General features: G+C 71.2%; 47 protein-coding genes, 1 tRNA gene, 1 pseudogene and 1 riboswitch. Of the genes and pseudogenes, 39 read left to right on the forward strand and 10 right to left on the reverse strand.

The window, feature by feature from the left end; all coding sequences use genetic code 11:
- The coding region (locus tag ACR2FV_RS16000; RefSeq protein ID WP_434016698.1) for a hypothetical protein at positions 1-366 on the reverse strand (366 nt) is incomplete at its 3' end.
- A 211-nt stretch (positions 367-577) separates the two neighbouring features.
- Between ACR2FV_RS16000 and ACR2FV_RS16005 the strand changes: the two genes are divergently transcribed.
- The 11 genes from ACR2FV_RS16005 to hisIE all read left to right on the forward strand — a co-directional run bounded on the left by ACR2FV_RS16005 (position 578) and on the right by hisIE (position 10,454).
- On the forward strand, positions 578-1,276 hold the full coding sequence (locus ACR2FV_RS16005) for an MBL fold metallo-hydrolase (protein ID WP_434016699.1): 699 nt from the start codon (positions 578-580) through the stop codon (positions 1,274-1,276).
- Positions 1,277-1,302: 26 nt separating this feature from the next.
- On the forward strand, positions 1,303-2,724 hold the full coding sequence (gene hisS / locus ACR2FV_RS16010) for a histidine--tRNA ligase (RefSeq protein ID WP_434016700.1): 1,422 nt from the start codon (positions 1,303-1,305) through the stop codon (positions 2,722-2,724).
- Positions 2,725-2,815: 91 nt separating this feature from the next.
- Positions 2,816-3,121 carry a YerC/YecD family TrpR-related protein gene (locus tag ACR2FV_RS16015; protein ID WP_434016701.1) on the forward strand — a complete coding sequence of 102 codons (306 nt, stop codon included), beginning with the start codon at positions 2,816-2,818 and terminating at the stop codon, positions 3,119-3,121.
- A gap of 68 nt (positions 3,122-3,189) precedes the next feature.
- A complete protein-coding gene (gene hisG, locus ACR2FV_RS16020; protein WP_434016702.1) occupies positions 3,190-4,098 on the forward strand; it encodes an ATP phosphoribosyltransferase in 909 nt (302 codons plus the stop codon).
- A complete protein-coding gene (gene hisD, locus ACR2FV_RS16025; protein WP_434016703.1) occupies positions 4,095-5,402 on the forward strand; it encodes a histidinol dehydrogenase in 1,308 nt (435 codons plus the stop codon). Before hisG ends, hisD begins: the two co-directional genes overlap by 4 nt.
- Positions 5,399-6,583, forward strand: coding sequence for a histidinol-phosphate transaminase (gene hisC, locus ACR2FV_RS16030; protein ID WP_434016704.1), 1,185 nt, complete (start codon positions 5,399-5,401; stop codon positions 6,581-6,583). Before hisD ends, hisC begins: the two co-directional genes overlap by 4 nt.
- A 6-nt stretch (positions 6,584-6,589) precedes the next feature.
- Positions 6,590-7,660 carry a bifunctional histidinol-phosphatase/imidazoleglycerol-phosphate dehydratase HisB gene (gene hisB, locus ACR2FV_RS16035; protein WP_434016705.1) on the forward strand — a complete coding sequence of 357 codons (1,071 nt, stop codon included), beginning with the start codon at positions 6,590-6,592 and terminating at the stop codon, positions 7,658-7,660.
- Positions 7,657-8,271 (forward strand): imidazole glycerol phosphate synthase subunit HisH, encoded by a 615-nt coding sequence (hisH, locus tag ACR2FV_RS16040; RefSeq protein ID WP_434016706.1) that lies wholly within the window; start codon positions 7,657-7,659, stop codon positions 8,269-8,271. Before hisB ends, hisH begins: the two co-directional genes overlap by 4 nt.
- Complete coding sequence (gene hisA / locus ACR2FV_RS16045) at positions 8,264-9,010, forward strand: 1-(5-phosphoribosyl)-5-[(5-phosphoribosylamino)methylideneamino]imidazole-4-carboxamide isomerase (protein ID WP_434016707.1); 747 nt, start codon at positions 8,264-8,266, stop codon at positions 9,008-9,010. The genes hisH and hisA overlap by 8 nt, the downstream gene beginning before the upstream one ends.
- Positions 9,007-9,798 carry an imidazole glycerol phosphate synthase subunit HisF gene (gene hisF, locus ACR2FV_RS16050; RefSeq protein WP_434016708.1) on the forward strand — a complete coding sequence of 264 codons (792 nt, stop codon included), beginning with the start codon at positions 9,007-9,009 and terminating at the stop codon, positions 9,796-9,798. Before hisA ends, hisF begins: the two co-directional genes overlap by 4 nt.
- Positions 9,795-10,454, forward strand: a complete 660-nt coding sequence (gene hisIE / locus ACR2FV_RS16055) for a bifunctional phosphoribosyl-AMP cyclohydrolase/phosphoribosyl-ATP diphosphatase HisIE (RefSeq protein ID WP_434016709.1) — start codon at positions 9,795-9,797, stop codon at positions 10,452-10,454. The genes hisF and hisIE overlap by 4 nt, the downstream gene beginning before the upstream one ends.
- 47 nt (positions 10,455-10,501) lie before the next feature.
- Here the strand turns inward: hisIE and ACR2FV_RS16060 are convergent, their stop codons facing one another.
- Positions 10,502-11,107 (reverse strand): hypothetical protein, encoded by a 606-nt coding sequence (locus tag ACR2FV_RS16060; protein WP_434016710.1) that lies wholly within the window; start codon positions 11,105-11,107, stop codon positions 10,502-10,504.
- A 51-nt stretch (positions 11,108-11,158) separates the two neighbouring features.
- On the opposite strand from ACR2FV_RS16060, the gene ACR2FV_RS16065 reads away from it, so the two are divergent.
- From ACR2FV_RS16065 to ACR2FV_RS16170, 22 genes are all read left to right on the forward strand, one after another.
- Positions 11,159-12,112, forward strand: a complete 954-nt coding sequence (locus tag ACR2FV_RS16065) for a site-specific tyrosine recombinase XerD (RefSeq protein WP_434016711.1) — start codon at positions 11,159-11,161, stop codon at positions 12,110-12,112.
- Positions 12,113-12,189: 77 nt separating this feature from the next.
- The gene (locus ACR2FV_RS16070) at positions 12,190-13,116 is read left to right on the forward strand and encodes a ParA family protein (RefSeq protein ID WP_434016712.1); all 927 of its coding nucleotides are present in this window, start codon (positions 12,190-12,192) and stop codon (positions 13,114-13,116) included.
- Positions 13,113-14,021: a segregation and condensation protein A gene (locus ACR2FV_RS16075; RefSeq protein WP_434016743.1), complete on the forward strand. Its 909-nt coding sequence runs from the start codon at positions 13,113-13,115 to the stop codon at positions 14,019-14,021. The genes ACR2FV_RS16070 and ACR2FV_RS16075 overlap by 4 nt, the downstream gene beginning before the upstream one ends.
- Complete coding sequence (scpB, locus tag ACR2FV_RS16080; RefSeq protein WP_434016713.1) at positions 14,018-14,644, forward strand: SMC-Scp complex subunit ScpB; 627 nt, start codon at positions 14,018-14,020, stop codon at positions 14,642-14,644. The genes ACR2FV_RS16075 and scpB overlap by 4 nt, the downstream gene beginning before the upstream one ends.
- Positions 14,641-15,408, forward strand: a complete 768-nt coding sequence (locus ACR2FV_RS16085; RefSeq protein ID WP_434016714.1) for a pseudouridine synthase — start codon at positions 14,641-14,643, stop codon at positions 15,406-15,408. Before scpB ends, ACR2FV_RS16085 begins: the two co-directional genes overlap by 4 nt.
- Before the next feature lie 98 nt (positions 15,409-15,506).
- On the forward strand, positions 15,507-16,217 hold the full coding sequence (cmk, locus tag ACR2FV_RS16090; RefSeq protein WP_434016715.1) for a (d)CMP kinase: 711 nt from the start codon (positions 15,507-15,509) through the stop codon (positions 16,215-16,217).
- Complete coding sequence (locus tag ACR2FV_RS16095) at positions 16,214-17,083, forward strand: sulfurtransferase (protein ID WP_434016716.1); 870 nt, start codon at positions 16,214-16,216, stop codon at positions 17,081-17,083. The genes cmk and ACR2FV_RS16095 overlap by 4 nt, the downstream gene beginning before the upstream one ends.
- Positions 17,083-17,562 carry a SufE family protein gene (locus ACR2FV_RS16100; RefSeq protein ID WP_434016717.1) on the forward strand — a complete coding sequence of 160 codons (480 nt, stop codon included), beginning with the start codon at positions 17,083-17,085 and terminating at the stop codon, positions 17,560-17,562. Before ACR2FV_RS16095 ends, ACR2FV_RS16100 begins: the two co-directional genes overlap by 1 nt.
- Before the next feature lie 34 nt (positions 17,563-17,596).
- Positions 17,597-19,069, forward strand: coding sequence for a ribosome biogenesis GTPase Der (der, locus tag ACR2FV_RS16105; RefSeq protein ID WP_434016744.1), 1,473 nt, complete (start codon positions 17,597-17,599; stop codon positions 19,067-19,069).
- 95 nt (positions 19,070-19,164) lie between these two features.
- Positions 19,165-19,238: transfer RNA gene (locus tag ACR2FV_RS16110), tRNA-Pro, on the forward strand.
- 294 nt (positions 19,239-19,532) lie between these two features.
- Complete coding sequence (locus tag ACR2FV_RS16115) at positions 19,533-20,012, forward strand: hypothetical protein (protein WP_434016718.1); 480 nt, start codon at positions 19,533-19,535, stop codon at positions 20,010-20,012.
- 73 nt (positions 20,013-20,085) lie between these two features.
- The gene (locus tag ACR2FV_RS16120; protein WP_434016719.1) at positions 20,086-20,733 is read left to right on the forward strand and encodes a CDP-alcohol phosphatidyltransferase family protein; all 648 of its coding nucleotides are present in this window, start codon (positions 20,086-20,088) and stop codon (positions 20,731-20,733) included.
- A 5-nt stretch (positions 20,734-20,738) separates the two neighbouring features.
- Positions 20,739-21,626: a DUF881 domain-containing protein gene (locus ACR2FV_RS16125; RefSeq protein ID WP_434016720.1), complete on the forward strand. Its 888-nt coding sequence runs from the start codon at positions 20,739-20,741 to the stop codon at positions 21,624-21,626.
- A complete protein-coding gene (locus ACR2FV_RS16130) occupies positions 21,623-21,955 on the forward strand; it encodes a small basic family protein (protein WP_434016721.1) in 333 nt (110 codons plus the stop codon). Before ACR2FV_RS16125 ends, ACR2FV_RS16130 begins: the two co-directional genes overlap by 4 nt.
- A 12-nt stretch (positions 21,956-21,967) precedes the next feature.
- Positions 21,968-22,735 carry a DUF881 domain-containing protein gene (locus tag ACR2FV_RS16135; protein ID WP_434016722.1) on the forward strand — a complete coding sequence of 256 codons (768 nt, stop codon included), beginning with the start codon at positions 21,968-21,970 and terminating at the stop codon, positions 22,733-22,735.
- Positions 22,736-22,795: 60 nt separating this feature from the next.
- Positions 22,796-23,185 carry a glycine cleavage system protein GcvH gene (gene gcvH / locus ACR2FV_RS16140; protein ID WP_434016723.1) on the forward strand — a complete coding sequence of 130 codons (390 nt, stop codon included), beginning with the start codon at positions 22,796-22,798 and terminating at the stop codon, positions 23,183-23,185.
- 173 nt (positions 23,186-23,358) lie between these two features.
- Positions 23,359-23,811: an FHA domain-containing protein gene (locus ACR2FV_RS16145; RefSeq protein WP_434016724.1), complete on the forward strand. Its 453-nt coding sequence runs from the start codon at positions 23,359-23,361 to the stop codon at positions 23,809-23,811.
- Positions 23,808-24,590, forward strand: coding sequence for a transcriptional regulator FtsR (ftsR, locus tag ACR2FV_RS16150; RefSeq protein ID WP_434016725.1), 783 nt, complete (start codon positions 23,808-23,810; stop codon positions 24,588-24,590). The genes ACR2FV_RS16145 and ftsR overlap by 4 nt, the downstream gene beginning before the upstream one ends.
- Before the next feature lie 62 nt (positions 24,591-24,652).
- On the forward strand, positions 24,653-25,138 hold the full coding sequence (locus ACR2FV_RS16155; RefSeq protein WP_434016726.1) for a bifunctional nuclease family protein: 486 nt from the start codon (positions 24,653-24,655) through the stop codon (positions 25,136-25,138).
- A 141-nt stretch (positions 25,139-25,279) separates the two neighbouring features.
- Positions 25,280-25,840, forward strand: a complete 561-nt coding sequence (locus ACR2FV_RS16160; protein ID WP_434016727.1) for a MerR family transcriptional regulator — start codon at positions 25,280-25,282, stop codon at positions 25,838-25,840.
- Positions 25,841-25,891: 51 nt separating this feature from the next.
- A riboswitch (glycine riboswitch) is annotated at positions 25,892-25,988 on the forward strand.
- An 86-nt stretch (positions 25,989-26,074) separates the two neighbouring features.
- Positions 26,075-29,005, forward strand: a complete 2,931-nt coding sequence (gcvP, locus tag ACR2FV_RS16165; protein WP_434016728.1) for an aminomethyl-transferring glycine dehydrogenase — start codon at positions 26,075-26,077, stop codon at positions 29,003-29,005.
- A gap of 64 nt (positions 29,006-29,069) precedes the next feature.
- Positions 29,070-30,593, forward strand: coding sequence for a glutamate--cysteine ligase (locus tag ACR2FV_RS16170; protein ID WP_434016729.1), 1,524 nt, complete (start codon positions 29,070-29,072; stop codon positions 30,591-30,593).
- On the opposite strand, the gene ACR2FV_RS16175 is transcribed toward ACR2FV_RS16170, so the two are convergent.
- Entirely contained in the window at positions 30,565-31,188 is a 624-nt protein-coding gene (locus ACR2FV_RS16175) for a histidine phosphatase family protein (protein WP_434016730.1), read from the reverse strand. The genes ACR2FV_RS16170 and ACR2FV_RS16175 overlap by 29 nt on opposite strands.
- A 42-nt stretch (positions 31,189-31,230) precedes the next feature.
- Here ACR2FV_RS16175 and ACR2FV_RS16180 point away from each other — a divergent pair, with 42 nt between their 5' ends.
- From ACR2FV_RS16180 to ACR2FV_RS16195, 4 genes and pseudogenes are all read left to right on the forward strand, one after another.
- Positions 31,231-32,511 carry an APC family permease gene (locus tag ACR2FV_RS16180; protein WP_434016731.1) on the forward strand — a complete coding sequence of 427 codons (1,281 nt, stop codon included), beginning with the start codon at positions 31,231-31,233 and terminating at the stop codon, positions 32,509-32,511.
- A 24-nt stretch (positions 32,512-32,535) separates the two neighbouring features.
- Positions 32,536-32,826 (forward strand): annotated as a pseudogene (locus ACR2FV_RS16185) (hypothetical protein); the annotation flags it as partial.
- 154 nt (positions 32,827-32,980) lie between these two features.
- Positions 32,981-33,367 carry a GNAT family N-acetyltransferase gene (locus tag ACR2FV_RS16190; RefSeq protein ID WP_434016732.1) on the forward strand — a complete coding sequence of 129 codons (387 nt, stop codon included), beginning with the start codon at positions 32,981-32,983 and terminating at the stop codon, positions 33,365-33,367.
- Positions 33,368-33,412: 45 nt separating this feature from the next.
- A complete protein-coding gene (locus ACR2FV_RS16195) occupies positions 33,413-33,976 on the forward strand; it encodes a type 1 glutamine amidotransferase domain-containing protein (protein WP_434016733.1) in 564 nt (187 codons plus the stop codon).
- Here ACR2FV_RS16195 and ACR2FV_RS16200 read toward each other — a convergent pair.
- On the reverse strand, positions 33,973-34,524 hold the full coding sequence (locus ACR2FV_RS16200; RefSeq protein ID WP_434016734.1) for a histidine kinase: 552 nt from the start codon (positions 34,522-34,524) through the stop codon (positions 33,973-33,975). The genes ACR2FV_RS16195 and ACR2FV_RS16200 overlap by 4 nt on opposite strands.
- A gap of 410 nt (positions 34,525-34,934) precedes the next feature.
- Between ACR2FV_RS16200 and ACR2FV_RS16205 the strand changes: the two genes are divergently transcribed.
- Positions 34,935-35,222 carry a hypothetical protein gene (locus ACR2FV_RS16205; RefSeq protein ID WP_434016735.1) on the forward strand — a complete coding sequence of 96 codons (288 nt, stop codon included), beginning with the start codon at positions 34,935-34,937 and terminating at the stop codon, positions 35,220-35,222.
- Here ACR2FV_RS16205 and ACR2FV_RS16210 read toward each other — a convergent pair.
- The gene (locus ACR2FV_RS16210) at positions 35,212-35,775 is read right to left on the reverse strand and encodes a DUF1697 domain-containing protein (protein ID WP_434016736.1); all 564 of its coding nucleotides are present in this window, start codon (positions 35,773-35,775) and stop codon (positions 35,212-35,214) included. The two genes, ACR2FV_RS16205 and ACR2FV_RS16210, sit on opposite strands and share 11 nt — an antisense overlap.
- Before the next feature lie 65 nt (positions 35,776-35,840).
- Between ACR2FV_RS16210 and ACR2FV_RS16215 the strand changes: the two genes are divergently transcribed.
- A complete protein-coding gene (locus ACR2FV_RS16215; protein ID WP_434016737.1) occupies positions 35,841-36,461 on the forward strand; it encodes an L-threonylcarbamoyladenylate synthase in 621 nt (206 codons plus the stop codon).
- Positions 36,462-36,536: 75 nt separating this feature from the next.
- On the opposite strand, the gene ACR2FV_RS16220 is transcribed toward ACR2FV_RS16215, so the two are convergent.
- From ACR2FV_RS16220 to ACR2FV_RS16240, 5 genes are all read right to left on the reverse strand, one after another.
- Complete coding sequence (locus tag ACR2FV_RS16220; protein WP_434016738.1) at positions 36,537-36,668, reverse strand: hypothetical protein; 132 nt, start codon at positions 36,666-36,668, stop codon at positions 36,537-36,539.
- A gap of 449 nt (positions 36,669-37,117) precedes the next feature.
- Positions 37,118-38,776 (reverse strand): nickel/cobalt transporter, encoded by a 1,659-nt coding sequence (locus ACR2FV_RS16225; protein ID WP_434016739.1) that lies wholly within the window; start codon positions 38,774-38,776, stop codon positions 37,118-37,120.
- Positions 38,773-40,089: a tetratricopeptide repeat protein gene (locus tag ACR2FV_RS16230; RefSeq protein WP_434016740.1), complete on the reverse strand. Its 1,317-nt coding sequence runs from the start codon at positions 40,087-40,089 to the stop codon at positions 38,773-38,775. Before ACR2FV_RS16230 ends, ACR2FV_RS16225 begins: the two co-directional genes overlap by 4 nt.
- Positions 40,086-40,946 (reverse strand): class F sortase, encoded by an 861-nt coding sequence (locus ACR2FV_RS16235; RefSeq protein ID WP_434016741.1) that lies wholly within the window; start codon positions 40,944-40,946, stop codon positions 40,086-40,088. Before ACR2FV_RS16235 ends, ACR2FV_RS16230 begins: the two co-directional genes overlap by 4 nt.
- 85 nt (positions 40,947-41,031) lie before the next feature.
- Positions 41,032-41,664: DUF4331 family protein (locus ACR2FV_RS16240; protein ID WP_434016742.1), on the reverse strand; the 633-nt coding region annotated here is incomplete at its 5' end.

A 41,664-nucleotide genomic window follows, 5' to 3' on the forward strand; every position in this document is an offset into this window, starting at 1 on the left:
TGCCGTGCCGGGGCTGACATCAGCCTGGGCATGCGCGGCCGCGCAGCGCACCACCGCCAACAGGGCCTGCGCGACCCCGTCGGGCAGACCCACCTGGGACAGCCCCTCCTGGACCCGGACCAACCCGACTGGTGTCGGACTGGCCCAGGACTGCCCCAAAGTCTCAGCGCTGTCCTGCTGCTCGGCCGGGCTCAATACTGGCGCTTGGTCCCAGTAACCCTGCTCCTCCCGTGCCGCTGCGGCGAACCAGGACGGCTCCTCACACACGTCATGACTGTCCAACCCCGCAGCGAACCAGGCGGGCTCGACCAGCCAGGGCGGCACGGGCCAGGAGTCGTCCCGCTCCTCGGGCACAGTCACGGCCATCACACACCCTCCTCACCATCGATGTCGATCGTCCATCTGCTCGAGCCCGGATACTCCGGATATTCTCAATTTAGTACACAAGTGCGATCTCGGTGCGGATCGACACTCGCCTTGTGGACGACGGATCGCGATGCCCATGCTGTGGATACCCAGCCGACAAACCGACACCCGAGGCCGCCGGATCCGGGGCGTACGACATACCCTCGTCGTCGTGATCCTGCAGAGTGTGACCGCCGCTGCGTTCGGGACCAACTGCTACGTCGTGGCCGTGGCCGACGGCGAGGAGTGCCTGATCGTCGACCCGGGGATCGGGGTCGAAGAGCCGGTGCGCGAGATCTTGCTGACGCGTCGGCTGCGACCGGCCGCCGTCCTGCTGACGCACGGTCACCTGGACCACGTCTACGCCGTGACCCCACTGTGCTCACCCGGGGTCGCCGCGCACATCCATCCTGAGGACCGCTATCGCCTGGCCGACCCACTCGCGCAGCTCGACCCGGCGCTCGTCGCGATGGTGGAGCAGCAGTTCGGCACGCGCGCCACGTGGCAGGAACCCTCAGACATCGTCGAGCTCGGCACCAGCGGCGACACCGCTCTGGAGCTGGCAGGTTTGCGCCTCTCGGTCACCCACACCCCCGGTCATACGGAGGGCTCGGTGCTCTTCTCCCTGGCCGACGTGCCCCAGGGCACCCCTGACGAGCTGCACTCCACGGTCCTGTCCGGCGACGTGTTGTTCGCCGGCTCGATCGGCCGCACCGACCTACCCGGCGGCGACCACCAGGCCATGCTGCGCTCCCTGCGCGAGCAGGTGCTTCCGTTGCCGGACAGCACCCTGGTGCTGCCCGGCCATGGCCCTGCGACCACCATGGCTCGGGAGCGGTCCACCAATCCTTTCCTGGCCGGGCTGGGCTGAGCACGCCCCGCCGTTAGACTCCCCGGGTGATCACGCCGCGCACCCCCTCGGGAGTCCTGGAGCTGCTCCCGGCTGAGCAGATCGCCTTCCAGCGGATGCTCGAGGTGATCCGCGCCGGTTACGAGCGCTTCGGCTTCCTGCCGATCGAGACCCCGGCCTTTGAGATCAGTGACGTGCTGCTGACCAAGACCGGCGGCGAGACCGAGCGCCAGGTCTACTTCGTGCAGTCGACCGGCTCCTACGAGAAGGCCATCGCCCAGGCCGGCGGTCCGGGGACGTCGACGGAGGGGCAGCTGCCCGAGCTGGCTTTGCGCTTCGACCTGACGGTGCCGCTGGCCAGGTATGTCGCCGAGCACGAGCACCAGCTGACCTTCCCGTTCCGGCGCTACCAGATGCAGCGAGTCTATCGGGGAGAGCGGGCACAGCGCGGCCGCTTCCGGGAGTTTTACCAGTGCGACGTCGACATCATCGGCAAGGACGAGCTGAGCGTGCGCCACGACGCCGAGTGCCCCGCGGTGATCCACGCGATCTTCAGCGACCTGGCGATCGGCGCCTTCACCATCCAGCTCAACAACCGCAAGCTGATGGGCGGCTTCTTCGAGGGCCTTGGGGTGAGCGACCCCGAAGCCCAGGCCCGGGTGCTGCGCGAGGTGGACAAGCTGGACAAGCGTGGCGCGGACCACGTGCGCACCGCGCTGACCGGCCCGACGCTCGGCCTGTCGCCCGACGCCGCCGAGCAGGTGCTGGAGTTCGTGGCGGTGCGCTCCATGGAACACGACGACGCGATAGCCATCCTGGACCGCCTGGCACCACCCGGGTCGGACGGCACGGCGCTGGCGCAGGGGGTGCAGGAGCTGCGGGAGGTGCTTACGTTGGTGCGGGCCCTCGGCGTCCCGGAGTCGGACTACCGGCTCAACCTGTCCATCGCTCGTGGACTGGACTACTACACCGGCACGGTCTACGAGACCACCCTGGATGACCACCCGGACATCGGGTCGATCTGCTCGGGGGGCCGGTATGACGATCTGGCCGGTCACTACACCAAGTCCGCTCTCCCAGGGGTCGGCATCTCGATCGGCCTGACGAGGCTCTTCTGGCAGCTGCGCGAGGCCGGGCTGGTCGACGTGGCCAAGAGCACCGTGCAGGTGCTGGTGCCGCAGGTCGACCCCGATCTGATGGACGCCACGCTGGAGCTGGCGAGCACGCTGCGGCACGCCGGGATCAACACCGAGACCGTGTTGGACGGCGGACGGCTGGGCAAGCAGCTGAGGTATGCCGATCGCGCCGGCATCCGGTTCGTCGCGCTGCTCGGTCCGCAGGAGGTGCAGGCGGGCAACGTCACGATCAAGGACCTGCGCCGGGGCGACCAGTTCACCGTGCCGCGCGACGACGTGGTGCGTGCCCTGCGCGTCGAGCTCGCGCAGCCTCTGGTGACCGCCCCGGACTGACCCGCCGCCTGGACTCCCGCACGCGATGTGTTAGCGTGCTATCACGTTGTGACAGCACCGAGCGCCTCAGCGAGGCACCGAGCGGGGAGAGATGAAGCGCAGGGAGACGATCGAGCGAGCAGAGCCCGCCACGGCGGACCTGGCTCAAGCCTTCGCCTCGCTGGACGATCCCCACGACGTCGTCGACTTCCTGGTCGACCTGTGCACTCCGGCGGAGCTGGAGGCGCTGGCTGACCGGTGGGCCGTGGTGCCGCTGCTGGTCCAAGGCGTTCCCTACCGGTCGATCCACGAGCAGACCGGTGTCAGCGTCACCACCGTGGGCCGGGTCGCCCGCTGCCTGGACCATGGGACCGGCGGCTACCGGGCCGCCCTGCGACGGCATACCGCCGGCAGCTGAGGGCCCCCGGTCCCCCTGCCGCCCACCCCGTTGCGACCCGCCCCCAGCCCTGACCACGGAAGGACACGATGTCCCCGCCTGCCCTGCCCCGCGAGCGCCTGCGCGTGGCGATCCAGAAGTCCGGCCGCCTGGGCACCCCCGCCCGCGACCTGCTCGCCTCCTGCGGGCTGACCTGGCGGGAGAGCCGAGACAAGCTGTTCTGCTACGGCGAGTCGCTGCCGGTCGACCTGCTGCTCGTGCGCGACGACGACATCCCCGGGCTGATCGCCGAGGGCGTCTGCGACCTGGGGGTCGTGGGCCGCAACGTGATGGTCGAGCACGAGCTGGAGCGGGCCGCCGCCGGGCACGAGGCCGGACTGCGCGAGGTGCGCGAGCTGGGCTGGGGCAGCTGCCGACTCGACATCGCCATCGCCGAGGACGAGGAGTGGCACGGCCCGGAGCAGCTCGCCGGACTACGCATCGCCACGTCCTACCCCCGCATCCTGGGGAGCTGGCTGGCCGAGCACGACGTCGAGGCACGCGTGGTCACCCTGTCCGGCTCGGTCGAGATCGCGCCTCGGCTGGGCCAGTCCGACGTGGTCTGCGACCTCGTGTCGTCCGGGGGGACCCTGGCTGCCAACCAGCTCAAGCCGGTGGCCACGCTGCTGCACTCCGAGGCTGTGGTGGCGGGGCCGGCGCATCCCTTGGACGGCGCGCGCGGTGAGATGGCCGAGCTGCTGCTGCGCCGGATGGACGGTGCGCTGCGGCTGAAGGAGACCCGGCTGCTGATGCTGCGCGCCGCGCGGGACGAGCTCACCCAGGTGCTGACCCAGCTGCCCGACGGGCACGAGCCGACCATCTTGGCTGTCGACGGTCACGACGAGGTGAGTGTGCAGATGCTGTGCCACGCGGCGGTGAGCTGGAAGCGGCTGGAGGACCTCAAGCGAGCCGGAGCGCGCCATCTGATGGTGCTGCCCGTGGAAGGAATGCTGGCATGAACATCTGCAGCTGGGCCGAGCTGGACGAGACCGCCCGGGCGGAGGTGATCCGCCGCGGCACCGCGGCCGCCGGGCCGGAGGTGAGTGCGACGGTGGCTCAGATTCTGGAGCAGGTGCGCACCGAGGGCGACGACGCGGTGCGCGACCTCACGGCGCGCTTCGACGGCGTGCAGCTCGAGGACCTCGCCGTCAACGATGAGCAGGTCCGCAATGCGGTCGCCGGCCTGGCCCCGGCGTTGCGCGCCGCGATCAGCGAGGCTGCCGAGCGGATCCGCACGTTCCACCGGGCGGGGATGACGCGCGAGTATGCGGTGCAGACCGCTCCCGGGGTGGTGTGCGAGCGGGTGGTGCGTTCGATCCGGCGGGTCGGCCTCTACGTCCCCGCGGGCTCGGCGCCGCTGCCCTCGACCGCGCTCATGCTGGGCGTCCCGGCCCAGCTGGCCGGCTGCTCCGAGATCGTGCTGGTGACCCCGCCCGGCCCGGACGGAGCGGCCGACCCCACCGTGTTGGCGGCTGCGGCCGAGTGCGGCATCGACGCGATCTACCTGGCCGGGGGAGCGCAGGCGATCGGCGCGATGGCGCACGGCACCGGGACCATCCCGGCGTGCGACAAGATCTTCGGCCCCGGCAACGCCTGGGTCACCGAGGCCAAGCGCCAGGTCAGCACCACCGAGGGCGGCCCGGGCATCGACCTGCCGGCCGGGCCGTCCGAGGTGGTCGTGATCGCCGACAGCGGCGCGCAGGCCGAGTTCGTCGCCGCCGACCTGCTCTCCCAGGCCGAGCACGGTCCGGATTCCCAGGTGCTGTTGCTCACCGACGACGTGAGGATGGCCGAGCTGGTACTGGAGCAGGTGCTTGACCAGGTCGAGCAGCTGCCCCGCGCCGACATCGCCCGCAAGGCCCTGGCCAGCAGCCGCGTCGTCGTGACCGAGGACCTGGACCAGGCGTTCGAGATCAGCAACGACTACGGCCCGGAGCACCTGATCCTGGCCCTGCGCGAGTCGCGTGACTGGCTGGACCGGGTGCAGACCGCCGGGTCGGTGTTCCTGGGGGACTGGGCGCCGGAGACCCTCGGTGACTACTGCAGCGGCACGAACCACGTGCTGCCCACGGCCGGCGCGGCCCGCTGGACCGGAGGCGTCAACGTCGCCAGCTTCCAGATCGCCATGACGGTGCAGCACGTGACCCAGGAGGGCCTGCAGGCCGTCGGCCCGTGCGCCGTCGAGCTGTCAGAGGCCGAGCGCCTGCACGCCCACCAGCGGGCCGTGACCCGCCGGCTGGACCGGATCGGGACCTCGACGTGAGTGCTGCCCGCACCTCGTCGACGGCGCGGCGGTCCTTCCCCCGGACACTGCTGCGAGCGGACCTGCGCGACTTCACCGGCTACTCCTCGGCGCGAACCAGCCACACCGGCGCCGACGCGCGGATCTGGCTCAACGCCAACGAGTCGGCCACGCCCAACCAGGCCGACCCGCAGGGGCGCCAGCGGCGCTACCCCACACCCCAGCCCGCCGAGCTGGTCGCGGCGCTGGCCGGGCTTTACGACACGGACCCGGCGGGCCTCGTCGTCGGACGCGGCAGCGACGAGGCCATCGACCTGCTGGTGCGGGCGCTGTGTCGGCCCGGCGGCGACGGTGTGGTGGTCTGCTCGCCGACCTTCGGGATGTATGCCGTGAGCGCGCGGCTGCACGGTGTGCCGGTGCACGACGTGCCGCAGCACGACAACGGGCACACCTGGACGGTGGACACCGAGCAGGTGACGCGGGTGGCCCGCGAGACCGGGTCCCGGCTGGTGTTCCTGGCCTCGCCGGGCAACCCCACCGGGGCCGTGGTCCCGGCCCGGGACGTGCTGGACTTGGTGGACGCCCTCGCCGACCAGGCCGTGGTGGTGCTCGACGAGGCGTATGTGGAGTACGCGGGTCCGGAGGACACGGGCGGGGACCACAGATCCACCGGCGAGCCCGCCGCTGCGGTATCGCTGATCGAGCAGATTGCCACCCGGCCCACCCTGACAGTGCTGCGCACCCTGTCCAAGGCACACGGGCTGGCCGGAGCGCGAGTCGGCACCGTGCTGGCGCACCCCGACCTGGCCGCCGTGCTGCGCCGCGTCCAGGCGCCCTACCCGGTGCCGGTCCCGGTGCTCGACCTGGCCCTGGCCGCCCTGGGCCCGAAGGCGCTGGCCGACACGACATACCGGGTGAGCGAGACCTTGGGCCAGCGCACCCGGCTGCACGCCGCGCTGAGTGCCCACCCCCTGGTCCGCGCGGTCTACGACAGCCGGGCCAACTTCCTGCTGGCCCGTTGTGCGGACCCCGAGGCGGTCGACGCGATGCTGGAGCAGCTGGCCGGACGTGACATCGTGGTCCGCGACATGCGCCACCTGCCCGGCCTGCACGACGCCGTGCGGGTCACCGCGGGCAGTGCAGCCGAGCTCGACGAGGTGGCCGGCGCCCTGGCCCCGCAGACCGACTCCCTGATCCGATAGGACGCGATGACCGCCGTGCCCGCCCCCGTGCTCCTCGTCGACCGTGACGGCACCCTGATCGAGGAGCCCGCCGACCACCAGGTCGACGGCTACGCCAAGCTGCGCCTCGTCGAGGGCGTCATCCCGGCGATGCTGCGGCTGCGCGACGCCGGGTGGGTGTTCGTCATGGTCACCAACCAGGACGGCCTGGGCACCGACAGCTTCCCGCAGGCGGACTTCGACGGCCCGCACGAGCTGCTGCTGCAGATCCTGGCCAGCCAGGGCCTCACGTTTCGGGAGGTGCTGATCGACACCAGCCGGCCGCAGGAGGGCGCGCCCACCCGCAAGCCCGGGACGGCGCTGATGACCGCACTGCTGAAGGACCGGGGGATCGACTGGACCCGCAGCGTCATGGTCGGCGACCGGGAGACCGACCGGCAGTTCGCCGACAACCTGGGGATCCCGGCATACCTGCTGGGGGAGGGGACCGACTGGGCCAGGATCGCGCACGAGCTGGTGACCCGGCCGCGGACCGCCCAGGTCGAGCGGGTCACCTCCGAGACGGCCATCCGGGTGGGCGTCGACCTGGACCGGGCCGGGGACAGTCGGGTCGCCACCGGCGTCGGCTTCCTGGACCACATGCTGGACCAGCTGGCCAAGCACGGCGGCTTCAGCCTCACCGTGGCATGCGACGGCGACCTGCACATCGACGAGCACCACTCGGTCGAGGACATCGCCATCGCCGTCGGCGAGGCCATCCGGGAGGCGCTGGGCGACAAGCGGGGCATCGGCCGCTACGGCTTCACCCTGCCGATGGACGAAGCCCAGGCGACCGCCGCGCTGGACCTGTCGGGCCGGCCCTACTTCGCCTTCGAGGCCGACTTCGACCGGGAGCGGGTAGGTGACCTGCCCACCGAGATGGTCGAGCACTTCTGGCGCTCCTTCGCCGACGCGATGCGGTGCACCCTGCACCTGAGCATCGGCCCCGGCAACGCCCACCACCAGGTCGAGGTCGGCTTCAAGGCCGTGGCCCGTGCCCTGCGCCAGGCGCTGCCCCGCGAGGGCACCGAGCTGCCGAGCACCAAGGGCCTGCTGTGAGCGCCACCACTGTCGCGCTCGTCGACTCCGGCGGCACCAACATCGGCTCGGTGACCTACGCCCTGGAGCGGCTCGGCGCCCGCGCGGCGATGACCTCCGACCCGGCCACCATCACCGCGGCCGACCGGGTGGTGCTGCCGGGTGTGGGTGCGGCGGGAGCCGGTATGCGGCGACTTCAGGAGACGGGTCTGGCCGACCTGCTGCGGGGTCTCGAGCAGCCGCTGCTCGGCGTCTGCCTGGGGATGCAGCTGCTCTTCGAGCGCAGCGACGAGGACGGCGGGGTCGACTGTCTCGGGCTGATCCCCGGTGCGGTCATCGAGATTCCGGCCGCGCCGGGGGCTAGGGTCCCGCACATGGGGTGGAACACGCTGGACGTGCGCCGCGCCGACCCGATCCTGACCGGGATCGGCAGCGGCGACCGGGCCTACTTCGTGCACGGCTACGCGGCCCCGGTGGGCCCGGCCACCCTGGCCGGCACCGAGCACAACGGGTGGTGGAGCGCCGTCGTGCGCAGCGACAACCGTTGGGGGGCGCAGTTCCATCCCGAGCGCTCCGCCGACGTCGGGGCCCGGCTGCTGCGCAACTTCCTGGGTGAGGTGACCGGTGGCTGAGTTCACGGTCTATCCGGCGATCGATGTCCGCGAGGGCAACGTAGTCCGGCTGCACAAGGGCGACTACGCCAAGGAGACCCGCTACACGGACGACCCGGTCGCGGTCGCGCAGAGCTACGCCCGCGGGGGCGCTCGATGGTTGCACCTGGTCGACCTGGACGCCGCCCGGGCCGGGGGCTACACCTTGTGGACGCAGCTGGAGGAGATGGCGACCAGCACCGGGCTGCAGATCCAGACCGGCGGCGGTGTGCGCGCCGGCGACGACGTGCAGCGGCTCTTGGACGCCGGCGCCACGCGAGTCGTCGTGGGCTCGATGGCGGTGCGCGAGCCGGACACCGTGCTGGGCTGGTTGGAGCGCTTCGGTCCGGACCAGCTCACGGTGGCCCTGGACACCCGGACCGATGAGGAGGGGGTCTGGGTCCTGCCGGTGTCCGGATGGACGTCGGTGGCCGATCTGGACCTGCCGACGATGCTCGCGCGGTACGCCGCCTCCGGACTGCAGCACGTGCTGTGCACCGACATCAGCCGCGACGGCACCTTCGCCGGGCCCAACCTCAACCTGTACACCTTCTTGACCCGCTCCTCGCCGGTGCTGCGCTTCCAGGCCTCGGGCGGAGCTCGCGACGTGGCCGACATCCGCAGCTGCCGCAAGATCGGCTGTGCCGGCATCATCGTGGGCAAGGCGCTGCTCGAGAGCCGGCTCACGGTCACTGACGCGGTGGAGGAGGAGAGCGTATGACCCTCGCCCGCCGGATCATCCCCTGCCTCGACGTGCGGGACGGTCGGGTGGTCAAGGGCACCCGCTTCCGCGACCACGTCGACATGGGCGACATAGTCGAGCTGGCCGCCCGCTACCGTGCCGAGGGGGCCGACGAGCTGGTCTTCTACGACATCACCGCCAGTCCCCAGGCACGACGGGTCGACGTCGACTGGGTCACCCGCGTGTCGCGGGAGATCGACATCCCGTTCTGCGTGGCCGGCGGCATCCGCTCGGTCCAGGACGCGCGGGTGGTCCTGCACGCCGGGGCCGACAAGATCTCGGTCAACACCCCCGCGGCGCAGCGGCCCGAGCTGGTCGCCGAGCTGGCGGCGGAGTTCGGCACGCAGTGTGTCGTCGTGGGTGTCGACAGCCTGCGCGACGACGACGGCCAGTGGCGGATCCGGCAGCTCACCGGCGATCCTGAGCGCACCCGCGCCATGAGCACGACGACACTGAGCTGGGTGCAGCAGGTGCAGCAGCTCGGGGCCGGCGAGATCGTGCTCAACTGCATGGGCAGCGACGGGGTGCGCCAGGGGTATGACGTGGAGCAGCTGGCCGCGGTGCGCGAGGTGTGCCAGGTGCCGCTGATCGCCTCCGGCGGTGCCGGCAGTCCCGAGCACTTCGTCCAGGTCTTCGCCGGTGCCGACGTGGACGGGGCCCTGGCCGCCGGCGTCTTCCACTCCGGGTCGATCCGGATCCCAGCGCTCAAGGACCACCTGCACGAGCAGGGCATGGTCGTGCGCCGCGAGCGGGTGGCGGCGCCGTGAGCGAGGGCATCCCGGCCGGTCCGGACAGCGCGCTACGGCTGCCCGACGGCCTGCAGGTCGACGATCTGGCCTTTGCCAAGCAGGACGGTCTGCTGCCCGGAGTCGTCCAGGATGCCGCGACCGCTGCGGTGTTGATGGTCGGCTACCTTGACCGGGAGGCTCTCGAGACCACGTTGCGCACCGGCCTGGCGACCTTCTGGAGCCGCAGCCGCGGCACGTCGTGGACCAAGGGCGAGACCAGCGGTCACACCCTGAGCGTGCGGCAGGTCCTCGTCGACTGTGACCGGGACACCCTGCTGCTGCAGTGCGTCCCGGCCGGCCCCACGTGCCACACGGGAGCGGTCTCCTGCTTCACCGACGAGGCTCCCGTCTCCGTCCTTGCCTCCCTGAACGAGCTGATCGCGCAGCGGGACGCCGAGCGCCCGCCCGGGTCCTACACGACGTCACTGTTCGAGGCGGGTGTGCGCCGGATCGCCCAGAAGGTCGGGGAGGAGGGCGTCGAGACCGCACTCGCCGCGGTTGCCCAGGACGACGAGGCGCTGCTGGGGGAGGCGGCCGACCTCATCTATCACCTGCTGGTGCTGCTGCGCAGCCGTGGGCTCGGACTGGGCGACGTGGAGCAGGTGCTGCAGGCACGGCACGCACCCCGTGCCTGATCCCGCTGCTTGGATCCCGCAGCGCTGAACCCGCCGGCCTGACCCCGTCAGTGCTGGACGCGCAGACCGACCCGACGCAGCTCCAGGTCGGCCAGCTCGGCGACGGGCCCGGGATCGCCGGAGCGCCACGCGCCCAGCGGGTCGGCGGTGACCGTCTGCAGCCGGCGCGGGGACTGGTGCACCAGCGCGCGCAGCGCGAGCAGCTCCTGGGCGCCCGGGCGGTCCCGATCCCGGCCCAGCGCCGCGGCACGGCGCATCCCCAGCCCACGCAGCAGCAGGTAGGCACCCACGACCAACACGATCGGGGTGCCCGCCGCCAGCAGTGAGACCACCCAGGCGAGCCGGTCCACGGAGGTCTCCAACGAGTCACCGGCCGCGACCAGGTCGGTGCCGACCCCTGCCGCTCCCGTGAAAGGCCCGTCCAGGTCGTCCCCGACCAGCGGGATATCGATGATCCGGCCTGCAATGTCGGTCATCCGCTCGCTCAGGCCCGTCCCCGCGCTGCGCAGCGACCCGGCGGGCGCGGCGAGGGCGCTGATCAGATCATGCACCCACCGGCCGACCATCACCCACCCCACCACCCAGGCCACGACGGCCAAGTCACCCAGGACCTGGCGGGTGCGACGGCGGGGGGTCTCGGCATACCAGTACATGGCCCCATCCTCGCCGCTGCAGGCGCACCACGGGGAGTGGACAATGCGGGGGTGAGTCCTTCGGCAGCCACCCCCCGACGCTCGCCGTTGGGGCGGGCGGTCGACGGCTGGCTGGATCACCTGCGGGTCGAGCGCGGCGTGTCCGCCCACACCGTGCAGGCCTACCGGCGCGACACGGGGCGCTACCTGTCCTTCCTGGCGACCCGGGGGATCGAGGACCCCCCGCAGGTTCGTGAGATCCATGTGACCGAGTTCCTGGCGGCGTTGCGCGCCGGTGACGTCGACCACCCGCCGCTGGCCGCAACCTCTGCGGCGCGGGCGGTCGTGGCCGTGCGGGGCCTGCACCGCTTCCTGGCACTGGAGGGGGACACCGCGCTCGACCCGGCACAGGCCGTGACCCCGCCCACCCCGTCGCGCCGGCTCCCCAGCGTACTGAGGCCGGATCAGGTCGAGCGGCTGCTGGCTGCCGCCTCGCTGGGGGGCACCCCTCCGGCGCTACGGGACCGGGCCCTGCTGGAGACCCTGTACGGGTGCGGCGGACGGGTCAGCGAGGCGCTCGCCCTGGACCTGGACGACCTGCCCCTGGAGCAGGACGACCCGATGGTGCGACTCTTCGGCAAGGGCCGCAAGGAACGGCTGGTGCCCCTGGGTCGGTATGCCGTGCAGGCGCTGCAGGCCTGGCTCGTGCGGGGCCGCCCGAGCCTGGTGGCCCGGGGGCGCGGCACCGCGGCGGTCTTCGTCAACCAGCGGGGCGGACGGCTGTCCCGGCAGAGCGCCTGGGCGATCCTGCAGCAGGCCGCGCAGCGTGCCGACCTGCAGACCGCTATCAGCCCACACACGCTGCGGCACTCCTTCGCGACGCACCTGCTCGACGGTGGGGCCGACATCCGCGTCGTGCAGGAGCTGCTCGGTCACGCGTCGGTCACCACGACACAGATCTACACGCATGTCTCCACCGAGCACCTGCGCGAGGTCTACGCACAGGCCCACCCACGAGCGAGGTAGCCCGTGCCAGACTCTGCGACTAGGGTCGGACCGGTCGGCGGGAGACCGGCCATCACAGGAACGAGGCAAGGGCAGACGTGACATCCGAGACGACGACCCAGCAGGGGAGCGGCAGTCGGGCGGAGCACGACCGGCTGCCGGGCACCGAGGCGGCGGGCTCCGGCTCGACCGGGCCGACCGGCCGGCCGGTGCCCGACTTCGGCGTTCCCGCACCGCTGGCGGCGCACGGCCCGGCGCGGGTCATCGCCATGTGCAACCAGAAGGGTGGGGTCGGCAAGACCACCACGACAATCAACCTGGGGGCCGCGCTGGCCGAGTACGGTCGGCGCGTGCTGCTGGTCGACTTCGACCCGCAGGGGGCGCTGTCGGTCGGCCTGGGGTTGCGCACCCACGAGCTGGACACCACGATCTACAACCTGCTAATCGAGCGCGGGCACGACGTGCGGGACCTGATCCAGCCCACCCGGGTGACCGGCCTGGACCTGATCCCGGCCAACATCGACCTGGCGGCGGCCGAGGTCCAGCTGGTGGGTGAGGTCGCCCGCGAGCAGGTGCTCTCCCGGGTGCTGCGGCCGGTGCTGGAGGACTACGACGTCGTCCTGATCGACTGCCAGCCCTCGCTCGGTCTGCTCACCGTCAACGCACTGACGGCCGCGCACGGTGTCTTGATCCCCCTGGAGTGCGAGTTCTTCGCGATGCGAGGTGTGGCGCTGCTGATCGAGACGATCGACAAGATCACCGACCGGCTCAACCCGAGCCTGCACATGGACGGCATCCTCCCCACGATGTACGACGGGCGCACGCTGCACTCCCGGGAGGTCGTGCGCAGCGTGGTCGACCACTTCGAGGACTCGGTGTTCCACACCGTCATCAGCCGCACCGTGAAGTTCCCCGACGCGACCCTGGCGGCCGAGCCGATCACGTCCTACGCCAGCACCCACAGCGGCGCCGAGGCCTACCGGCAGCTGGCCCGCGAGCTCATCTCGCGCGGCGGCGCACCCTGACCTTGAGCCACGAGGCCGGCACCGCCGTGCCGGGGGGAGTGCTCAGCAGACCCACCCGGGTGCCGTTCGAGGTGCACCTGGATGTCTACACCGGTCCCTTCGAGGTGCTCCTGGGGCTGATCGCCAAGCACAAGCTCGACCTCACCGAGATCGCCCTGGCCCAGGTGACGGACGACTTCGTGGCCTACCTGCGCCAGGCGCAACAGGCCGAGCAGGCATGGGACCTGTCGCAGGCCTCGGAGTTCGTGCTGATCGCGGCCACCCTGCTGGACCTCAAGGCCTCCCGGCTGCTGCCCGGGGGCCGGGAGGACGACGAGGAGGACCTGGCGCTGATCGAGGCCCGGGACCTGCTCTTCGCCCGACTCCTGCAGTACCGCGCCTTCAAGCAGGTGGCGGCGGCGTTCGAGGACCGGATGGCCGGCACCGGCCACATCTGGGCCCGGGACGTCGGCGTGGAGGACCGCTTCGCGCGGCTGCTGCCTGAGCTGGTGCTGACCATCAGTCCGGAGCAGCTCGCGATGGTCGCAGCGTCAGCGATGATCCCCAAGGCTGCGCCGACGGTCGGTGTCGAGCACCTGCACGCCCCGGCGGTCTCGGTGCACGAGCAGGCCGGGATCGTGGTGCAGCGGCTGCGGGAGCACGGGGTATGCAGCTTCCGCTACCTGGTGGCCGACGCCGACTCCACGCTGGTCATCGTGGCCCGCTTCCTCGCCCTGCTGGAGCTGCACCGGGAGTCAGCCCTGGCCCTGGACCAGGACGAGCCGTTGGGCGAGCTGTCGGTACGCTGGATCGGGGCGCCCGGTGCCGGGATCCTCGGCAGGCTCGGGCAGGAGTTCGACGAGTCCGACGAGCTGCCCCACCAGGTCGGCGAGCCCGAGGAGGAGTCTGAGGTGAAGCAGCAGTGAGCAGGTCAGCGGATGCCGTCGACGGCGACCGAGAGGCAGACGAGCAGAGTGCCGCCGCGCTCGACGGCCTTCCCGGTGGCCCCCGGGCCGCCGTGGAGGCGGTGCTGATGGTGGTCGACGAGCCGGTGACCGAGGAGGCCCTGGCCGCATCGCTGCAGCTGCCCGCCGCGCAGGTGCACGACCTGGTGCAGAGGCTGCGCGCGGACTACCAGCAGGCGGAGCGCGGGTTCGTGCTGCGCCGCCTGGCCGGCGGCTGGCGCATCTACACGCGGCCCGACTGCGCGCCGGTGGTGGAGCGGTTCCTGCTCGGCGGCCAGCAGTCCCGGCTCACCCAGGCCTCCCTGGAGACCCTGGCCGTCATCGCCTACCGCCAGCCGGTCTCCCGCGCCCGGATCAGTGCGGTCCGGGGGGTCAACGTCGACGGGGTGGTGCGCACGCTGGTGGCCCGCGGGTTGGTGCAGGAGATGGGCCAGGACGGCGAGGCCGGGGCGGTCCTCTACGGCACCACCGACTATTTTCTGCAGCGGATGGGACTGGAGAGCACCGAGGACCTGCCCGCGCTCGCCCCCTATCTGCCCTCGGCGGACATGCTCGATGACCTCGCGGCGGAAGGACTCGCATGAGCCCACGACCCACGACCCGAACCGGTGACGTTCACGACCCCGCCGGCATCCGGCTGCAGAAGCTGCTGGCCGCAGCGGGCCTTGGCAGCCGCCGGGCCTGCGAGCGGCTGATCGAGGCCGGCCGGGTGCAGGTCGACGGGCAGCGCGTCACCGAGCTGGGTGTGCGGGTCGACCCGGCCAAGCAGGTCATCCACGTCGACGGCACCCGGGTCGTGCTCGACGAGACCAAGGTCTACCTGGCCTTCAACAAGCCGCTCGGGGTCGTCTCGACGATGAGCGACGAGCGGGGTCGTCCCTCGCTCGCGGACTACGTCGGAGCCCGCAACGAACGGCTCTTCCATGTCGGTCGCCTGGACGCGGAGACCGAGGGGCTGTTGCTGCTGACCAACGACGGCGAGCTCGCGCACCGGCTGCAGCACCCGTCCTACGAGATTCCCAAGATCTACATGGCACAGGTGGCCGGGCCGGTGGCACGCGACGTGGGCCGGCGGCTGCGGGAGGGCATCGAGCTGGAGGACGGGAAGGTCAAGGTCGACTCCTTCAAGCTGGTCGACTCCCTGCCCGGACGGGCCATCGTGGAGATCGTGCTGCACGAGGGTCGCAAGCACGTGGTGCGCCGGCTGCTGGACGCCGTCGACCAGCCGGCGCTGGCCCTGGCCCGCACCCAGGTCGGCCCGGTCCGGCTCGGCGAGCTCAAGCCCGGACGCACCCGGGCGCTGAACCGGGAGGAGGTCGGCGGCCTGCACCGGGCCGCTGGACTCTGAGCGAGCGATGGCCCGCTAGGCCGACGACGGGATTGGCCGGCGGCCCGGTAGGCCCGTCCTCGCCGCGCCGTTAGGCTGGGCCGGTGTTGTGCTCCCCGATGACCATCGCCATCGACGGACCAAGTGGCTCCGGCAAGTCCAGCGTCTCCCGAGAGGTCGCGACCCGGCTGGGGCTGCGCTACCTCGACACCGGCGCGATGTACCGCGCGTTGACCTGGGCCGCTCTGCAGGACGGTATCGACCTGGCCGACCGGGCCGCGGTGGCCGAGCACGGCGCCGGGCTGGACCTGCACATGGTCACCGACCCGGTGACGCCCACGGTGCGCGTCGGGAGCACCGACCTGTCCCGCGCGATCAGGGAACCCCGGATCAGTGCCGCGGTCTCCGCGGTCGCGACCAACCTGGAGGTCCGGGCGGACATGCGGCACCGGCAGCGGTCGCTGATCGCCGCGGCGCGCCAGGAGGGGGCCGGCATCGTGGTCGAGGGCCGGGACATCACGACAGTGGTCGCCCCGGACGCCGAGCAGCGCATCCTGCTCAGCGCCTCCGAGCAGACCCGGCTGGCCCGACGTGCCCAGGAGCTGGCCCAGGACTCGGTCCACCAGTCCGAGGACGCCACCCGCGACCAGGTGTTGCGCCGGGACCGGGACGACGCGACCGTCTCCGCCTTCTACCAGCCGGCCGACGGGGTGGTCGGAATCGACACCTCGCACCTGACGTTCGACCAAGTGGTGGACGCGGTCCTGCAGGTCGCCCACCCGGCGACCCACGACATACCCGATGCCCCCCTCAACGAAGGAGCCCGATGAGCCTGCCCACCGACGAGAGCCGCAAGTTCGCCGCCTACGCCCACCCGGAGCGACTGGTCAGCACGCAGTGGCTGGCACAGCATCTGGGGGACGAGGGGCTGGTGGTCCTGGAGTCCGACGAGGACGTGCTGCTCTACGACACCGGTCACATCCCCGGCTCGCACAAGCTGGACTGGCACACCGACCTCAACGACCCGGTGACCCGGGACTACGTCGACGGCGCCCGCTTTGCGGCGGTGATGGGCGAGCGGGGGATCACCCGCGAGCACACCGTGGTCATCTACGGCGACAAGAGCAACTGGTGGGCTGCCTACGCCCTGTGGGTGCTCACCCTGTTCGGTCACCCCGACGTGCGGCTGCTCGACGGTGGGCGAGCGGCCTGGGTGGCGCAGGGGCGGGAGATGACCCGCGAGGTGCCGAAGGTCAGCCCGACCGACTACCCGGTCGTGGAGCGCGACGACACGAGCGTGCGCGCCTTCAAGGAGGACGTGCTGGCCCACCTCGGCCAACCGCTCGTCGACGTGCGCTCCCCGGGGGAGTTCTCCGGCGAGCTGCTGCACATGCCGGACTATCCGCAGGAGGGTGCGATGCGCGGCGGGCACATCCCCGGCGCGAAGTCCGTCCCGTGGGGCCGCGCCGCCAACGAGGACGGCACTTTTCGTCCCCGCGCCGAGCTCGAGGCGATCTACACCCAGGAGCAGGGCCTGTCCCCGCAGGACGACGTCGTCGCCTACTGCCGCATCGGCGAGCGCAGCTCGCACACCTGGTTCGTGCTCACCCACCTGTTGGGCTTCGACGCGGTGCGCAACTACGACGGCTCCTGGACCGAGTGGGGCAACGCCGTGCGTGTGCCGGTGGAGCGCTGATGAGCGAGACCCCCACACCCTTGCCGCGGGCGATGGCCGAGCTGGCCGCCGACTTCCACGCCGTCTCGGTGCGCGAGCGACTCCAGCTGCTGCTGGAGCTGAGTGACGAGCTGCCCGGGCTCCCCGATCGGTATGTCGGCTCGCTGGACACGATGGAGCGGGTCGATGAGTGCCAGTCGCCGGTCTTCTTGGCCGTCGAGGTGGCCGACGACGGCGACCGGACCGTGTCGCTGTTCTTCGACGCGCCCGCTGAGGCGCCGACCACCAAGGGCTTCGCCGGCATCCTGCACGAGTCGCTGGACGGCCTGCCGGCCGCCGACCTGTTGGACGTGCCGGACGACGCGCCCTACCGGTTCGGCCTGGCCGAGGCCGTCTCACCGCTGCGGATGCGCGGCATGATCGGCATGCTGAGCCGGATCAAGCGCCAGGTGCGGCTGCGCAGCCACACCGCGGCCATGGCCACTGGGCGCCAGGAGTAGGGCGATGGACGAGCAGGGCACCGGAAGCAGGGCCATGGACCAGCAGGACAGCGCACCCGATTCGGCCGAGGGCTCCGAGCAGGTGGAGACGGCGCTGCGCGCCGGGCTGAGCCAGTTCGAGCTCACGGAGGAGGACCGCGCCCTCGTCGAGGGCGACGCCGCGGCCCTTGCCGCGGTGCGCACCGAGACGGTGCGCCCGGTGGTGGCGGTCGTGGGTCGCCCCAACGTGGGCAAGTCGACGCTGGTCAACCGGGTGATCGGACGCCGCGAGGCGGTCGTCGAGGATGTCCCGGGCGTGACCAGGGACCGGGTCTCCTACGACGCAGAGTGGGCCGGGCGTGACTTCACCCTCGTGGACACCGGCGGATGGGAGGTCAGTGCCACCGGCATCCACCTGCGCGTCGCCGAGCAGGCCGAGGTGGCGGTGCAGCTGGCCGACGCGGTGCTGTTCATCGTGGACGCCAAGGTCGGGGCCACAGACACCGACGCGGCAGTGGTCCGCCTGCTGCGCCGCTCGGGCAAGCCCGTGGTGCTGGTGGCCAACAAGGTGGACGACGAGCGCACCGAGGCCGATGCGGCGATGCTGTGGTCCCTCGGTCTGGGTCAGCCGTGGCCGGTCTCCGCGCTGCACGGCCGCGGCAGCGGTGACGTGCTCGACGCCCTGCTCGATGCCCTGCCGGCCACCTCCGCCGTGGTGGGCGAGCAGATGGAGGGTGGGCCGCGGCGGGTCGCACTGCTGGGTCGGCCCAACGTGGGCAAGTCCAGTCTGCTCAACAAGCTGGCCGGCACCGAGCGGGTCGTGGTGGACGAGGTGGCCGGCACGACCCGTGACCCGGTGGACGAGATCATCGAGCTCGGCGGCAGAGCGTGGCGGTTGGTCGACACGGCCGGCATCCGCCGCGGCGTGCACCAGGCCCGCGGGGCCGACTTCTACGCGTCGCTGCGCACGCAGACCGCGCTGGAGAAGGCCGAGGTGGCCGTGGTGCTGATCGACGTCTCGGAGTCGATCGCCGAGCAGGACATCCGGGTCGTCCAGCAGGTCGTGGACTCCGGACGTGCGCTGGTGGTGGCCTACAACAAGTGGGACACCCTGGATGAGGAGCGGGCGCACTACCTGGAGCGCGAGATCGAGCGCGAGCTCGTCCAGATCACGTGGGCCCCGCGGGTCAACATCTCAGCTGCCACCGGGCGGCACGTGGCCCGGCTGGTCCCCGCGATGGAGACGGCGTTGGACTCGTGGGACCGGCGCGTGCCCACCGGACGGCTCAACGCCTTCCTCGGCGAGGTGGTCGCCGCCCAGCCGCACCCGGTGCGCTCCGGCAAGCAGCCCCGCATCCTGTTCGCCACCCAGCCCGACACCCGTCCGCCCAAGTTCGTGATCTTCGCCAGCGGCTTCATCGAGGCCGGCTACCGGCGCTTCCTGGAGCGCCGGCTGCGTGAGGAGTTCGGCTTCACCGGCACGCCGATCGAGATCTCGGTGCGGGTGCGCGAGAAGCGTCGTCGCTGACACCCTCGTGGCGCCCGCCGATTCGGTGCCGCCGGCCGATTCGGTGCGGCCTTCAGCGATGGGCTAGGGTTCACTTCGCTTCCACGCGGAAGCCGCGGGCTGTGGCGCAGCTTGGTAGCGCACCTGACTGGGGGTCAGGGGGTCGCAGGTTCAAATCCTGTCAGCCCGACCGATAGGCCTCTGACCTGATCACCCAGGTCGGAGGCCATTCGCATGCGCCCGATCGATGGAGGTCGAGGATCCGGGCGCTCGGCACCCGGAGGGAGGCGCCGATCGTCGCCACCTGTGAACCATTTGGCGTTTGCATCCGTATACCCCTTTGACAGCCCTTCCCCACCGTGAATCGGCACCCCATATCCCGTCTGTCAGCCCTGGTCGCCGCCCCCCTGGTCGTCACCGCGATGGCGTTGCCGGCGGCAGCTCACGAGAAGCCCGACGACCGTTTGGAGTGGACCTGCAACCGGTGAACCAGCCAGCCGAGGGCCGGGTGCGGCTCACGCTGGAAGGCGATCGTCTCGAGGTGCGCCTGAAGGCCAAGGACCTGGACGGCGGGGTGCACCTCGCCCATCTGCACGGAGTCCCGCAGGCTGAGAACGAGTGCCCGCAGGTGGCAGTCCACGACACCGACGGCAACGGCCTGGTCGACATCCTCGAGGGGCTCGTCACCTATGGCCCGGTCCAGCTCACCCTGAGTGAGGGACTGAACGACACGGGCACCCGGATCAAGTACCGTCGCGAGTTCGCGGCCCTCGACACGGGTGAGTCCTTCGTCGAGCTGGGTGACCTGAGTCAGTACGCCATCGTGGTGCACGGGGTCGATCTGGACGGTGACGGGCTGGCCACGAACCCCGACGTGGACGGCGACGGCGACGAGGATGCCGCCCCGCACTCCGACAACGAGATCTCCATGCCTGCGCTGTGTGGCACGGTGGGCCAGCACTGAGGTCCCGCTGACCCCACCATCCCCAGCGCGCTCCTGGCCACCGCCTGTCGGGTTGACTGCTTATCCTGCATAGGTGGACCGGGACCAAGGGGGCAGGAGCGAGCGCGGCTTCGCGCAACGCACCCCCCAGGTCATGCCGCAGCGGCACCAGTGGCTGACCGTGCCCAACCTGCTCTCGATCCTGCGCCTGGTCGGGGTGCCGGTCTTCCTGTGGCTGATCCTGACGGGGCAGGACGGGTGGGCCCTGGCCGTGCTGCTGCTCTCCGGCGTCAGCGACTACCTCGACGGCAAGATCGCCCGGCACTACGGGCTGGTCTCCAAGGTGGGCGAGTATCTGGACCCGATCGCCGACCGGCTCTACATCGTCTCAACCGTGCTGGGCCTGGGCTACCGGGAGATCATCCCGTGGTGGCTGGTGCTGATCCTGGTCGCCCGGGACGCCTTCACGGCGGGGATGTATCCCCTCGCGCGCTCCTACCGCCTTCCCGCCCCCCCGGTGCTGTTCGTCGGCAAGGCGGCCACGTTCAACCTGCTCTACGCCTTCCCCCTGCTGCTGCTCGGGGTGCAGGAGTCGGTCGTCGGGCAGATCGCCCTGCCGATCGGCTGGGCCTTCGTCTGGTGGGGGGCGGGGCTCTACTGGCTCAGCGCGCTGGCGTATGCCGTGCAGGTTGCGGACATGGTCCGGCAGCGCCGGGCGCAGTGGCAGGCGGTGGACACATGAGAGGTATGCCGAAGGTTCGCCGGCAGCGGCGGGTCGACCCGGACCCGGCCGCGTCGATGCGGCTGCTCCAGGAGGTGCTGGAGCGACCGCTGGACCCTGGGTATGAGTCTGCGGCCACCCGGCGCGTCGAGCAGGGGCTGCCCCGGTCGACGGGGCAGCGCAGTGTGCTGATGGTGCTGACCCTGCTGCTGGTCGGCTTCGTGCTGAGCGTGGCTGCGATCACCCTCCGTGCACCGGACCCACAGGACGCGGCGTCCCGCGACCAGCTGCGGCAGCGGATCGAGCTCACCGGGGCGGTGGGCGACGACTACGCCCTGCAGATCGAGCGGTTGCGCGCCCAGATCACCGAGCTCGAGCAGGCGGCACTCGGTGAGGCACCCACGGGGCAGTCCGAGCAGGTGCGCGACCTGGGTCTGCAGGTGGGCGCGCTGGCCCTCACGGGACCGGGCGTGGTCCTGAGGCTGGATGATGCTCCCGTGGGCGACAACCAGCTGGGGGCCGAGGTGCCGGACAGCTCCGGCCGGGTGTTGGCCCAGGACCTGCAGATCGTGACCAACGGCCTGTGGTCCGCCGGCGCCGAGGCCATCGCGATCAACGACCAGCGGTTGACGGCGACGTCGTCGATCCGGTTCGCCGGGGAGGCGATCGTGGTTGACTTCCGCGGGTTGACCCGGCCCTACCTGGTGCGGGTCATCGGCGACCCGGCGGCGATGAAACAGGAGATCACCGGGGGTGAGACGGGCGACTACCTGGGCGAGCTGGGCTCCGACTACGGTCTGCAGATCGAGGTTCAGACGAATGACGACGAGGTGACGGTGCCCGCCGCGGAGCGACTCAGCACCCGGGTCGCTACGGTGGCCCCGAGGCGCAGCGATGCGAAGGAGGACTCGTGATACCGGTGCTGGGGTTGGCGGTCGGTGTGCTGCTCGGACTGCTCCTTCAACCGCAGGTGCCGCTGTGGCTCGAGCCCTACCTGCCGATCGCGGTCATTGCGGCGCTGGACGCCGTCTTCGGTGGGGTCCGGGCCTCCCTGGAGGGCATCTTCAACGACCGCATCTTCGTCATCTCGATCCTGTCCAACGTGTTGGTCGCCGGACTGATCGTCTTCCTCGGCAACCAGCTCGGGGTGGGCGCGCAGCTCTCGACCGGGGTCGTCGTGGTCCTGGGGCTGCGGATATTCTCCAACGTCGCCGCCATCCGCCGGCACCTGCTCGGGGCGTAGGCAGTGAGCTCAGTGCCGGAGCCGGCCCCGCCCGCTGCGCCGCCGCCGATGGAGCGCCGCCACGCCTGGCGCCGGCTGGCCAGGATCAGCCGGCTTCGGCTGACCCGGGGCAACGCGATGGCAGCCTTGGTCACGCTGCTGCTGGGTCTGGCGTTGGTCGCGCAGGTGCGCAGCACCCAGGCAGGCGACCTGGAGAGCCTGCGCGAGAGCGACCTGGTCGGTCTGCTCGACGACGTCAGTGAACGCGCTGAGCGACTGCGCGACGAGGTGCGCACACTCGAGCAGGACAAGAGCCGGCTGGAGGGGAGCCAGGGTGACGCCGCCGCCGAGGAGGCGGCCCGCAGTCGCCTGCGCGACTATCAGATCTTCGCGGGCACCGTGCCCGTCACCGGGGAGGGGGTGGCGCTGGTCGTCACGGATCCGCGCGGCGACGTCTCGACCACGGTGATGATCGACCTCGTGCAGGAGCTGCGCGACGCCGGTGCCGAGGCCATCCAGATCGGGTCTGTCCGGGTGGTGGCCAGCACCTGGGTGCAGGTCCGGCAGGACGAGCTGCGGGTCGACGGCCGACGCGTCGACGCGCCCTACCGGATCACCGCGATCGGTGACTCGCACACCCTGTCCGGTGCGCTGGCCATCCCCGGAGGCTTCATCGACAAGGTGCGCCGGGTCGACGGCGAGGTGCTGGTCACCGAGGGCAGGCAGCAACGTATCGACGCGGTGCGCGACCCCGCCACGCTGGAGTTCGCCCGGCCGGTCGAGTCGACCCCAGGGCGCTAGTCTCGGGGCACCCGCATCATCGTGGCCGCTGCGGCGAGCCACCCGTCATGGAGGAGCAGGATGAGCGAACTGCACTACCCCGAGGACCTGCGCTACACCAGCGACCACGAGTGGATCAGCGAGCGTGGTGAGGGCGTCGTGCGGGTCGGGATCACGGCCTACGCACAGGACGCTCTCGGAGACGTGGTCTATGTCAGCCTTCCCGCCGTCGGGGACACCCTGGCGGCCGGTGACAGCTGTGGCGAGGTGGAGTCCACCAAGTCGGTGAGCGACATCTACGCGCCCCTGGCCGGCGAGGTGACCGCCGCCAACGAGCAGCTGGACTCCACACCCGAGCTGATCAACACGGACAGCTACGGCGAGGGCTGGATGTATGAGATGAGGGTGGACGACCAGGGCGCGCTGGACGACCTGCTGGACGTCGAGGCCTACCGTGACCACCTGGACTGAGCCCGGCCGGTGAGCTCCTGCCGAGGCAGGCACGGTGAAGCGCAGGTGAGGCGGGTGGTGTGGATCGGGTCTCCCGGCATCGCGACCACCTCCTCTACAGTGGGAGGTGACCGCACGATGAGGACCCCCCGCGGCGCCGTGCCCCCGGGACAAGCAAGGAAGAAGGTGCGCCCGTGAGTGAGCGTGAGCGTGAGCACCACGCGTTCGACAACGATCCCACCACCGCGCGGCTGCCGCACGGGTCCGACCTGCCGGCCGGTGAGTACTCGTTCGAGGACGAAGCGCGGCTCTCACCGGAGGACCAGCGCACCGTTGACGCGCTGCGCCCGGGGACCGCGCTGCTCATCGTGCTGCGCGGCCCCAACGCCGGCGCCCGGTTCCTGCTCGACGCAGATGAGGTCGGCACCGGGCGGCATCCCAGCAGTGACATCTTCCTGGACGACGTGACCGTCTCCCGTCGGCACGCCGTGTTCGTCGCGCAGGGTGAGGACTACCTCGTGCGGGACGTCGGGTCCCTCAACGGCACCTACGTCAACCGAGAGCGCATCGAGGAACGCGTCCTCGAGCCTGGCGACGAGGTGCAGATCGGCAAGTTCCGCCTGGTGTTCTACCGCGGGCGGCAGTGAGCCACTCCCCGCTGCCGGATGACGCGGTGGGTGCCCCGATCGGGCAGGTGGTGCGCCTGCTCCAGCCGGACTTCCCGGAGCTGAGCGTCTCCAAGATCCGGTACCTGCAGACCGAAGGACTGATCCAGCCGCAGCGGCTGGGCAGCGGCTACCGCGTGTTCTCCCCCGACGACGTCGACCGGCTCCGGTTCGTGCTCACGGCTCAGCGCGACCGGTTCTGGCCGTTGCGGGTGATCCGGGACGTGCTGGAGCGCCTCGACTCCGGGTTGCCCGTGCCCGAGGTGGACCCGCCGAGCGAGCCGGTCTCCGATGCGGCAGCACCTCCAGCGCCCCCCGGGCCGGCGCTGGAGGGTCGGCCCGTCCCCTCGGTGGCCGGCACCGGCGCAGCGCTGCGACCCGGTGGCCGACCGACGGTGCGGATGACACCGGCGGAGCTGCGCAGCGCGACCGGGCTCGACATTCCCACCTACAGTGCGCTCACGACCTTCGGGCTGCTCCGTCTCGATCCTGCGGGTCGGCACGGGGGTGACGACCTCGACGTCGCCCGCGCGGCTGCCGCTCTGGCCGCCTACGGCATCGAGGCCCGCCACCTGCGACTCTTCCGCGTGGCGGCCGACCGGGAGATCGGTCTGGCAGAGCAGGTCCTCGAGCCGCTTCGTCGGCGCCGCGCCCGAGGAGCGCCCGGCGCGGACCCGGAGGAGGCGCAGGCTCAGGTCCTCGCGCACGGCCTGGCCCTGCACACCGCACTGGTGCGCTCCGGACTCTCGCGTCCCGGCTGAGCTGCCGCACGGGCGGGGGGTGTCGCCCCGCACGCCCGGCGTCGCAGAGGTAATCTGGTGGCGTGAAGGAACTCGATGTGCTCGGTGTCCGGGTGGAGATGCCCAACAACGCGCCGATTGTGCTGCTGCGCGAGCGCGACGGACAGCGCTACCTACCCATCTGGATCGGTGCCCCCGAGGCCACGGCGATCGCCTACGCGCAGCAGGGGGTGGAGCCGCCGCGCCCCCTCACCCACGACCTGATGGTCAACCTCATCCGCGATCTCGGACACCAGCTGGAGCAGGTGCGGATCACCGGGATGGAGAACAACGTCTTCTATGCCACCCTGGTCTTCGACGACGGGTCCCGACTCATTGAGTCCCGGCCCTCCGACGCGATCGCCATTGCGCTGCGCTCGGCCACCCCGATCCTGGCCGAGGAGTCGCTGCTGGAGCTCGCCGGGGTCACCATGGCGGTGGAGGACGAGGACGAGGTCGAGCGGTTCCGGGAGTTCCTCGACAACGTCTCCGCCGAGGACTTCGACGAGGGGGAGGACCAGACGGGTTGAGCGCGGCGTTGCCGCAGCCCGGCGCGTCGGTCGTTGACCAGGGCGGTCGCGCACCTTACCGTCGTGAGTCAGACGTCCAGAATTGTCCGGGTTGTGCCGATTTCGAGAGATCAGGAGCACGCTGTGGGTGCAGGAGTACAGTTGCCCGGTTCGGCGCAGGCCCAGGCCACCCCCTCGCAGGGGACGTTGTTCACCGACGAGGACCTGCCCTCCTTGGACGAGACCACCGGCTACCGGGGACCTACCGCGTGCGGAGCGGCGGGGGTGACGTACCGCCAGCTCGACTACTGGGCCCGCACCGGTCTGGTGCAGCCCTCGGTGCGCAACCCGAGCGGTTCCGGCACCCAGCGCCTCTACAGCTTCCGCGACATCCTGGTGCTCAAGATCATCAAGCGGCTTCTCGACACAGGGGTGTCGTTGCAGCAGATCCGCGTCGCGGTCACCCAGCTACGAGACCGGGGTGTGCAGGACCTGGCCAACATCACCCTGATGAGCGACGGCGCCAGCGTCTACGCCTGCACCTCCGATGACGAGGTGATCGACCTGGTCCGTGGCGGCCAGGGTGTCTTCGGCATCGCGGTCGGCAGCGTGTGGCGCGAGGTGGAGGGTCAGCTGGCGCACCTGCCCAGCGAGCGAGCCGACGAGGCCGTGACCGGGCACGACGACGAGCTCTCCCAGCGCAGGGCCCGGCGCAGCAGCTGACTCGGTCCTCGGGCCTTCTGGCATCCCGGCTGGTAGATTGGGCTCCGCCGAGGAGGCCGTGCGGGAGAGTCCTCACCCGCCAGGGTCGAGGCGCCGAAGGGGCAAACTCCCCAGTCAAGCTCTCAGGCGTCCGGACCGCACGGACGAGGCAACTCTGGAAGGCCGCACCTGTGGATCGTCCGCGGGAGGGCCGGCAGAGGGGGAGGTGTATCGCCCGGACTGCGAAGGAGCCTCATGACGACCATCGAATCCCGCCCCGCCCAGCACCTGCTCACCGACGACGAGCCCGACGCGCCGACCTCGGCGCTGCCGGCCTTCGTGGGGCGCCATATCGGACCTCGGGACGACGAGCTGCAGGTGATGCTCACCGCCATCGGCGGCTACGACTCCCTGGACTCCATGGTCGCGGCGGCCGTGCCGGCAGCCATCCGCAGCGGGACCCCGCTCGATCTTCCGGCGGCCACCTCGGAGCAGGCGGTGCTGGACGAGCTGCACGCGCTGGGGTCGGACAACCAGGTGCTGACCTCCATGATCGGCATGGGCTACTACGGCACGCACACCCCAGGCGTGGTGCGACGTCGGATCCTGGAGAACCCGGCCTGGTACACCGCCTACACGCCGTATCAGCCGGAGATCTCCCAGGGGCGCCTGGAGGCCCTGCTCAACTTCCAGACCCTGTGCTCGGACCTGACGGCGCTGCCGACCTCCGGCGCCTCGCTGCTGGATGAGTCCACAGCCGTGGCCGAGGCGATGACGCTGATGCGACGCTCCAGCAAGGCTCCCCGCGACGCCGTCCTGCTAATCGATGAGCACCTGCTGCCGCAGACGGACGCCGTGCTGGCCACTCGCGCAGCGCCCCTGGGTCTCGACCTGGTCCGGGCCGACCTGAGCACGGTCACCGACGAGGCGTCGCTGCGCGACGCGGCGGGTGGTCGTCCCGCCTTCGGGGTGGTCGTCCAGTACCCCGGGGTCGACGGGATCATCCGCGACTTCCGTGCGCTGAGCGAGGCGGCGCACGCGGGCGGGGCTCTGGTCACGGCCGCCGCCGATCTGCTGGCCCTGACCCTGCTCACGCCGCCGGGGGAGTGGGGCGCCGACGTCGCCGCCGGAACCACGCAGCGCTTCGGCGTTCCGATGGGCTTCGGTGGCCCGCACGCCGGCTACCTCAGCGTCCGGGCCGGCCTGGAGCGCACCCTGCCCGGGCGCCTGGTGGGGGTCAGCAAGGACTCCGCCGGTGCCACGGCATACCGGCTGGCGCTGCAGACCCGCGAGCAGCACATCCGACGGGAGAAGGCGACCAGCAACATCTGCACGGCCCAGGTGCTGCTGGCCGTGGCCGCGAGCATGTATGCCGTCTACCACGGCCCCTCGGGGCTGCGCCGGATCGCGCTGGAGACGCACGCCAAGGCCGTCGCGCTCGCCGAGGCGCTCACCGAGGGCGGCCTCGACGTCGCACCCGGTGACTTCTTCGACACCCTCACGGTGCGGGTGCCGGAACGCGCCGACGCGGTGGTCGCGGCGGCGCTCGAGCGCGGGGTCAACCTGTGGGCGCTCGATGCGCACACGGTGCGGCTCAGCACGGACGAGACGATCACCCGGGCGCACCTCAACGCCGTCGCGGCCGCCTTCGGCGTCCCGGCGATCCTTCGGATCGATGCGGTGACCGCGCCGGACTGGAGCACCACGCATCTGCGCGCCAGCAGCTATCTGGACCACCCGGTCTTCCAGCGCTACCGCAGTGAGACCTCGATGCTGCGCTACATCCACTCGCTGTCCGACAAGGACTTCGCCCTCGACCGGGGGATGATCCCGCTCGGGTCTTGCACGATGAAGCTCAACGCCACCGCGGAGATGGAGGCGATGACCTGGCCGGAGTTCGCGGCCCTGCACCCCTTCGCGCCCGCCGGGCAGAGCGTCGGCTACCGCCGGTTGATGGAGCAGCTGCGGGGTTGGCTGTGCGAGGTCACCGGCTACGACGAGATCAGCCTGCAGCCCAATGCCGGCTCCCAGGGTGAGCTTGCCGGTTTGCTGGCCATCCGCGGATATCACGTCGCCCGTGGCCAGGAGCAGCGCCACATCTGCCTGATCCCCTCCAGCGCGCACGGCACCAATGCCGCGAGCGCGGTGATGGCCGGGATGAAGGTGGTCGTCGTCGGCAGCGGCGCCGGGGGCAACGTCGACCTGACGGACCTGCGGGCCAAGATCGAGGCGCACCGCGACGAGCTCGCCGCCATCATGGTGACCTACCCCTCGACCCATGGCGTCTTCGAGGACACCATCACCGAGCTGTGTGACCTGGTCCACGAGGCCGGCGGACAGGTCTACGTCGACGGTGCCAACCTCAACGCCCTGATGGGGTTGGCCAAGCCCGGTGCCTTCGGTGGCGACGTGTCCCACCTCAACCTGCACAAGACCTTCTGCATCCCGCACGGCGGTGGTGGCCCGGGCGTCGGGCCGGTCGGCGTCCGTGCACACCTGGCACCGCACCTGCCCAACCATCCACTGGACCCCGGCGCAGGCCCGGAGTCGGGGGTAGGCGCGATCGCCGGTGCCCCGCACGGCTCGGCCGGCGTGCTGCCGATCAGCTGGGCCTATGTCCGGCTGATGGGCGGGGAGGGGCTGACCCGCTGCGCGCAGGTGGCCGTGCTCGCGGCCAACTACGTCGCCGCTCGGCTGCGCGAGCACTACCCGATCCTCTACACCGGTGACCAAGGACTGGTCGCCCACGAGTGCATCCTGGACCTACGGGGACTGACCAAGCAGACCGGCGTCACCGTCGACGACGTCGCCAAGCGGCTCATCGACTACGGCTTCCACGCGCCCACGATGTCCTTCCCGGTCGCCGGCACCCTGATGGTCGAGCCCACCGAGAGCGAGGACCTTGCCGAGCTGGACCGGTTCTGCGACGCAATGATCGCGATCCGGGCCGAGATAGACGAGGCGGCCGAGCAGGGAGTCGAGGGCAGCGCGCTGCGCGGCGCACCGCATACCGCCTGGTCCCTGGCTGGGGAGTGGGACCGGCGCTATGACCGGATGAGCGCTGCCTACCCCTCGCGGCTCGACCCCGCGCGCAAGTACTGGGCGCCCGTCGGGCGGGTCGACGGTGCGTGGGGGGACCGCAACCTGATGTGCAGCTGCCCACCGCTGGAGGAGCTCGCCGACTGACCAGCGGGTATGCCGTGTCGCTGCGACGCTGGCCGAAACCCGTGACGTGTGGTTGGGTTTGGCCATGGGCGCAGAGGTCAGTTCCGCGGACTTCACCCGCGAGCAGCGGTTGGACTTCCGGCGCAAGGTGTTGCAGGACCTCGACGTCTTCGAGCGGATGCTCGAAGACAGCCGCTTCGACTTCACCCGTCCGCAGATGGGTCTGGAGATCGAGCTGAGCCTGGTCGACACCGACACCCTGGACCCGGCGCTGATCAACGAGTCGGTCCTGGAGGGCATCACCGAGGGCGACTTCCAGTCCGAGGTGGGCCGCTACAACATCGAGCTCAACGTCCCGCCCCGGCCGATGGGCGGCGACCAAGCGGTCCGGATGGAGCGGTGGCTGTCCAAGTCGCTGCGCGGCGCCGGTGATGCAGCGCGCGTGCACGGGGCCCGGGTCTCCGCCGTCGGAATCGTGCCGACCCTGCAGCGGGACATCTTCGACGGCGACTGGCTCAGCCTCGGGGTGCGCTACACCGCACTCAACGACTCGATCCTGCGCGAGCGGGGTGCCGGCCTGGAGCTGGACATCGAGGGCCCCACGGGCGAGCGGGTGGAGCACTACTTCGACACGATCGGGCCGCTGTCCGGGTGCACGTCGGTGCAGCTGCACCAGCAGGTCACCCCACAGGACTTCCCGATGTACTGGAACGCGGCCTGCGCCGTCACCGGGGTGCAGATCGCCATGGGGGCCAACTCGCCCTACCTGTTCGGCAAGCGGCTGTGGGCCGAGACCAGGATCCCGCTGTTCAGCCAGATGACCGACACCAGGTCGGTGGAGCTCAAGCACCAGGGGGTCCGCCCACGCTCCTACTTCGGCCGCAACTGGATCACCTCGATCTTCGACCTCTTCGAGGAGAACGTCCAGTGCTTCCCGGCGCTGCTGCCGGAGGTCTCCGACGAGGACCCGGTGGCCGTGCACGCCGAGGGAGGCACGCCCAAGCTTCCGGAGCTCAAGCTGCACAACGGCACGGTCTGGCGCTGGAACCGCCCCATCTACGACGCGGTCGACGGGGTGCCCCACCTGCGGGTGGAGAACCGGGTGCTCCCGGCCGGACCCAGCGTGCTGGACATGGTCGCCAACGCCTGCTTCTACTACGGCCTGATCGAGCGGCTCACCAGCAGCGGGCGCCCGATCTGGACCAAGATGAGCTTCGCCCAGGCCGAGCACAACTTCGACGAAGCCAGCCGGCACGGGATCACCGCGGCCCTGTCCTGGCCCGGGCTGGGCACCATGAGTGCGACGGAGCTGGTCGCCGAGCACCTGATCGCCGAGGCCCACGAGGGGCTGGCCGCACTCGGGCTGCGCCGGGAGGTGCGCACGTACTACCTCGACGTCATCGCCGGTCGGTGCGCCGCGGGCCGCAACGGCGCCAGCTGGCAGGTCGAGGTCACCGAGGCCTACGAGGCCGCCGGACACGACCGGAATGCCGCGCTGCACCACATGTACCGGCACTACATGGACCACATGGAGCTCAACCAGCCGGTGCACACGTGGCCGGTCCCCACGGTCGAGCCGGTCAGCGGCGGCGGCTCCACGCCTGGATGACCGGGTCCTCGTGGTGGTGGCCGAGCACGCAGACGCTGCCCGTGGCGAACTCAAGGTTGCGCCCGAAGCGTGGCTCGCTGCGCAGGTAGACCCCGGTGAGGATGCGCAGGGCATGGCCGTGGCCGACCAGCGCCACGTCGCCTTCGTGCAGCTGCGACCAGACCTCCCGCAGCACCCGTGAGGCACGCGCGGCCACCTCCTCGACCGTCTCCCCGCGGGTCTCGCCCGGGGCGACGCCGTGCTCGAAGACGGTCCACGGGTAGCCCAGCTCCTCGCGGATCTGGGCGGTGGTGATGCCTTCGTAGGCGCCGTAGTCCCACTCCCGCAGATCCTCGTCGATCGTGTCCACCTCGAGCCCGGCCAGCTCCGCGGTGTGCTGGGCCCGCCGCAGCGGCGAGCAGCGCACGTGGACGAAGGAGAACTCCTGCAGGACCGGTCGCACCGAACGGGCGGCGTCCTCGCCCTCGGGCAGCAGGGGCAGATCGGTCACGCCGGTGTGTTGACCGCTGCGGGACCACTCGGTCTCTCCGTGCCGGACCAGGACCAGTCGACCTTGGGGGATGGGCGGATGGCCGGAGGACTCGTCATCACTCATGCCGGAACCCTAGCGTCCCCCGGGTCCTGGCACACTTGGCCCGTGAGCGCCGGGCAGCAGGGTCCCGACGAGCTGCGGCGCAGCCTGGGGCAGCGGGACGCCGTCGCGATCGGGATGGGCTCGATGGTCGGTGCCGGTCTGTTCGCGGTATGGGGTCCGGCCACCTCGGCCGCCGGGCGCTGGGTCCTCGTGGCGCTCGCCGTCGCCGCGGTGGTGGCCCTGTGCAACGCGTTGTCCTCGGCCGCCCTGGCCGCTCGCTACCCCAGCGCCGGGGGCACCTACGTCTACGGCCGCGAGCGACTGGGCCCACGGTGGGGCTACCTTGCCGGGTGGTGCTTCGTCATCGGCAAGACCGCGTCCTGCGCTGCCATGGCGCTGACCGTCGGCGCCTACCTGGTCCCTGAGCACGCCCGGGTCGTGGCGGTGCTGGCCGTGCTGGCTGTCACCGGGCTGAACCTGTTGGGGGTCACCCGGTCCGCCCGCGCCTCCGAGATCGTGGTGGCGGTGGTGCTGACCCTGGTGGTCGCCCTGGTCGTGACCGCGGTGCTGCGACTCACCGGCGCGGACGGACCCCTCCCGGGGCCCACGACGGCGACGGTCGACGGGGGAGTGCTCGGGGTGCTGGAGGGGGCCGGCCTGCTGTTCTTCGCCTTCGCCGGCTACGCCCGGATCGCCACGCTCGGGGAGGAGGTGCGCGACCCTGCCCGCACCATCCCACGAGCGGTCGTGATCGCTCTGCTCGCGGTGGCGGCGACCTACGCCGTCGTCGGGGTGCTCCTGCTGCAGGTGCTGGGGGTGGCGGGGACAGCCGGCACGGCCGCGGCGCTGTCCGACGTCGCTGACCGGCTGTGGGGGAGCGGGGCGAGTGCGGTGGTCGCGGTGGTGGCGGCCGGGGCCGCACTGGGCGCGCTGCTCAACCTGCTCCTGGGCATCTCGCGGACCGGCCTGGCGATGGCGCGCGACGGTCACCTCCCGTCGGCGCTGACTACGACGGGGGCCGTGCGGGCGGTGCCTTGGGTGGCCGAGCTGTGCGTGGCCACGGTGGTGCTGGCCGCGGTGCTCGTCGTCGACCTGCGCGGCGCCATCGGCTTCTCCAGCTTCGGGGTGCTGCTCTATTACGCGGTCGCCAACGCCTCCGCGTGGACCCTGCGCGGGGACTGGCGGTGGGCGGCGACGGTGCCGGTGGTCGGTCTGGCCGGCTGTCTGGTGCTGGCCGTCACCCTGCCCCTGGTCTCGGTGGTCTCCGGGTCTGCCGTGCTGCTGGCCGGGCTCCTGGGGTATGCCGTGACCTCCCGGTCGGGCAAACCCGGTGGACCCGACTGAGCAGGCCGGGGCACCATGAGTGGCATGACGACGACAGACACGGCATACCGCTGGGGTCACCTGAGCACCGAGCACCTACACCCCTGGGCCGAGCTGGTCAACCTGCTCGCGGAGGTGGACCAGACCGATGAGTTCCTCGGGCCGGAGGACCTGGCCGAGGAGCTGGGTGGGCACGGGGTCGACCCGGCGCACGACAGCTGGGCGGTCTGGGACAGTGCCGCGCTGGCAGCCCACGCCCAGGTGCGGGTCTCGCACACCCTCGACGGCGAGGGTCGGGTGCGGATCTGGGCCAGCGGGGGAGTGCACCCCGAGCACCGGGGGCGCGGCCTGGGTCGGCGGCTGCTGCAGGAGTCCGAGCAACGGGGCCTGGAGCTGGCCGGCGACCGGCACCCGGGTGCACCGGTGTTCTGGCGGGCCGACGGCGGGCTCGAGGGCGACCCGGTGCGCCCGATGCTGGAGCACTGCGGGTATGCCGTCATTCCGCGACCACTGGGGCTCGGCGCAGACCGCGCCGGAGTCCTGGCACGACCACTGGGCCTCCCGCAGCGCCCGGATGGGGGTGTCCAGCGTCGCGCTGGACCCCGCGGGCCGACCGTTGGCCTACGCCCTGTGCGCGGAGTGGGTCGACCGGGAGCTCTACGTCAACATCGTCGGCACCGTCCCGTCCGCACGCGGCCGCGGGCTTGCCCGGGCCTGCCTGGAGCACACCATCGCACGGGCGAGCGCGTCGGGCGACTACGACACCATCGAGCTGCACGTGGACTCGGCCAGCCCGGCCGGCGCCACCCGCCTCTACGAGCGGGTCGGCTTCGGACTGGACAAGACGTTCGCCGCCTACGAACGGGCGGCGGGGTAGCCCGCTCGACTTGCGGACCTCATCCGGGCGACCGAGCCTGGAGGCATGACATCGCATACCAAGTCCGTAGCCTTCCTCGTCGCCTCCGAGGGCATCGAGCGGGTTGAGCTGACCGACCCCCGGGACGCCGTCACCGACGCCGGCTTCACCGCCCACGTGGTGAGCCCGGAGTCCGGTGAGGTGCAGACCTTCGACCACCTCGACAAGGCCGAGCAGATCCCCGTCGACAAGACCGTGGCCGAGGTCACGGTGGACGACTACGACGCGCTGGTGCTCCCCGGGGGTGTCGCCAACCCGGACGCGCTGCGCCTCGACGAGCAGGCCGTGGCGTTCATCGGCGACTTCCTCGCCTCGGGCAAGCCGGTCGCCGCGATCTGCCACGCCGCGTGGACTCTGGTCGAGGCCGACGTGGTGTCCGGCCGCCGGCTCACCTCCTGGCCCAGCCTGCAGACGGACCTGCGCAACGCGGGCGCCGAGTGGGTGGACGAGCAGGTCGTCGTCGACGGCAACCTGATCACCAGCCGCAACCCCGACGACATCCCCGCCTTCACCTCCGCCCTGCTGGAGGCGCTCCAGCACGGCCCCGACGCCGCCCGGCAGGCCGGCTAGGGCGCCGGGACGCTCCAGCTGATCCGGGTGCCGCGCGGCACCAGCGCGGTGACGTCGCAGCGCCCCGATCTGGCGACGGCTTGGTCGCGCAGGTTGGCCGGCCCGCTGCGGCGGGTCACCGCGCCGATGCCCACACCGTCGTCCTCGATCTGCACCTGCACGGTCGGCCTGAGGCTCAGGGCAACCCTCGCGGAGTCGGCCTGTGCGTGCCGCACGACATTGGCGAGCCCCTCGCGGACCATCGGATGCTCGGTGAGTCGACCGGCGACCTGCAGGGACAGTCCGGTGGCGAACAGCCGTTGGATGACGAGGTCGTGCATGTCCCTGGCGATCCGCTCCCGGTCCTCCAGGAGCAGGACCGTGGCCCGGTCACGCTGGGCCCGTGAGGCCAGCAGGGCGATTCCCACCTGTTGCGCGAAGTCCGCCAGCGGATCGATCACCCGGCTGGCCACGTCGGCCTCGGCGACTCCCCAGACGGCGACCAGGACACCGATCGAGCTGCTGCCCGCGGTGATCGGGACCACTGCCGTGGGGCCCGACTGGGGCAATGCGGTGTGGCGTGTTCGGCGTCCCCGTCCGGCGCCCGGTCACCGGCCCCCGGTTCAGCAGGATGGATCGTGTGCGTGGCGGCGACCACGGGGGCGGAGCCGGCACTGTCCAAGGCGACGAAACATGCCTGGGCGCCGGTGACTCGGGCGTCGACCAGCGAGCAGGCCGACGTCACGATTCGGCGCAGCACCTCGGATATCTCCAGATCGGCGCTGATCGCGAGCACCGCATCGAGCAGGGCCTGGGTCTGGGGCCCGGGCAGCGCAGCATCGTCAGGGCCGGCGGGAGAGGCCATGGCGCGAGCATAGCCAGGCTCGGAGCCACCACAGGCGGGCCGTCCCACCGGCGATGCGCAGACCCGGGACTTTGGGCCGTAGTCCGTTGTGCCCCGAGGGCCCATCGTGAAGCTATGCCCCCACCGTTGCCGTCGGCCACCACCGACGCGAAAGCCACGACCTTCACGACGGCGTTGCGGTCGCTGGGGCCCGGGGACAAGCAACGGGTCACCTTCGAATCGCCGACCGGAGAAGCCGGACCGACGTTGGTGCAGCGCAGCCGGCGGGCCCTCGTGCTGGTCGTCGGGTCGGATGAGAGCACCGACCCGGAGGTATGCGGTGGGATCGCGGCCTACTGTGTGGCCCGTGCGCACTGCCAGGTGCACGTGGTGGCCAGCAGGCAGCCGCCGGTCAACCGCTGAGCATCTCGAGGAGCCTGTGGGCCGAAGCACGGTTGCGGGCGGTGGCCTGGTCCTGACCGGCCCCACGCACCCGGGCGACCCGCTCAGCGAGGCGACTGTGCCCCATACCCAGCGGGGTGTGCAGGTAGGTGGTCGTGCCGATCACTCTCAGATGGTCGGGACCACCGGCTTCCTGGTGCTCACGCAGCAGCCGCTCCAGCACGGCCCGTTGGTCAGCAGTCACGGGCTCCTGCTGGGCGGCCAGGTGCACCGTCTTCGGTTCGACGTCGGCAGGGTAGGGGTCGGCGGTCACCACGTCGGCCCACTCCTGCGCCGCTCGAACCACCACGACCGGGGCGAAGCCGAACCCCCGCTCGATGGCCTCCCGGAGGGTGGTCGCGTGGCCGGCGGGGGTGCGCTGCGCCCCGGCGGTGAACACGACGTTGCCGGACTGGATGTAGGTCGCCACGTCGGTGTGACCGAGCCCGCTCACCGTCTCGCGGAGCTGAGCCATCGGCAGCCGGTGGTGCCCACCCACGTTGATCCCCCGCAGCAGGGCCAGGTGTGTCGGCATGAGTCCAGCATGCCAGCCCGCGCGAGTCTGGGGTCCCGTGTCGGCACAGGTGGTTACGGTAGGGCATGGCCAGGTTCTACGACATCCACCCCGTCGACCCGCAGCCCCGTCTGGTCGCCCAGGTCGCGCAGATCCTGCGTGACGGCGGCTTGGTCGCCGGTCCCACCGACGCGTGCTACGCGATGGGCGCGCAGCTGGGCAACGCCGCGGCCAAGCAGCGGATCATCGACATCCGGGGCCTGGACGACAAGCACCACTTCACCCTGATGTGCCGCGACTTCGCCCAGCTCGGCCAGCTGGTCCAGCTGGACACCTCCACCTTCCGCGCGATCAAGGCCGCCACCCCGGGGGCCTACACCTTCATCCTGCCGGCGACCTCAGAGGTTCCCAAGAAGCTGCTGCACCCGAAGAAGAAGACCGTCGGGGCACGCATCCCCGACCACGCGATTACTCAGGCGGTCCTGGCCGAGCTGGCCGAGCCGCTGCTGACCAGCACTCTCTGGCTGCCCGGGGAGGAGGAGCCGATGGGGCTGGGGTGGGAGATCAAGGAGCGGCTGGACCACGTCGTGGATGCCGTCATCGACGGCGACACGACGGGGTGTGACCCCACCACCGTGGTGGACTTCTCGGCCGGCTACCCGGAGGTCGTGCGGGTCGGTGCCGGTGACCCGGCGCCGTTCGAGTGACCCGCCGGACCCGGGTGATGGCTGGCTGCTGTCCAGGGCCGCTTCGCGCAGCCCCGGACAGCAGCGGTGCCTCGATCAGTTGGGGATGCCGCCGCAGAGCACCGGGATGGTGCCTTCCAGCGGGAAGTCGGCACTCAGCGAGGACTCGCCGGCCACCGCGAACCGGTCAAGGGCGAGCGCGCTGGAAGGTGAGGTCTCACCGACCACGGTGAGCGAGGCCAGTAGCTGGCGACCTTGTCGGAGGGGTTGTCGTCGTGGGAAGCTGCCCACTCATGAAGGCCAGTTGACATAATGTCCCTTATCGGCACCTTCGCCGCCGGGCGTGCAGCTGAATGTGACCTAGTAGACGCTCCAGCGACATCCCCGTCACATTCATGCGGTGCCTTCACATCGGTGCGAGCAGCCCTGCGGGATGAGCTACCCGACGGTGGCGCGTCGGTTCACCTCGGCCGATCGCTGCGGCGTCCGACCGGTCCGTCCGCGGGTGTGACGGCGCGAGAGCCGGCGCGCGGTAGGTAGACACGCAGGCCCAGCCGCAGATCGGGACCGGCGATCTCGACATCGGTCACCGAAGGCAGTCGCCCGGCCCCACGCCGCAAAAGCCTTGGGGCCGAGGCCGGATGCAGCCATGCTGGCAGCCTATGGCCGGCGGATGCCTAGAACGCGAGTCCGCGGACGATCAGAGCCAGCCCCACCACGAGCACGAGGATGGCGGTGAGGATCGGCAGCGCAGCGACGGCACGAGTCGCGACGGAGGCAGCAGCGCGGGTGTCCGTGTAGGTGTCCAGACGCCCGCGCAGGCGTACCAGCAGCAGACCGACCGCGGTGAGGGTGGCAGCCATCCCGAATCCGTAGGCGAAGACCAACAGCACCCCGAAGACCGTGCGCCCCAGCGCGATGGAGCCCAGCAGGACCACGAGGGCGGACGGGCTGGGGACCAGACCCCCGGCGACGCCCATACCGATCAGCCCTCGGCGCCCGGTCCCGGGTCCGTGACTGTGGCCGTGACTGTGGCCATGACTGTGGCCGTGGTCATGCCCGTGACTGTGGCCCTGGTGATGGCCCTCGTGCGGGTCGTGGTCTTGGACGAGGGTGTCACTGTGCCCGTGTTCCCCGGCGTGGGCATGCGAGTGCCCACCGCCCGGGTGATGGTGCGCCTGCGCCAACACCGCCTGGGGAGCCGACTGCTGCCGGCGGGACCGGATCGCGTCGCGGAGCAGCCCGGCACCGATGACGGCGATCAGCAGCCCGCTGACGATGCCCAGCCAGCGCAGGGCCTGCTCCCCCGCCAGTGCGCTGGAGACGGTCAGCAGCAGTCCCAGCACCAGCACGCCCACCGTATGCGTGCCGGTCACCGTCGCACCGACGATCAGCGCGTCGGCGGGTCTCCCCCGGCGCCCCGCCAGGTAGGCGGCCATCACGGTCTTGCCGTGACCGGGCAGGACAGCGTGCCCAGCCCCCAGGAGCACGGCCAAGGCGAGCGCCAGGACGCCGATCAACGGTGTCAGCTCCCGGTCCCCGATCAGGTCGTCCAGCAGCCGATCGCCTGCGTTGACCAGACGACTGAACGGGTCGTCGCCAGTAAAACCTGGCACCCCCACATCTGCGGGACTGCCCTGCCCCTCCCCCTCCCCCGGCTCCGTCGAGACCGTGAGCGACCGGACGTCGAGCGGGGAGGAAAGCAGGTCCTTCGGATAGCTCCGCAGCTCATCACTGATGCTCTGCTGGGGCACCGGGGAGTCGATCAGGGCCACCCCGTCACCGGTCGCTGTGATCTCACGCCAGCCGATGCGGTCGGTGCGGTAGCGATCCTGGAAGGTCAGCGACCCGGGCTCTCCCAGGGGTGCGGATGCCGTGAACCGGCAGGTCAGCCGCAACGTCTGCAGCCCCGCCTGGCCCGGCACGGTCTGCAGGGAGCTGTCCTGGCCACGCCACCGCACGGGCTCCCCATCCACCTCGGCCAGCAGGTCCGACGCCAGCTCGGGGCACTGCGTCTCGGCATGGTCAGCCAGCTCGGCAGCGGAGGGCTCGCCGTTGCCGTCGGTGTCGATCGACGGCATCTCCTGCTGGGTCGGGATCTCGGCGAGGTCCACCACGCTGAGCAGGTCGATGGCCTCAGGCGTGAGGGTCAAGCCGTTGTAGTGGCTGACGGTGAAGTTGCCCAGCGGGTGAGCCGGAGGGGCAGCGGCCCTGCTGTTGTCGGGGGAAGCGGTGGCGGCCGCGGCCGTGCCGATCGATCCCAACAGCGCACCCAGGAGCAGCACGAGCGCCACGGCATACCTGCGCGGGACCGAACTGCGTCGGGCCGGGCTCACTCGCCCGCGCCCAGCTCATCGAGCGCCGCACGAGCCTTCGGCGCGTGCAGCGGGGAGAAGTGCGGGTTCGTGGCCAGTGCCTCCTGCAGGTGCGTCCGGGCCTTGTCGTCCATCCCCAGCTCGGCTTCGATCATCCCTCGGTGATAGAGGAAGGTCGCGTTGGGTCCCTCCAACCGGTTCGCCTCGACAGCATGGTCCAGGGCCTGCTCGTCCTGGCCGGCGCTGTGCAGCGCCCAGGCCATTGCGTCGGCGGAGTCGACGTTCTGTCGCAACCTCCACTCCCGCTTCGCGTGCTGTACGGCCGCCTGCGGGTCGCCCCGCTCGGCGGCCACCATCGCGGAGGTCAGGTCGTCCTGGACACCGTTGGTCTCGAACAGCTGCTGCGCGGCGTCCAGGACGGCGAACTGCTGGTCCGCGGCGTCGGTGCGTCCGAGCGAGGTCAGGTAGGTGCCGTACTCGAAGAGGAAGTCCGGCAGTGGGCGGGCAGCCACGACCCGGTCGTATGCCGCGATCGCCTGCTCTTCCTGCCCGCGGGCGCCGTGCACCCGGGCCAGTCCGGCCAGCAAGGTCGGGTCGTCCGGCACGGCCTTCAGCCCCGTCTCGAACTGCTGCTGCGCCTCCTCCAGGTCTCCCCCTGTGAAGGCGAGCTGTCCGAGGTAGTAGCGACAGAAGGCCGTGTCCGCCGGGGAGAATGCGCCCTCCAGGGCGAGCTCGAGGGCCTGCCGGGCGCGCGCACGCTCCCCGTGCAGCTCCAGGTCGTAGGAGGCGCGGGTGTAGGACGCCAGACCCGGGCGCACGTCCAACATCTCCTGCACGGCGGCGGTGGCTGCCTCGTAGTCCCCCAGCTGGACCAGCGAGTCCGCCAGGACGCCCCACGAGGTGTGGTTGGCCGGGTTGACCTCCTGTGCCTGCCGCGCCCAGTCGGCCCCGGCGGTGAACTCGTGTCGTGCGTTGGCCAGCGCGCCCATCGCGGTGAGCGCGTCGTCGTTGCCTTCCTCGCGCAGCTCGAGGGACTTCTCCAGGGCGCCCTCGGCCTTGGGGTAGTACGACGGGTCGGCACTGACCCGAGCCTGCTCGACGTAGGCGGCGCCGAGCTGGGCCCACAGCTCGTCGTCGTCCGGCCGTTCCTGCAGCTGGTCCTGCAGGTCGGCGATGCTGCGCGCGAGGGGGTCCGACGCCGGCTCGGCCGACGCCGCCACCGGGTCCGGCGTCGCGGAGCTGTCGTCGGTTCCCAGCAGTGGCCCGACCAGCAGCGTCCCGGTCAGCAACAGGACACCGGCGCCGAGTGAGATCTGGGCAGCGGTTCGCCTCATCCCTGGGCTGCCTTCTTGGTCAGCATCGGATCCAGCCGGGCGGTGACGACATAGTTGTCGAGATAGGAGTGTGCGTCGACGTCGAAGTCGCCTGTGCACGTGATCAGCACCAGCTCGGAATCTGCGCGGTCGCGGTAGACCTCCTTCGTCGGCAGGGCGTCCTTGGGGTACTGCTGGAAGTCATAGACCGTGAACACGGCGACGCTGCCGTCGGTGCGCTGGACCCGCACCTCGTCGCCCACCCTCAGCTGATCGAGCTCGTAGAAAATGGCCGGGCCCTCCTGGTCGTCGACGTGGCCGACGATGAGAGCAGGGGGGCCGTTGACGTCCCCTGGGTAGGCACCGCCGGTGTACCACCCGGCCTTAGCGGCGTCCTTGGGCACCTGCAGGCTGTTGTCGGCCGCCAGGCCCAGCTTGACCAGCTTGGACTCGACGCCGATCGCGGGGATCGCCACCTTCACCGGTGGGACATGCAGCATGCCGCGCTTCGCCGGTGGCGTCACGGGTGGCAGGTCTCCGCGCGTCGCCGAGACGACCTCAGCCTGGGCGATCGGGTCCGCCGACGGCTGCTGAGCCACGGGTGCGCCGGCGACGGAAGTCAGTGGGTCGGTCTCGACGTCGGTGCCCGTGGGAAGGAAGGGTGCGGCGGGGGCGGCGGCGGGCGCGGCGGCGGGCGCGGACGCGGCGCGCACGGCGTCGGCGGTGCTGTCGGTGCCGACGCGGTAGCCGATGAACATCGCCACGGTCAGCGCGAGGGCGGCCATGCCGGTGGCTGCGGCGACCAGGGACCAGGACTCCACCACCATCTGGCGGGCCTTCTCGGCGCGGTGTCGTGGGTTGATCTGCGGATCCTTCACGGAAGGCTCTCCTCGGGTGTGGCTCGGTCGAAGGGGGCGGGTCCGACCCGCCCCCTTCGACCTGTGTCTTGCAAGTGCTTCCTGGTCAGGCCAGGGTGGTCCCCGACCCGGTCGGCGCGAGCCGCTCGCGGCGACCGCGCAGCAGCGAGCCTGCGCCGACGCCCATCAGGATCATCGAGCCGGCACCGGTGAGCAGCACCCAGCTGGGCAGACCGTTCTCCGTCGCCGTGCCACCGAACCCGGTCGGCACTCCGCCGCCCGGCATGGTCGAGCCCTCGGCGCCCTGGTTGACCGCCTTGGTGTTCGGCAGCGCCAGGTAGGGGAAGGTGTCACCGAAGGCGGCGGTGTTGTTGTCCACACCGTCACCAGTGGCCAGGGCCTGCACGAGCTCGCCGCTCTGGGCAGCACCCATCAGAGCCTGGATCTCGATGTCGACCACGTCGTCGGCCAGCCGGCGACCGTTGGGGAAGCCCTGCAGGTCTCCGGCGAGCACGCCGAGGCGGGAGGGCTCAGCGGTCGGCGGAACGGTGAGGTTCAACCGCAGCATCTCCGAGGGGACGAACGCGTCGGCCTCCACGTCACCGTTGAGCACCTGGGAGTTCAGGTCGGCCTGGATCGGTCCGGTCGACTTCGCGATGCCGGTCAGGAAGATCTGCTGGATGTCCTCACGCGGCGTCTCCGGGGCGGGAATCCCGTAGATCGCCTCGATCAGCTGGGC

This window comes from Ornithinimicrobium sp. (assembly GCF_051004135.1).
GTDB lineage: Bacteria > Actinomycetota > Actinomycetes > Actinomycetales > Dermatophilaceae > Ornithinicoccus.

Bases quoted from the DNA above. Each gene is read 5' to 3' on its own strand.
- ACR2FV_RS16170 (WP_434016729.1), top strand. From the start codon at position 29,070: ATGGGCGCAGAGGTCAGTTCCGCGGACTTCACCCGCGAGCAGCGGTTG.
- ACR2FV_RS16125 (WP_434016720.1), top strand. From the start codon at position 20,739: ATGCCGAAGGTTCGCCGGCAGCGGCGGGTCGACCCGGACCCGGCCGCG.
- ACR2FV_RS16205 (WP_434016735.1), top strand. From the start codon at position 34,935: ATGCCCCCACCGTTGCCGTCGGCCACCACCGACGCGAAAGCCACGACC.
- ACR2FV_RS16190 (WP_434016732.1), top strand. From the start codon at position 32,981: ATGCCGTCATTCCGCGACCACTGGGGCTCGGCGCAGACCGCGCCGGAG.
- hisF (WP_434016708.1), top strand. From the start codon at position 9,007: ATGACCCTCGCCCGCCGGATCATCCCCTGCCTCGACGTGCGGGACGGT.
- ACR2FV_RS16175 (WP_434016730.1), bottom strand. From the start codon at position 31,188: ATGAGTGATGACGAGTCCTCCGGCCATCCGCCCATCCCCCAAGGTCGA.
- ACR2FV_RS16085 (WP_434016714.1), top strand. From the start codon at position 14,641: ATGAGCCCACGACCCACGACCCGAACCGGTGACGTTCACGACCCCGCC.
- hisB (WP_434016705.1), top strand. From the start codon at position 6,590: ATGACCGCCGTGCCCGCCCCCGTGCTCCTCGTCGACCGTGACGGCACC.
- der (WP_434016744.1), top strand. From the start codon at position 17,597: ATGGACCAGCAGGACAGCGCACCCGATTCGGCCGAGGGCTCCGAGCAG.
- ACR2FV_RS16215 (WP_434016737.1), top strand. From the start codon at position 35,841: ATGGCCAGGTTCTACGACATCCACCCCGTCGACCCGCAGCCCCGTCTG.
- gcvP (WP_434016728.1), top strand. From the start codon at position 26,075: ATGACGACCATCGAATCCCGCCCCGCCCAGCACCTGCTCACCGACGAC.
- ACR2FV_RS16195 (WP_434016733.1), top strand. From the start codon at position 33,413: ATGACATCGCATACCAAGTCCGTAGCCTTCCTCGTCGCCTCCGAGGGC.
- ACR2FV_RS16095 (WP_434016716.1), top strand. From the start codon at position 16,214: ATGAGCCTGCCCACCGACGAGAGCCGCAAGTTCGCCGCCTACGCCCAC.
- ACR2FV_RS16210 (WP_434016736.1), bottom strand. From the start codon at position 35,775: ATGCCGACACACCTGGCCCTGCTGCGGGGGATCAACGTGGGTGGGCAC.
- hisG (WP_434016702.1), top strand. From the start codon at position 3,190: ATGTCCCCGCCTGCCCTGCCCCGCGAGCGCCTGCGCGTGGCGATCCAG.
- ACR2FV_RS16060 (WP_434016710.1), bottom strand. From the start codon at position 11,107: ATGTACTGGTATGCCGAGACCCCCCGCCGTCGCACCCGCCAGGTCCTG.
- ACR2FV_RS16230 (WP_434016740.1), bottom strand. From the start codon at position 40,089: ATGAGGCGAACCGCTGCCCAGATCTCACTCGGCGCCGGTGTCCTGTTG.
- gcvH (WP_434016723.1), top strand. From the start codon at position 22,796: ATGAGCGAACTGCACTACCCCGAGGACCTGCGCTACACCAGCGACCAC.
- ACR2FV_RS16100 (WP_434016717.1), top strand. From the start codon at position 17,083: ATGAGCGAGACCCCCACACCCTTGCCGCGGGCGATGGCCGAGCTGGCC.
- ACR2FV_RS16015 (WP_434016701.1), top strand. From the start codon at position 2,816: ATGAAGCGCAGGGAGACGATCGAGCGAGCAGAGCCCGCCACGGCGGAC.
- cmk (WP_434016715.1), top strand. From the start codon at position 15,507: ATGACCATCGCCATCGACGGACCAAGTGGCTCCGGCAAGTCCAGCGTC.
- hisD (WP_434016703.1), top strand. From the start codon at position 4,095: ATGAACATCTGCAGCTGGGCCGAGCTGGACGAGACCGCCCGGGCGGAG.